The 57,671-nt window shown below is 40.0% G+C and carries 52 protein-coding genes, 1 pseudogene and 1 riboswitch; of the genes and pseudogenes, 31 read left to right on the plus strand and 22 right to left on the minus strand.

Annotation, left to right across the window (positions count from 1 at the left end; genetic code table 11):
- On the plus strand, window positions 1-917 hold a 917-nt coding region (locus A7967_RS17315; protein WP_064435912.1), incomplete at its 5' end, for a hypothetical protein.
- A gap of 170 nt (window positions 918-1,087) precedes the next feature.
- Window positions 1,088-1,852, plus strand: coding sequence for a class II glutamine amidotransferase (locus A7967_RS17320; protein ID WP_054205625.1), 765 nt, complete (start codon window positions 1,088-1,090; stop codon window positions 1,850-1,852).
- 114 nt (window positions 1,853-1,966) lie between these two features.
- Here the strand turns inward: A7967_RS17320 and A7967_RS17325 are convergent, their stop codons facing one another.
- From A7967_RS17325 to cmoA, 5 genes are all read right to left on the minus strand, one after another.
- Window positions 1,967-2,752 carry a DUF3108 domain-containing protein gene (locus tag A7967_RS17325; protein ID WP_405632573.1) on the minus strand — a complete coding sequence of 262 codons (786 nt, stop codon included), beginning with the start codon at window positions 2,750-2,752 and terminating at the stop codon, window positions 1,967-1,969.
- On the minus strand, window positions 2,706-3,353 hold the full coding sequence (gene purN, locus A7967_RS17330) for a phosphoribosylglycinamide formyltransferase (protein WP_054454225.1): 648 nt from the start codon (window positions 3,351-3,353) through the stop codon (window positions 2,706-2,708). Before purN ends, A7967_RS17325 begins: the two co-directional genes overlap by 47 nt.
- Complete coding sequence (gene purM / locus A7967_RS17335) at window positions 3,353-4,405, minus strand: phosphoribosylformylglycinamidine cyclo-ligase (protein WP_054205628.1); 1,053 nt, start codon at window positions 4,403-4,405, stop codon at window positions 3,353-3,355. Before purM ends, purN begins: the two co-directional genes overlap by 1 nt.
- 191 nt (window positions 4,406-4,596) lie before the next feature.
- Window positions 4,597-5,565 (minus strand): tRNA 5-methoxyuridine(34)/uridine 5-oxyacetic acid(34) synthase CmoB, encoded by a 969-nt coding sequence (gene cmoB / locus A7967_RS17340; protein ID WP_054205629.1) that lies wholly within the window; start codon window positions 5,563-5,565, stop codon window positions 4,597-4,599.
- Between the two features lie 15 nt (window positions 5,566-5,580).
- Window positions 5,581-6,306 (minus strand): carboxy-S-adenosyl-L-methionine synthase CmoA, encoded by a 726-nt coding sequence (gene cmoA / locus A7967_RS17345; RefSeq protein WP_054454227.1) that lies wholly within the window; start codon window positions 6,304-6,306, stop codon window positions 5,581-5,583.
- 115 nt (window positions 6,307-6,421) lie between these two features.
- On the opposite strand from cmoA, the gene A7967_RS17350 reads away from it, so the two are divergent.
- Entirely contained in the window at window positions 6,422-7,108 is a 687-nt protein-coding gene (locus tag A7967_RS17350; RefSeq protein WP_054205631.1) for a DUF3334 family protein, read from the plus strand.
- Between the two features lie 147 nt (window positions 7,109-7,255).
- On the opposite strand, the gene A7967_RS17355 is transcribed toward A7967_RS17350, so the two are convergent.
- A complete protein-coding gene (locus tag A7967_RS17355) occupies window positions 7,256-8,512 on the minus strand; it encodes an adenylosuccinate synthase (RefSeq protein ID WP_064435913.1) in 1,257 nt (418 codons plus the stop codon).
- A gap of 122 nt (window positions 8,513-8,634) precedes the next feature.
- On the opposite strand from A7967_RS17355, the gene A7967_RS17360 reads away from it, so the two are divergent.
- Both A7967_RS17360 and A7967_RS17365 read left to right on the plus strand, forming a co-directional pair.
- On the plus strand, window positions 8,635-9,525 hold the full coding sequence (locus A7967_RS17360; protein ID WP_054205633.1) for a LysR family transcriptional regulator: 891 nt from the start codon (window positions 8,635-8,637) through the stop codon (window positions 9,523-9,525).
- Between the two features lie 123 nt (window positions 9,526-9,648).
- Complete coding sequence (locus A7967_RS17365) at window positions 9,649-10,662, plus strand: DUF5924 family protein (protein ID WP_064435914.1); 1,014 nt, start codon at window positions 9,649-9,651, stop codon at window positions 10,660-10,662.
- 56 nt (window positions 10,663-10,718) lie between these two features.
- Here the strand turns inward: A7967_RS17365 and A7967_RS17370 are convergent, their stop codons facing one another.
- Together A7967_RS17370 and A7967_RS17375 are read right to left on the minus strand one after the other, a co-directional pair.
- Window positions 10,719-11,219, minus strand: a complete 501-nt coding sequence (locus tag A7967_RS17370; RefSeq protein ID WP_064435915.1) for a M48 metallopeptidase family protein — start codon at window positions 11,217-11,219, stop codon at window positions 10,719-10,721.
- A gap of 38 nt (window positions 11,220-11,257) precedes the next feature.
- Complete coding sequence (locus tag A7967_RS17375; RefSeq protein WP_054205636.1) at window positions 11,258-12,106, minus strand: DUF72 domain-containing protein; 849 nt, start codon at window positions 12,104-12,106, stop codon at window positions 11,258-11,260.
- 270 nt (window positions 12,107-12,376) lie between these two features.
- On the opposite strand from A7967_RS17375, the gene aspS reads away from it, so the two are divergent.
- The 3 genes from aspS to A7967_RS17390 all read left to right on the plus strand — a co-directional run bounded on the left by aspS (window position 12,377) and on the right by A7967_RS17390 (window position 15,190).
- Window positions 12,377-14,155: an aspartate--tRNA ligase gene (aspS, locus tag A7967_RS17380; protein ID WP_054205637.1), complete on the plus strand. Its 1,779-nt coding sequence runs from the start codon at window positions 12,377-12,379 to the stop codon at window positions 14,153-14,155.
- Between the two features lie 224 nt (window positions 14,156-14,379).
- On the plus strand, window positions 14,380-14,607 hold the full coding sequence (locus tag A7967_RS17385; RefSeq protein WP_054205638.1) for a hypothetical protein: 228 nt from the start codon (window positions 14,380-14,382) through the stop codon (window positions 14,605-14,607).
- On the plus strand, window positions 14,600-15,190 hold the full coding sequence (locus A7967_RS17390; RefSeq protein WP_054205639.1) for a pentapeptide repeat-containing protein: 591 nt from the start codon (window positions 14,600-14,602) through the stop codon (window positions 15,188-15,190). The genes A7967_RS17385 and A7967_RS17390 overlap by 8 nt, the downstream gene beginning before the upstream one ends.
- 30 nt (window positions 15,191-15,220) lie before the next feature.
- On the opposite strand, the gene A7967_RS17395 is transcribed toward A7967_RS17390, so the two are convergent.
- A complete protein-coding gene (locus A7967_RS17395) occupies window positions 15,221-15,544 on the minus strand; it encodes a hypothetical protein (protein WP_054205640.1) in 324 nt (107 codons plus the stop codon).
- A gap of 175 nt (window positions 15,545-15,719) precedes the next feature.
- On the opposite strand from A7967_RS17395, the gene A7967_RS17400 reads away from it, so the two are divergent.
- A complete protein-coding gene (locus tag A7967_RS17400) occupies window positions 15,720-16,472 on the plus strand; it encodes an alpha/beta fold hydrolase (protein ID WP_054205641.1) in 753 nt (250 codons plus the stop codon).
- 91 nt (window positions 16,473-16,563) lie between these two features.
- On the plus strand, window positions 16,564-18,534 hold the full coding sequence (locus A7967_RS17405; RefSeq protein ID WP_167349707.1) for a DUF2207 domain-containing protein: 1,971 nt from the start codon (window positions 16,564-16,566) through the stop codon (window positions 18,532-18,534).
- A 61-nt stretch (window positions 18,535-18,595) separates the two neighbouring features.
- Here A7967_RS17405 and A7967_RS22535 read toward each other — a convergent pair.
- Window positions 18,596-19,798 (minus strand): annotated as a pseudogene (locus A7967_RS22535) (bifunctional alpha/beta hydrolase/OsmC family protein).
- Between the two features lie 267 nt (window positions 19,799-20,065).
- Between A7967_RS22535 and A7967_RS17420 the strand changes: the two are divergent.
- Both A7967_RS17420 and A7967_RS17425 read left to right on the plus strand, forming a co-directional pair.
- Window positions 20,066-20,905 (plus strand): isopenicillin N synthase family dioxygenase, encoded by an 840-nt coding sequence (locus A7967_RS17420; RefSeq protein WP_054205645.1) that lies wholly within the window; start codon window positions 20,066-20,068, stop codon window positions 20,903-20,905.
- A 274-nt stretch (window positions 20,906-21,179) separates the two neighbouring features.
- Window positions 21,180-22,604, plus strand: a complete 1,425-nt coding sequence (locus A7967_RS17425; protein WP_054205646.1) for a DEAD/DEAH box helicase — start codon at window positions 21,180-21,182, stop codon at window positions 22,602-22,604.
- A gap of 46 nt (window positions 22,605-22,650) precedes the next feature.
- Here A7967_RS17425 and A7967_RS17430 read toward each other — a convergent pair whose 3' ends face one another.
- On the minus strand, window positions 22,651-23,394 hold the full coding sequence (locus A7967_RS17430; RefSeq protein WP_054205647.1) for a DUF3307 domain-containing protein: 744 nt from the start codon (window positions 23,392-23,394) through the stop codon (window positions 22,651-22,653).
- A complete protein-coding gene (locus tag A7967_RS17435) occupies window positions 23,391-24,017 on the minus strand; it encodes a hypothetical protein (protein ID WP_054205648.1) in 627 nt (208 codons plus the stop codon). The genes A7967_RS17430 and A7967_RS17435 overlap by 4 nt, the downstream gene beginning before the upstream one ends.
- 189 nt (window positions 24,018-24,206) lie before the next feature.
- Here A7967_RS17435 and A7967_RS17440 point away from each other — a divergent pair, with 189 nt between their 5' ends.
- The 13 genes from A7967_RS17440 (at window position 24,207) to A7967_RS17500 (ending at window position 35,946) form a co-directional block, all read left to right on the plus strand.
- Window positions 24,207-24,746 carry a LabA-like NYN domain-containing protein gene (locus tag A7967_RS17440; RefSeq protein WP_197279080.1) on the plus strand — a complete coding sequence of 180 codons (540 nt, stop codon included), beginning with the start codon at window positions 24,207-24,209 and terminating at the stop codon, window positions 24,744-24,746.
- A gap of 126 nt (window positions 24,747-24,872) precedes the next feature.
- Entirely contained in the window at window positions 24,873-25,301 is a 429-nt protein-coding gene (locus A7967_RS17445; protein WP_054205649.1) for a hypothetical protein, read from the plus strand.
- Window position 25,302: 1 nt separating this feature from the next.
- On the plus strand, window positions 25,303-25,515 hold the full coding sequence (locus tag A7967_RS17450) for a helix-turn-helix transcriptional regulator (RefSeq protein ID WP_054205650.1): 213 nt from the start codon (window positions 25,303-25,305) through the stop codon (window positions 25,513-25,515).
- A 364-nt stretch (window positions 25,516-25,879) separates the two neighbouring features.
- Window positions 25,880-26,794 (plus strand): N-acetylglucosamine kinase, encoded by a 915-nt coding sequence (gene nagK, locus A7967_RS17455; protein WP_054205651.1) that lies wholly within the window; start codon window positions 25,880-25,882, stop codon window positions 26,792-26,794.
- Complete coding sequence (nagA, locus tag A7967_RS17460; RefSeq protein ID WP_064435917.1) at window positions 26,794-27,912, plus strand: N-acetylglucosamine-6-phosphate deacetylase; 1,119 nt, start codon at window positions 26,794-26,796, stop codon at window positions 27,910-27,912. Before nagK ends, nagA begins: the two co-directional genes overlap by 1 nt.
- A gap of 64 nt (window positions 27,913-27,976) precedes the next feature.
- Entirely contained in the window at window positions 27,977-29,122 is a 1,146-nt protein-coding gene (gene nagX / locus A7967_RS17465; RefSeq protein ID WP_054205653.1) for a transmembrane glucosamine N-acetyltransferase NagX, read from the plus strand.
- A 216-nt stretch (window positions 29,123-29,338) separates the two neighbouring features.
- Complete coding sequence (gene nagB, locus A7967_RS17470) at window positions 29,339-30,133, plus strand: glucosamine-6-phosphate deaminase (protein WP_054205654.1); 795 nt, start codon at window positions 29,339-29,341, stop codon at window positions 30,131-30,133.
- A 438-nt stretch (window positions 30,134-30,571) separates the two neighbouring features.
- On the plus strand, window positions 30,572-31,495 hold the full coding sequence (nudC, locus tag A7967_RS17475; RefSeq protein ID WP_064435918.1) for an NAD(+) diphosphatase: 924 nt from the start codon (window positions 30,572-30,574) through the stop codon (window positions 31,493-31,495).
- Between the two features lie 43 nt (window positions 31,496-31,538).
- A complete protein-coding gene (locus A7967_RS17480) occupies window positions 31,539-32,723 on the plus strand; it encodes a cystathionine beta-lyase (protein ID WP_054205656.1) in 1,185 nt (394 codons plus the stop codon).
- A 120-nt stretch (window positions 32,724-32,843) separates the two neighbouring features.
- A complete protein-coding gene (locus A7967_RS17485) occupies window positions 32,844-33,662 on the plus strand; it encodes a DUF2705 family protein (protein ID WP_054205657.1) in 819 nt (272 codons plus the stop codon).
- Window positions 33,659-34,570 carry an ABC transporter ATP-binding protein gene (locus A7967_RS17490; RefSeq protein ID WP_054205658.1) on the plus strand — a complete coding sequence of 304 codons (912 nt, stop codon included), beginning with the start codon at window positions 33,659-33,661 and terminating at the stop codon, window positions 34,568-34,570. The genes A7967_RS17485 and A7967_RS17490 overlap by 4 nt, the downstream gene beginning before the upstream one ends.
- Complete coding sequence (locus A7967_RS17495; protein WP_054205659.1) at window positions 34,570-34,944, plus strand: PH domain-containing protein; 375 nt, start codon at window positions 34,570-34,572, stop codon at window positions 34,942-34,944. Before A7967_RS17490 ends, A7967_RS17495 begins: the two co-directional genes overlap by 1 nt.
- 207 nt (window positions 34,945-35,151) lie before the next feature.
- Complete coding sequence (locus A7967_RS17500; RefSeq protein ID WP_054205660.1) at window positions 35,152-35,946, plus strand: putative porin; 795 nt, start codon at window positions 35,152-35,154, stop codon at window positions 35,944-35,946.
- Between the two features lie 85 nt (window positions 35,947-36,031).
- On the opposite strand, the gene A7967_RS17505 is transcribed toward A7967_RS17500, so the two are convergent.
- Window positions 36,032-37,876, minus strand: coding sequence for a M2 family metallopeptidase (locus A7967_RS17505; protein WP_054205661.1), 1,845 nt, complete (start codon window positions 37,874-37,876; stop codon window positions 36,032-36,034).
- A 182-nt stretch (window positions 37,877-38,058) separates the two neighbouring features.
- On the opposite strand from A7967_RS17505, the gene A7967_RS17510 reads away from it, so the two are divergent.
- Entirely contained in the window at window positions 38,059-40,335 is a 2,277-nt protein-coding gene (locus A7967_RS17510; RefSeq protein ID WP_054205662.1) for an acyl-CoA dehydrogenase, read from the plus strand.
- A gap of 235 nt (window positions 40,336-40,570) precedes the next feature.
- Here the strand turns inward: A7967_RS17510 and A7967_RS17515 are convergent, their stop codons facing one another.
- From A7967_RS17515 to A7967_RS17530, 4 genes are all read right to left on the minus strand, one after another.
- Window positions 40,571-41,116 carry a DUF4136 domain-containing protein gene (locus A7967_RS17515; RefSeq protein WP_054205663.1) on the minus strand — a complete coding sequence of 182 codons (546 nt, stop codon included), beginning with the start codon at window positions 41,114-41,116 and terminating at the stop codon, window positions 40,571-40,573.
- 290 nt (window positions 41,117-41,406) lie between these two features.
- Window positions 41,407-44,193 carry an Mks condensin complex protein MksF gene (locus A7967_RS17520; protein WP_054205664.1) on the minus strand — a complete coding sequence of 929 codons (2,787 nt, stop codon included), beginning with the start codon at window positions 44,191-44,193 and terminating at the stop codon, window positions 41,407-41,409.
- The gene (locus A7967_RS17525) at window positions 44,193-44,738 is read right to left on the minus strand and encodes a condensin complex protein MksE (RefSeq protein ID WP_054205665.1); all 546 of its coding nucleotides are present in this window, start codon (window positions 44,736-44,738) and stop codon (window positions 44,193-44,195) included. Before A7967_RS17525 ends, A7967_RS17520 begins: the two co-directional genes overlap by 1 nt.
- Before the next feature lie 5 nt (window positions 44,739-44,743).
- Window positions 44,744-46,039: an MksB family condensin complex protein gene (locus A7967_RS17530; RefSeq protein ID WP_054205666.1), complete on the minus strand. Its 1,296-nt coding sequence runs from the start codon at window positions 46,037-46,039 to the stop codon at window positions 44,744-44,746.
- Window positions 46,040-46,217: 178 nt separating this feature from the next.
- Between A7967_RS17530 and nhaD the strand changes: the two genes are divergently transcribed.
- Together nhaD and lysC are read left to right on the plus strand one after the other, a co-directional pair.
- Window positions 46,218-47,465 (plus strand): sodium:proton antiporter NhaD, encoded by a 1,248-nt coding sequence (gene nhaD / locus A7967_RS17535; protein WP_054205667.1) that lies wholly within the window; start codon window positions 46,218-46,220, stop codon window positions 47,463-47,465.
- Window positions 47,466-47,580: 115 nt separating this feature from the next.
- Window positions 47,581-47,753, plus strand: a riboswitch (Lysine riboswitch).
- Window positions 47,754-47,830: 77 nt separating this feature from the next.
- Window positions 47,831-49,234 (plus strand): lysine-sensitive aspartokinase 3, encoded by a 1,404-nt coding sequence (lysC, locus tag A7967_RS17540; RefSeq protein ID WP_054205668.1) that lies wholly within the window; start codon window positions 47,831-47,833, stop codon window positions 49,232-49,234.
- On the opposite strand, the gene A7967_RS17545 is transcribed toward lysC, so the two are convergent.
- Window positions 49,211-49,957 carry a 4'-phosphopantetheinyl transferase family protein gene (locus A7967_RS17545; protein WP_054205669.1) on the minus strand — a complete coding sequence of 249 codons (747 nt, stop codon included), beginning with the start codon at window positions 49,955-49,957 and terminating at the stop codon, window positions 49,211-49,213. The two genes, lysC and A7967_RS17545, sit on opposite strands and share 24 nt — an antisense overlap.
- A 153-nt stretch (window positions 49,958-50,110) precedes the next feature.
- Here A7967_RS17545 and A7967_RS17550 point away from each other — a divergent pair, with 153 nt between their 5' ends.
- Together A7967_RS17550 and A7967_RS22540 are read left to right on the plus strand one after the other, a co-directional pair.
- Complete coding sequence (locus tag A7967_RS17550) at window positions 50,111-51,433, plus strand: sodium-dependent transporter (RefSeq protein ID WP_054205670.1); 1,323 nt, start codon at window positions 50,111-50,113, stop codon at window positions 51,431-51,433.
- Window positions 51,434-51,658: 225 nt separating this feature from the next.
- Window positions 51,659-51,913: a zinc-ribbon domain containing protein gene (locus A7967_RS22540; protein ID WP_231659057.1), complete on the plus strand. Its 255-nt coding sequence runs from the start codon at window positions 51,659-51,661 to the stop codon at window positions 51,911-51,913.
- Window positions 51,914-52,067: 154 nt separating this feature from the next.
- Here the strand turns inward: A7967_RS22540 and A7967_RS17555 are convergent, their stop codons facing one another.
- From A7967_RS17555 to A7967_RS17575, 4 genes are all read right to left on the minus strand, one after another.
- A complete protein-coding gene (locus A7967_RS17555; RefSeq protein WP_054205671.1) occupies window positions 52,068-52,505 on the minus strand; it encodes a hypothetical protein in 438 nt (145 codons plus the stop codon).
- Window positions 52,506-52,740: 235 nt separating this feature from the next.
- Entirely contained in the window at window positions 52,741-53,949 is a 1,209-nt protein-coding gene (locus tag A7967_RS17560; protein ID WP_054205672.1) for a beta-propeller fold lactonase family protein, read from the minus strand.
- 1,219 nt (window positions 53,950-55,168) lie between these two features.
- Entirely contained in the window at window positions 55,169-56,158 is a 990-nt protein-coding gene (locus A7967_RS17570) for a 2-hydroxyacid dehydrogenase (RefSeq protein ID WP_054205674.1), read from the minus strand.
- Window positions 56,115-56,636: a glutathione peroxidase gene (locus tag A7967_RS17575; protein ID WP_054205675.1), complete on the minus strand. Its 522-nt coding sequence runs from the start codon at window positions 56,634-56,636 to the stop codon at window positions 56,115-56,117. The genes A7967_RS17570 and A7967_RS17575 overlap by 44 nt, the downstream gene beginning before the upstream one ends.
- 122 nt (window positions 56,637-56,758) lie before the next feature.
- Between A7967_RS17575 and A7967_RS17580 the strand changes: the two genes are divergently transcribed.
- Window positions 56,759-57,640: an NAD(P)-dependent oxidoreductase gene (locus A7967_RS17580; protein WP_054205676.1), complete on the plus strand. Its 882-nt coding sequence runs from the start codon at window positions 56,759-56,761 to the stop codon at window positions 57,638-57,640.
- Window positions 57,641-57,671: the final 31 nt, after the last annotated feature.

The raw sequence follows: 57,671 nt of genomic DNA on the forward strand, positions 1-57,671 counted from the left end.
TAGAAAAAATATACGACCTACCAAGTGACGGGGCTGCAATCAGCACTGCATTTAGGCCGTTAAAAGCAGCCGATGTACAGCTTTTAAACCCGCTAACAGGTGAGCCATTAGCCGTGCCCGTATTTCATCAAGTAACACTCGGCACAGGGCAAGCATCCGATCATGGTTTATTAAACGAACCCATGCCAGGCATGCACTGCTTAATACAGTACATCGATGGGCTAAACAGCCATCCTGTGATCACCAACTTATTACCATGGCAAAGCTTAGTGCCTGAACACAAGCGCACTGATGTAACCCTGCAGCAAAACAGCCGCAGCAAACTACAAGGGCGCGACGGCAATTGGCACCTAACCACAGATGGCGACATAACCCAAACGAGTGACACGAGTAAAATAACAGCACGCAAAAGCGAACAAAACTACCACGAACGCAGCACCAATATAGCTAGCCATGACATAATAAAAATAGACGGGAACCAAATCACCGAGGTAATGGGCGCCTTAAAAACCGTGGTTGGCGAAAAAGCATTGATCATAGCCCTTGAAGGTTTATTACTCGGCAGCAAAAAACAGGTCGATATTGAAGCCACCGAAAATATGAACTTAAAAACACTAAAAGAGTTCAGCGCCCACGCCACCGAAAATATGAATTTAGAAACCTTAAAAACCCTGCATGCAAAAGCGACAGAACTAGCAAAGGTCGAAGGTAAAACAGTGTGGCTAGGAAATAATTCAGTAAACGTGGCTCAAGTACTCCTTGATTTAATAAGTCTGGTAAAAGACATAAACCAAAGCTTAGAAACTCACGGTCATGGGAGTATGGGAGCAGGGCCACCAATAACAAAAGCAGAATTTACAGGGCATAAGTCAACAGCGAGCAGCTTGAAAAGTAAACTGGAGCCGATAGTAGAGTAATGTAAATGCTTGCCAACACGCTAACTGTGTTTAACAATGTGACTATTAAGGTTAAAAATAATTGAAATTTAGCGTTATAGAAACCAAACAACGACCAAATCTGTGACCAATTAAAGTTTTACGTTTCAATTTGTTTTTCAACACTCTGATTTTAAAGGTTAATTTATTTTATGTGTGAGTTGCTTGGGATGTCGGCAAATGTGCCTACGGACATTTGTTTTAGTTTTTCAGGCTTGTTAGAGCGTGGTGGAAATACAGGTCCTCATCGGGATGGGTGGGGAATTACATTTTACGAAGGGAAGGGATGTCGTACGTTTAAAGATCCTGAGCCAAGCTATCGATCTGAAATTGCAAAACTCGTTAAAGCGTATCCGATCAAAAGTGTGTCGGTGATAAGTCATATTCGCCAAGGTAACCGGGGCGAAGTGTGCCTTGAAAATACGCATCCATTTACACGTGAACTGTGGGGTAGAGAGATCACCTATGCACACAACGGCCAGCTTTCTAACTATCATGATTTGAAACCTGACTTTTATCGTCCTGTGGGTGATACCGACAGTGAGCTGGCATTTTGCTGGTTATTGGATAAAATTCGTGAAAAATACCCTCAGTGTCCAGAAAATATGGCCGTTGTGTTTCGCTATGCGGCAGAGCTAGCACATACGCTGCGTGAAAAAGGGGTATTTAATATGCTCCTTACAGATGGTGTATATGTACTGGCGTATTGTACTAATAATTTACATTGGATCACTCGCCGTGCACCCTTTGGAAAGGCTACGTTAATTGATGCCGATATGGTGGTGGATTTTCAAAAAGAAACTACGCCAAATGATGTTGTGACAGTTATTGCGACTCGCCCTTTAACAAACGATGAGCGGTGGCAAAAGATGGAGCCTGGTGAGTCTGCATTATTCAAAATGGGTGAGTTAATTTAGCCGTCAGTTCAAACGTTTGAATTTAACTCATGTGGGTATAAGATGAAATGCTCAAGTTATAATTATCATACTTGAGCGTTTCATCTTGGATAGAGAAACAAATTTACTCTGGTGCTATTTCGCTTTTACTTCTTCAGGTAAAGCAACAGGGCTGGTTACAGTAAACGATTTAAGCTGCACTTCGAATTGTTCTACACCTTTTTCGCCTTTCCACATTCTTACCAGCATGTAATCCATTTCAGGGGCAAACCAAGCAAGAGCTTGGCGTTTATCGTTATCGTATAAACGTTTCACTTTAATTGCTTCAATATTGCCGATAGGTAATGAAATAGTTTCTTTACCTACAACTTCAAAGTTGTAGTCTCTACGGTTGCCTTTTTTATCAATTAGCGGGTATGAAAAGCTGGTTTTACCCATTTTTAGTTCTTCACGCACTTGTACTTGATATGACAACGAATCTTGAAATTCATCGGTCCATTCGCAATCGAGAGGGTATTTGCTTTGACTGCTGTTAACTATCTTTTTTTCATTATCAAATTCGATAGCGTAATCTTTATCAGGCCCTGTGCCTTTGCGTTCCATCGTGTAGTTGAGCGGTGTGATTTTCGTATTACCGTAAATGAAACGAGAGGTTTCTTTACGTGAATCGGAAAAAATCATCCATTCAATATCACTGTGATACGTGACTTCATAGGTGTCATCATCGAGTTTTTTGAGAGTACGAATTGCTTTGCCATGATTTTCGCCTTTTCTGAGGACATCATAACTTGCTTCATATTGAGTAAGGTCACCAGCAATTAAACTAGTAGGAAGTAATAAAGTGCCCGCACATAATAGCAAGGCACTTAGTTTTTTATTCTGGGTAGTGCGCGCCGTGTGCAGGAAGTTGTTTTTCGTCAAGAACTGCATAATCTGCTTCCATAGTAAGTCGTTGTTCACTGAACCACTTGACCACCAAAGGATAGATTATATGCTCTTGTGCATGCACGCGTTTTGCTAATGTGTCAGCAGTATCATCTGCCAGCACTGGAACTTTGGCTTGAAGAATGACTGGACCGCCGTCTAATTCTTCAGTAACAAAGTGCACACTTACGCCATGAACGTCATCTTTTGCATCAATAGCTCTTTGGTGGGTATTCAGCCCCTGGTACTTAGGCAACAAAGAAGGATGAATGTTCAACATTTTTCCTTTAAATTTTTGCACTAAGCTAGGAGTAAGAATACGCATAAAACCAGCTAATACAACTAGATTTGGTGCGAAAGTATCTATAACGTTCATTAATTGCGCATCGTAGGCTTCGCGCGAGTCAAAATCTTTATGGCTAAGCACAGCTGTTGCTATGCCCGCTTGTTTCGCTCGCTCAAGGCCATAAGCGTCTGCTTTATTGCTAATAACAGCCGCTATGTTTGCGTTTATCTCGCCACTATTACAGGCGTCAATGATGGCTTGTAAATTAGAGCCACTGCCTGAAATTAAGACTACTAGACGAGAAGGGACCATTAATCACGGCCGCCTAGGATTTCTACTTGCTCTTCGCCTTCTTTAGCATCGTGGATTTCACCAAGGTGCCATGCGTTTTCGCCAAGATCTTTTAAAATCGTTAAGCTTTGCTCAAGCTTGTCAGCCGGAACAACTAATACCATGCCTACGCCACAGTTAAATGTACGGTACATTTCATGGGTAGTGATGTTACCGTTTTCTTGTAACCAGTTGAAAATACCAGGCCACTGCCAGCTATCACCTTTGACAACTGCTTTTGCAGATTCTGGTAATACGCGTGGGATATTTTCCCAAAAACCGCCACCAGTAATATGCGAAAGGGCATGTACGTCTACTTGTTTGAATAACTCAAGCAATGGTTTAACGTATATGCGTGTAGGTTCAAGTAGTGTTTCACCTAATGTTTTGCCTTCAAATTCTGCACTTGTATCTGCGTTAGATACTTCAAGTACTTTACGAATTAAAGAAAAGCCATTTGAATGAGGGCCACTAGATGCAAGAGCGATAAGCTGATCGCCTGCAGCTACTTTAGTACCGTCGATAATATTTGCTTTTTCAACTACGCCAGTACAAAAACCAGCCATGTCGTAATCTTCGCCTTCGTACATACCCGGCATTTCAGCAGTCTCACCACCAATTAATGCACAGCCTGAGATCTCACAGCCTTTACCGATGCCTGTTACTACATCTGCTGCAGTATCTACATCAAGTTTGCCTGTTGCGTAGTAATCTAAGAAGAATAACGGCTCAGCACCTTGAACGATAAGGTCATTTACACACATAGCAACTAAATCGATACCAACAGTATCGTGCTTTTTAAGGTCGATCGCTAAACGTAATTTAGTACCAACACCATCTGTGCCTGCAACAAGTACTGGCTGTTTATAGCCAGCTGGGATTTCGCAAAGTGCGCCAAAACCACCGATTCCGCCCATAACTTCTGGACGACGCGTTTTTTTAACTACGCCTTTAATACGCTCAACAAGTGCATTACCGGCATCGATATCTACGCCCGCGTCTTTATAACTTAGAGACTGTTTTTGTTCGCTCACAGGTTTTCCTCAAAAAAGTTGCATGTGGTTGCTTAGAAACGCGCGTATTTTACAACAATTGCAAGGGCGCGGCTAGTTCAAATAGTAAGTTTACTATTATTGACAAGGACAGTTGTCCGTATAATGACACAATAGATTTAGCTAACAGGTGCTAGGTAGTTCCTAGCACCTAAAACTTAGTCCCTTTTGTATTAAGCCTTTGCAGTCAGAATTGCACGTAAGGGGGCTGGGTAGCCTTCAATGGTTTTAGTGGTATCATTTGGATCGAGAAAATCGATAAGCGATTCGTTTTCCATCCAATCTGATTTACGTTGTTCTTCAAGTGTTGTAATTGCACAGTCTTTAATTTTCACATCTTTGAAGCCAACACGCTCCATCCATAGCTTAAGAGCCGCCGTGCTTGGAATAAACCACACGTTACGCATTTTTGCATAACGGTCAGTCGGTACTAATACTGTATTTTCATCGCCTTCAATAACTAAGGTCTCAAGTACTAATTCACCACCTGGGCGAAGTTGTGCCTTTAGTTGGGCTAAAAAATCAATGGGTGAACGACGGTGATAAAGTACACCCATTGAAAATACAGTATCAAAGGCTTTTAATTCAGGGAGAGCTTCAACGCCAAGTGGCAATAAATGGACGTTTTCATCAGGGTTAAAATGTTTGATAGCTTGAAACTGACATAAAAATAAATCAGAAGGGTCAATGCCGACCACAAACTCAGCGCCTTCACCACGCATACGCCATAAGTGATAGCCCGAGCCACAGCCAATATCTAATACTGTACGCCCTTTAAGAGGCTCAATATGTGGCAGTAAACGATCCCATTTCCAGTCACTGCGCCATTCAGTATCAATCTCAATGCCGTGTAGGCTAAAAGGACCTTTACGCCACGGCATCATGCGTTTTAATAAATGGATTGTTTGCTTTTGTTCGCCGTCGGTCATTTCGCCGGGTGCGCCAATCTGCACTTTATCAGTGATATTTACATGTTTGGTCGTTACTTCTGGCAGGTTTTTTAACACTTTTTGCCATTTAGGCAAGTCACCGTGACTGGCCTCGTTTTGCCAATGTTTTAATTGACTAGGCAATGTCTCGAGCCAATGGCTAAGAGGGCTTTGCGCAATGGCAGCATAAAATTGATTAAACCATGAAGACATTAAATATTTCCTAAATTACTTAATTGCTACTAATGAGCAAAAATTAAAACATTGATACCATACTTGAGTTTGGCTAAAACCAATATCACTGAGCCGTGTAAGGTGTGCGTTTAGCGTATCTGGACGCATTACATTTTCAATTGCCGTGCGCTTTTGGCTTATTTCTAATTCAGAATAGCCATTGTGGCGTTTAAAGTCATGATGTAAATCAATCAACAAATTATCGCATTGCTCATTTTCACCTTTAACTTTTTCGCTTAACAATAATACGCCACCGGGTTTTAAATTTGCGTATATTTTTTCAAGTACCGCTTGGCGTTGTGCTGGTGGTATAAATTGCAGCGTAAAATTCATTGCGACGACTGATGCATTTTCGATATTTAACTCGTTAATATCGCCAAGCGTTACTGTAACAGGGACTTCTGAGCGAAAGCCGTGTAAATGCAGTTTACACCGTTCAACCATGGCCTCTGAATTGTCGACCGCAATAATCTGGCAGTTATCGGTACGAATATTACGGCGTATACTCAATGTAACCGCACCAAGCGAGCAGCCTAAATCATATAAGTTTGAATTACTCTGTGCGTATTGACCCGCTAATTTGCCCATGGTGCTTACAATAGTGGCGTAACCCGGCACAGAGCGCTGGATCATATCTGGGAAAACTTCTACTACATGTTGGTCAAAGCTAAAATCTTTAACGGCTTGCTCAGAGGCATAAATACTGTCTTTTATGTTCACACAAACAGTCTCTTGAAAAATAATAGGGCTATTTTAGCATTTTATACTGGATAGTCAGTGATAATTTCAGTAGCTTGGCTAGAATAATGAATAACAAGTATAAAAAGAGAAGTTTATGAGTAAAAGTAAAGTAATAAGCACAGATGATATATTGGCCACTCTTTGTCACTCCGTAACGGGAGTACTTTCTTCAGCCAGCGGCAACAGCATTAGTTACTCAGCAATGGTACAAAAAATAACGCGTACCTGTATGCGTCCAGACATTGGCTGTTTTGTATTGTTCGATGGTGGGTTTACTGGTTTAGTTATTACAAACTTCACTTCGCAAGCTGCGATGGAAATTTATCACGATTATATGCGTAATATGGGTATGCCTGAAAATGAGATTGCCCACAGTCATTTATCTGATGATGTATCAAATGTACTTGGTGAATTAATGAACCAAATTGTGGGTGACTTTACGTCAAAAGTGCGTGAGCAACTACATACTTCTATCACCCAAAATCAACCTAAAATGATGGCCATCAACAAGCAAGTGCAAATATCTGTTGATACCACTATGGATAGACCACAAGCACGGCGAGTGACATTTACCACCGCTAAGCAAAATATCTTTTATTTAGAATTAGCGATGGATAAAACTGAATTTATCAAATTGCATGATTTTGATATCGTAGAGGCTATAGATCCTGACGATATTATTGAAAATGAGGCAAAGCAAAAAGCTGAAAAAGCGAAAGCTGCGGATGATGCAAAAGCAATCGACGCTGATGACGATTTTATGGCAGAGCTTGGGCTGTAAAGTCACGGAGTTTTAAAGCTGTAAGTATAAAAACAAGAGCGCGAGTGTACCTTGCGCTTTTAGATTTAAGTATGAATCCACTTTTTAATTAATCTGGATCCAAGACTTTAGTAATATGGGTTTCTAAATGAAACCCATTTATACATATTAGCGAATAATCATTTGCTCACGCTCTGGGCCCACAGACACCATACTTACAGGTACCCCCATCAGTGTTTCGATGCGTTCTACATAGTGCTGCGCTGCAGTAGGCAGACTGTCGAAGGTACGACAACCAGTAATATCTTCATCCCACGCTGGCATGCTTTCATAGATTGGCGTTAAGGCTGCTGTTTGTGGCCAAATAGGGTTTTCGCTGTGATCGCCGGCATAACCAACACATATTCTTAAATCTTTCATGCCAGATAGGCAATCAATTTTAGTTAATGCAATTTCAGTGGCAGCTTGTAATTCAACTCCGTTACGGGTGGCAACTGCGTCAAAATAACCCATATCACGTGGGCGGCCAGTCACTGCGCCATATTCGTTCGCGCTTTCACGAAAATTGTCTTGCTCTGCCATGGCGGTAACTAATGTGCCTGTACCGACAGATGAGCTAAATGATTTAGCCACAGCGATAACACGCTCAGGGTGCAAAGCTGGCAGCCCGCTGCCAATTCCTGCATAGGCGGCAGTAACGTTTGATGATGTAGTATACGGGTATTCGCCGTAAACTAAATCGCGGCCTGCACCTAATTGTGCTTCAAACAATAAATTGGCATTTTGCTTTTGCAGGGCTTTTAAAGGCTCTGTTACATTACAAATAAACTCACGCCACGGGGCAGTGACGTCTAACAGCCACTGAGTTATTTGTTCTGCTGTTTGTGAATAATCACAACTTGGGTATAGGGCTTTTAGCTGCGGCATTTTCCAATCCAGCATAAACCGAATGCGCTCTAATAAAACCTCAGGTTGATTTAGCCAACCAACTAAAATGCCTTTTTTCATTACGCGATCGCCGTATGCGGGTGCAATTCCTTGACGAGTAGAGCCGTAAGCGGCGTCACCTAGACGTACTTCTTCGAGGGTGTCTTCAAGGGCGTGTAACGGCAAGCAAAGGGTTGCACGATCAGAAATACTCAGCTTTACCTCAACGCCAGCGGTTTTAACTTCAGCGATTTCTTCGCTTAATGCAGCAGGGCTTATCACCATACCTGGGCCTAATACGGTAATACAATCTGGATTAAAAATGCCGCTTGGTAATTGGTGTAGTTTAAACGTGCCAAACTCATTTACAACGGTATGACCGGCGTTGTTACCACCTTGAAAGCGAATGCTTGCAGATGCGTTCTTTGCTAAAAAATCGACGATACGGCCTTTGCCTTCATCACCCCAGTTTGCACCTACAACAACAATTGACGGCATAATTTAATCTCCAAATTGATTGAATGAATATGGTATGCTCACTATCTAAATAAGAGAAATTAATTATAATTATTATCCTGATAAGAATTTCATATCGATTTTAGATAATTAAGGTCATCAAGATGTTAGATATTCATTGGTTAAAAACCTTTGTCACATTAGCGGAACTAAAACATTTTGGTAAAACCGCCAACGCACTGCATATGACACAGCCCAATGTTAGTTTGCATATTAAGCAACTAGAAAAAATGACACGGGTAAAATTGATAGAACGTAATCCCTTTAGTTTGACCCAAGCAGGTTTACGGCTATTAGAGTCTGGACAAAAAACCTTATGGGAATTACAAGTTTGCCAATCTGACTTAAATGCGATTAATGAACTACGCCAAGGCACACTGACAATTGCCGCCAGTGATATAATTTCTCGTTTATTGTTGATTGAGCCTTTTCAGTTGTTTAAATGCCAGTTTCCGGGCATTGACTTTACTTTGCTCAATACAACGTCTTCGCAAGCGTCAGCATTGGTTAAAAGTGCTGAGGCAGATTTAGGATTTGTTATTGCCCAAAAAGAAAGTGAGCCGCTGCATTTTACGAAATTACAGCAGATAAAATGGTGTGCATTAGGTAATCATCTAAAGTTATGGCAACAAACCAAAAACGATAACAATATTACACTGACTGAGCCGCCAACATTAATCTTACTAGGCCATGATACGCGAACCCGAGACTTGCTCGATAGTGCTTTGCCATCTTTAAATTTACCAAATTATCGGGTGATGGAAGTGGGCAGTGTGGATGCACAAATTGATTGGGCTGAAGCGGGTTTTGGTGTTGCTATCGTGCCGGAGTTTTCACTGCGCAGTAAAGCAAATTTAACCACCACCGTCACCGCCTTACCACAGTTTCCAACTACGAGTTTAGGTTACATTGTGCGGCAAAACCAGGTGCTTTCAAAAGCAATAAAACAATTGCTGCATTGGGTGAGTGAAGAGATCTCACGTAGTTATCGTTAACAAGCTTGATAGCAATAGTTATTTCTTCGTTAATTTTAACAATAAAAAATGTAATATTTTCAAGTATATATTAAGATGTGGTGCTAGCTGAAATTATACAGACTTATGCGGATCCTCTATAAAATGAGTTATTTTAAAAATTTAATCACAAAATTTATTATGATGATGCAAAAGCGGCCGGGTTTATTGGCGGTATTTGCGTTTTGTAGTGGTGTAGCAAGTTATGTGTTGGTTGAGCGTAAAGAGTCATTCTCGCAAATTATAGCCATACTACTGCTAGTTAGTTGGATATGGTTGATTGTAGATAACTGGCTGCGGGATAAAGTGGAGCAGCGCTTTGGCGTAGCAGTTTCTCCTAATTTTATGCGTTTTGCTTTGCAAATGGTGCAACAAGAAAGTTTGTTTTTTGCTTTACCCTTTTTTCTTGCTGTTACTTCTTGGAATCATCCGCAAGCTATTTTTACATCACTAATCATACTCTGTGCGTTTATATCAGTTGTTGATCCGCTTTATTATAAAAAATTAGCTAAACACAGCATTTTCTTTACGGTATTTCATAACTTTGCATTGTTTGTGGTTATTTTAGTCACTTTGCCAATATTACTTAATCTCACTACAAGCCAAAGCTTAGGAGTCGCATTAATAACCGCAATTATTTTTACTCTACCTAGTTTAGGTAACTTGATGCCTAATGCTCGATGGTGGCGTTTTCCTTTGTTAGTTTTACTGCTTTGCATTTTAAGTGCGGGTTTATGGCAGTTACGCAGTTGGGTGCCGCCAGCGGCTTTGCGATTAACCGATATCACTTTATCTCACCAAGTTGATGTGGAACACCGCAAACCTGTGGGGAGTATCAAGCAACTAGATACTCACTCATTGCATGAGCTTGGTTTGTATAGCTGGACCGCGGTTAAAGCGCCGAGAGGGCTAAATGAAAAAGTATTTCATGTTTGGCTACTTAACAATAATGTTGTTGACCGTATTGCATTAAATATTACAGGCGGACGAGAGCAAGGTTATAGAGCATGGACACATAAAGTAAACTTTCCAGCAAACTCAGTTGGTAAGTGGCAAGTACAGGTTGTTACCGAATCTGGGCAATTGATTGGTTTAACTAAATTTACGGTTACTCAGTAGATTTGTTTGTTAGCAAAATCAATGGAGTTGCCACTTTTTGTCGTGGGCAATAATGTTTACTTTAAATATGGATTCTTTCCTTGCGTTACTAACACACAAAATATTCGTAAATCGAGTTCTAGCTGGTGGTATAGGGGTTCCATGTGACAGCAAAGAGCATAAAAGCTTTTGTTATGGTCTTTTTCCTTAAAGTGGGCTAGTTCGTGTACAACTAGGGCTTTTAGTAATTCCTCGGGCGCGCGCAGTAAGTCACTGTTTATGGCCAAATCATGTTTACGGGTTTTACCTTGCATACGATACGTATGAGTACCGAGCGCATTAGTGACCATGTCACCTTGCTTTTTATATGCGGCGCGGCCAAACGGCGGCGCGTTTTTTAAATAGCGCTTTTTAAGCTCGGTGGCATAAGCATATAACGATTTATCGCTAGTGATGGTGTGAGGGCGAGGGTATTTCTTGGTTAAATATGCGCCGTGTTTATCATTATCAATAAGCTCTATGACTTGGTTGACAATTTGCTCTGGGTAGCCGGTAAAATAGCGTTTAAAATCACTCATTCAATACTTCTTTATTGTTAATTATATTTTAGCGGAATTTAAAATAAACTTGCTTGACTGGCTTCTTTTTCACCAATGAAGGGGTTAAGTACTGGGTGTTCATAAGCCAAATCTTTGCAAAACTCGCGGGCTAATAACGGCGCTTGGCGGTTATCTGCAGTATGAAAAAATACATACGGGTGTTTGCCTTCTTCAAGCCATTGTTGCACTTTTTTCAGCCACGGTTGGTAATAGCTTTTATAGTCGTGTTCTAAATCGGCAATCACAAAACGAGCCATAGGTTGACTGCCAGTCGCAATGGCATGCACAGGTAAATGTGGCTTTTTTTGCTGGGCATCAATGAGCGCATCGGTATTTGGTTTGACTGCAAATAATGCGCGGGTATCCATAGCGATACGATTGATGTTATTTGCTATTAATAGCTGATTAAGGGCAATTTCGGCTGCGCCTTTTTTAAAAAATTCAGGATGACGAACTTCAACGCCGTAGCTTAAGCCTTTAGGGAGTTTGGTAATAAATTGCGCTAATAGGGGGAGCTGTTGAGGGCTAAAGCTACTTGGCAATTGCAGCATTATTTGCCCAATGTGGGGCAATATTGGTTCAAATAAGGTAAACCATGCGCTGAGCGCGTCATCTATATGAGTAAGCTGTAACTCATGACTAAAACGTCGGTGAAATTTAAAGGTAAATTTAAAATCACTGTCCACTGATTCAATCCAACGTGTCAGTGACTCGGCACTTGGATCGGCATAAAAGCTGGTATTACCCTCAACTGAATTAAATGTACGCGCGTATTCTCGCAGCATATCAGCATTTTTACAGTGACTAGATAACAAATTGCCTTTCCACGCGGTACTTGACCACTGCGGACACCCTAAATACAACATAAAATGGCTATAAAATTGTGTGTTTTAGCAAGTATATCAAGTTTGTAAACTCAAAGCATAGACGTGGTTTTTTAGGTCGCATTGATACAGGTTAGATCAAATGACAAAATGCAGCGTTTCATGTAAGTTTAATTCCAACGACACTCGCATCTTGAGGTAACTTGGGTATAATACCCAGCCTAAAATGATTTATAAATAGTGGCTTATCTCCCTCCAAAACAGCAATTTTTAGGGGAAGCGGCTATTGGTCTTTACACTGACAGGAATACTATGCGCTCTATATACTGCGGACAACTAAATAAAACACACGTAGATCAAGAAGTTGAATTATGTGGTTGGATCAATAAACGACGTGACCTTGGTGGACTTATCTTTGTCGATTTACGCGATAGAGAAGGTTTAGTACAAGTTGTATTCGATCCTGAAGTTGAAGGCTTAATGGATACAGCGAATACGTTACGTCAAGAATTTTGCGTACAGTTAAAAGGGGTTGTTCGTGCACGCCCAGAGAGCCAAATCAATAAAGATATGGCAACGGGTGAAGTTGAAATTTTAGGCACAGGCTTAACTATCATCAACCGCTCAGAGCCATTACCGCTTGATTTTAATCAGGTAAACTCTGAAGAGCGTCGTTTAAAATACCGTTACCTAGACCTTCGTCGTTTAGAAATGAGTGACCGTATTAAGCTACGTGCTAAAGCAAGTAGCTTTGTGCGTCGCTTCCTTGATGAAAATAACTTTTTAGACATCGAAACCCCAGTACTGACTAAAGCAACACCAGAAGGTGCGCGTGATTACTTAGTACCAAGTCGCGTTCATAAAGGCAGCTTTTACGCATTACCGCAGTCTCCACAATTGTTTAAACAATTGTTGATGATGTCTGGTTTTGACCGTTATTACCAAATCGTTAAATGTTTCCGTGATGAAGATTTACGTGCTGATCGCCAACCTGAATTTACCCAAATAGATATAGAGACCTCGTTCATGAGCTCTGATCAAGTCCGTGGTATGACAGAGAAAATGATCCGCGAAATGTGGCAACAGTTGCTAGATGTCGATTTGGGTGAGTTCCCAATCATGCCATACTCTGAGGCAATGAGCTTATATGGCTCTGATAAGCCAGATTTACGTAACCCAATGAAACTGATTGACGTTGCTGATTTAGTAAAAGACGTTGAGTTTAAAGTATTCTCTGGCCCTGCAAATGATGAAAAAGGCCGTGTTGCAGTATTAACTGTACCGGGCGGTGCATCACTTTCGCGTAAGCAACTTGATGACTATACTAAGTTCATCGGTATTTACGGCGCGAAAGGTCTTGCTTGGATGAAAGTAAACGACCGCGCTGCAGGCATTGAAGGCGTACAATCACCAATCGCTAAGTTTTTAAATGAAGGCGTGATCAACGAACTACTTGCGCGTACTAACGCACAAACTGGCGACATCATTTTATTTGGTGCTGATAAACGCAACACAGTAAATGAAGCAATGGGCGCACTACGCATTAAGATTGGCCTTGATTTAGAAATCACAAATCTTAATAGCTGGGCACCACTTTGGGTTGTTGACTTCCCAATGTTTGAAGAAGATGACGAAGGCACATTACATGCCGTTCATCACCCATTTACTGCGCCGAAAGATGTGAACGCAAGCGAACTTGAAGCAAACCCTGCAGCGGCTATTTCAGATGCATACGATATGGTATTAAATGGCTACGAAGTAGGTGGTGGTTCGGTACGTATTCACAACGCCGATATGCAAGAAGCGGCATTTAGAATCTTAGGCATTGATGCACAAGAGCAACAAGATAAGTTTGGTTTCTTACTTGAAGCACTAAAATACGGTACGCCACCGCATGCCGGTCTTGCGTTTGGTTTAGACCGTTTAGCAATGCTACTGTGCGGCACTGATAACATTCGTGACGTGATTGCTTTCCCTAAAACCACACAAGCGTCGTGTTTATTAACCAACGCGCCAAGCAAAGCCAATGTAGACTCATTGTCAGAGTTGGCAATTAGTGTTGTTGAAAAAGCTGAAAAGTCAGCAGAATAAGTTATTAATTAGCACTTAACCGCGCAATTGATTAAAAACCCTTAAGTGTTGGCTTAAGGGTTTTTTTATGGTGTAATAAAATTTGTTTAATCTCTTTGGGTTCAATTTCCCGGCGTAACAGTTTTTGACTTTCGGCTAATTTAGATACTCTACTCTACTCTGCTTCTCGAAGCGAAAAGCCTTAGCGCGGGGTAATTCATTAAGAAATATATTAAGGACAGTAAATGAATATTAATGCGACGTTGCTTGGTGAATTTTTGGTTTTTGTATTTATAGTATGCATCCCATTATTTGCATGGATAAGTTATCGCCTTGGTAAAAGAAAAACAACAACACCGGTTATCGTTGCTGTAATTGGCGGGCTATTATCAATTATTCCTCTTTTTGGGTTGATTTATATTGCGGTTCTTGCTTTAAAAAACGATTTAGAGGTTAAGCCTTCTAGTGTTTAAAGAGTTAGACTATTACGATCAGCAATTTTCAAAATGTGCTGTCAACGCACAACGTTTTAGTAACATAGAATTTGAGCAATGCCAGTTTATTGAATGTGATTTCAGTGACAGCCAGTTTAGTAATTGCCGTTTTATTGAGTGCGAATTTATTAACTGTAACTTGAGCGATTTGAATTGGGGTTATAGCGCGCTTGAAGACGTAAGCTTTGTTGATTGTAAACTCAATAGTATTCAATGGGCGCAGGTAAATTGGCCGCAATTAGCACTTACATCATCGGTGAGTTTTAAAAATTGCCAGCTCAGTCATAGCTCGTTTTATGAGTTAGTGTTAAAAGAGCTGACTATGACAGGCTGTTTTGCGAAAGATGTTGATTTTAGACACGCTAATTTAGCGGCTAGTAATTTTAGTGACACTGATTTTAGAGATAGTCTGTTTCATCAAACACATTTGAATAAAGCAAACTTTGTCGGCGCGACGAATTTTAATATTGATATAAAAAATAATAATGTTAGTAATGCGAAGTTTGAGCGTTTTGAAGCGTTAAATTTACTCAGTGGACTGGATATCGAGCTGGTAGATTAGCCGTTATTACACGGCTAATTTAGAGCTGAATTAGCAGGCAGGGCCATTTTTATTTCGTGCGCTGGCAAGTGCTCTGGCGATATCAAGTAGTGCAGGGGTAATATCACTTGCACCATCTTTAATTAGTTTTGATACATCACCTGACGAATACAAGCTATCACGCGGCGATTTAATACCTAACTCACGTACAAAATCTTTAGTTTTACCTGTACTACCTGTTTCAATAAATTTAAAAATAATACGCTCGTTATTATTTTTTGGCTCTGTTTCTAGCGTTTCGATTTCAGCTTTATACGCTTCAATTCTGCTTTGTAAAATATCGATACGTTCTTCGATGCTATTGTATGATTTCATGGATAGGTTCTTTTCTAAATAAACGTTAGGACAATGGCACTATTATCGCATAAATTTAAAATAATTATTTCTTTCTTTAAGACTGTTAATTGTTCTTAGCACTTCGTTTTATTGCAATTAATATTCAAAGCCTTAAAGTACTTTGTAATTTAAATAAAATAAGCTAGGCAAATTAATGCCACTACCTTTTAAGTACTTTGTGAGCTTCTGTTTTCTCATAGTCAGTGTAACCGCGAGTTCCGCAACAAACAGCGAAGTGATTGTTGATAAAGCGCGTGCTCGCGTCATCCCGATCAGTATTTCATTACCAGCATATAACGAGCACTGCAGCCAACAAACAAAATGCCCAGTGGCATTTATTAGTGCTGGCTATGGGATTGCGCATACTGACTATCAGTTTGCGGTAGATGTTTTTACAGCTAAGGGTTATTTAAGCATTGCTGTAGCTCATGAACTAAAAAATGATCCTGCGCTTAACTCTAATCCTCCCTACATGGCAACGCGAATAGAAAATTGGCATCGTGGTGTAGTCACTCTGAAATTCTTAGTTGAGAAATTATCCGCTAAATATCCGGCGTATGATTTTAGCCACCTGACTTTATTTGGTCACTCAAATGGTGGTGATATATCTGCACTCTACGCAGCTATCTACCCAAATGAGGTGAGTAATGTGATCACCTTAGATCATCGCCGTATGTTATTACCTCGCAATAAAAACATTCGGGTTTTAACGCTGCGCGGCAGTGATTATCCTGCTGATACGGGGGTATTATACACCGCAGACGAACTTACAAGTTTCCCTGTGGATCAGTTTTTTTTACCTAATGCACGCCATAATGATATGTTCGATGCAGGGCCTATTAAATTGCTCAATAAGATGAAAAGGCATTTAAACGAATTTTTGGTACATCAAATATCTAATGAATAGATAAACGTTATTTATAAGGAATTAATTTACAATGAAGTGTTTTTTGCAAGGAAGCATAATTTTATTGCTTTTTTTTACGTCGCTATTTTGCATGCAAGTCAAAGCATTAGACTCAACACAAGGGCTTTATGTAACGATAGATGTTAAACCTAATGGCGATCTTGTAATTACAGAGCAGTTTGATTTAATCGCAGGCGGTTATATTTTTGAACACGGTATTTATAGAGCAGTCCCATTAGTATTAGAAGGTCAATATGGTGGACAGTATCTAGCTGGTTTTAAAATGTTAAGCGCTCACTTAAATGATAAACCCACCCCTTATTTAGTGACGTTTTCAGAAGGTCAGGCCATTATTAAAGTGGGAGATCCAACTAAAAAATTAGCTTTAGGGCAAGCTAAGTTTGTTATTTCTTATCAGCTATCAGATAAAATTAGGTTTTTTCAAAATCATGATGAGCTTTTATTTCATGCGATACCTTATCAATGGGCAACCTCAATAGAGCAGTCAAAGGTTGTAGTTAATCTACCTGAAAAGTCACGTGCATTGCAGTGGCTTGCGTATACAGGTTCTTATCGGGAAAAAGGCAGCGATTACTTTGCCCAGAATCCAAAACAAAACGAGTTTAGGTTTACTGCTAAGACTGTTCTAGGTCAGAGTCAGGGAATGACTATTGTGATTGCGTTACCTAAAGGTGTAATAGAACAACCATCGCTGTTTTATCTTATATTTTTATTGGAGTTTATCGAGTGGGTTATAGCCATAATATTTTTAGGTGCAGTCGGTAGCTTTATTTATTGGTCTTGGCGTAAATTCGGCCAATATCCTGATGAAAATGTTGAACTTTTAGAAGTAGTAAAAATACCAAATGAACTTTCCCCGGCGCTGATCCGAGGTATCACCAAGCATGGATTTTCTATGAAATGCTCAATCGAAGAGTTTACATCAACCTGTGTAAGCTTGGGAGTTAAAGGTTATTTAGACTTAAAATACACTCAAGAGTTGAGTACTGAGACGGTAGTTGTTGGCCGATATTACTCACATTCATTGTTACTAACGGTTAAACCCAACTTTCCTAATAAGGCCCTGCCAAAAAATGAGCAATGTGTACTTGATTGGGTTATCAATGAAGGTGGTTGTTACGTTATTAGTAGCGATAATAGAGAACCAAACCGTCAGCTTTTTAAGTTGTTTAGTACAGCGTTGAGAGCTGAGGCAAAAGACGCAAAAATTTTTACCTGGAATTTCAAGTACACACTCATTACTGTTGGTTTATCGAGTATGTTTGTCGGCGTTCAATCGGTTTTAGGCGTATCAGATTGGATTGATATACTGTGGGGGCCGCTGGTGATAGTGATGACTTTTCCCATATTTATTTTATGGTTTGCCATTTACGAAAGCATTTTTGATAAAGATAAAGATAAAGATAAAGATAAAGATAAAGATAAAGATAAAGATAAAGATAAGCCTGCGTCACAAATAAAAAATAAAGCGCTGATGATTGGTGCTGTATGGATCCCATGGGTTGGTTTACTGTGCTACTTTTTACCATTATTGTCGTTATCGAGCGCTTTTTTAATACTTTTTTGTCTGTCAGCAGCGCACTTAAATTACGCTCCCACCCATTATGGCCGACAATTATTAATCAGTGCGTTACAGATAAAAAAATATATAGAGGCCGAAAAAGAACCTGAGGATGATTTTTTACTCGATGCATCGGAATATGAAACGTTGTTACCATATGCTATTTCATTAGAGCTTCAAAAAGTGTGGTGTAGTCGATTTGATAATGTTCAGAAAATGAAAAGAAAACAATTTAGAAAACTGAAAGCACGTAAGAAACGATCATCTTCTGATAACCTTAATCCATTCAGGTACAAGCCTATTTGGTTTTTGGGTAGCTTTTCAGCTCAGTCAGAATTTGTTAATTCGTTAGAGAGCATTAGTTATTCGGCCACTGGTAATTTAGGCGCTTCATCTTCTACGACTAGTTCGGGGTTCTCCAGTGGTAGTGGTTTTTCTGGAGGCGGCGGTGGAGGTGGAGGCGGCGGCGGAGGTTGGTAGGTAAATGATAAAAACAAATTTTTATACCTGTAAATCAAGTGCCTGAAAAGTAACTTTGTTATTAATATACTAGCTCACTTACGATCAGTGGATTATTATGCAAGGTTTTATGTACCGGGCATTTATCGGCTATTTCCAACAGGCGCTGACGTTGTTCGTCTGTTAAATCGCCCACTAGGGTGATTTTTCGTGTGATTGCTTCAAGATTACCGGTTTGTTCGCAATCGTGACAATCAGCGTGATAGTCACGAGTGTGCTCAAGTTCAACTTTGACGTGTTCTAGCGGTAGGTTTTTTCGGTTTGCATACATACGCAGCGTCATCGATGTGCATGCACCAAGGCCAGCTAATAAGTGGTGATAAGGATCTGGCCCTAAATTACTGCCGCCAACTTTAAGAGGCTCATCAGCGAGCCATGTGTGATCTTTAGTACTGACGTGCTGAGTAAATACATGGTCTTTTTCTTCAACGAGTACATTGCCATTATTAAGTTTGGCTGTGTATTAACTTTTATCATATTTTACATAGCGTGTTGCCCATGAGGCAATTATGTGTGCCACGTAGTCTGCGTCTTCTTTATTGGTGAGTAAATGGTCTGCATCATCTAAGCTTATAAAACTCTTAGGGTGTTTTGCCGCAGCGTATATTTTTTCAGCTTCTGAGATTTTAACCGTGGCATCAATGGGGGAGTGCATCACCAATAACGCGCGTTTAAGCTTACTAATATGACTGCTATCGTATTTAGCAATATCGTCTATAAACTGTTTTTTAATGGTAAATTCTCGACCAGCTAAGCTGACTTTTGCTTCACCAGCGCTGTTGATCTCGTCTAAATGAGCAGCAAAATTATGGGCAACATGCTGTGCATCTGATGGCGCGCCAATTGTTGTGATTGCTTGAACTTCATTCATATGTTCTGCTGCCGCAAGTACAGCGGCACCACCTAAACTATGACCAATTAATAACTGGGGAGCCTTAAAATGATCACGTAAGTGATCTGCTGCGGCCACTAAATCTTGAATATTTGATGAAAAATTACTGTTAGCAAAATCACCGTCACTGTTACCAAGGCCTGTAAAATCAAAGCGTAATACCGCAATGCCTTGCTGAGTGAGTGCTCGGCTAATTCTACTGGCGGCAGCGATATCTTTACCACAGGTAAAGCAATGTGCGAATAGGGCGTAAAATTTTATCTCACGGGTGGGCGTTTCAAGTTGTCCGGCGAGTGTTAAGTCGCCACTTTTAAAAGAAATTTTTTGGCGCATAGGTGACCTTTTAGGATTGAAAGATATTGGCGAAATAGGATATGAAAGAGTAGACCATAAAATTGTGCTTATGATTTCAATTAGTTTCGTGCTTTACCTACAATAGCAACATTTTGATTTACATCAAGTAATAAGCGCTTACCAAATGAAGGCGGACATAAGTCCTTATGTTTTTAAGGCTAGTTTATTATTCTCGCGAAGCGCTACAATGGAGCAACTGCTATGATTAGCAAAGGCTTTTGACAACTTAATTCATTGGATACGAACATGCAATTACCTACCGTTGATTATAAAGCGAGCGATGCGGCCGCTCAATTTGTTGAGTCTCTTAGAAATACGGGCTTTGGTGTATTAAAAAATCACCCAATACCACAGTCATTGGTTGAGTCAATTTATAAAAATTGGCAGGCTTTTTTTAATTCAGAACAAAAAAATGACTTCTTATTTTCAAAAGAAACGCAAGATGGTTATTTCCCACCGTCAGTGTCAGAAGTGGCAAAAGGGTTTACGGTAAAAGATATTAAAGAGTACTTTCATGTTTATCCAAATGGTCGTGTTCCTGCTGAACTTGAAGCTGATGTGCGTGAGTACTACCGTTTAGCAAACGAATTTGCAGCAGAGCTATTAAGCTGGGTACAAGCTGAAGCACCTGCTGATGTGCGCGCTAAATTCTCGATTGATTTAAAAGATATGATTGCGAATTCTGAACAAACATTACTGCGTATTCTTCATTATCCGCCAATGACTGGCGATGAAGAGCCCGGTGCGATTCGTGCTGCTGCACATGGCGATATAAACTTATTAACAGTATTACCAGCGTCAAATGAGCCCGGCTTGCAAGTGCAAAAAACAGATGGTGGTTGGTTAGACGTGCCGTGTGATTTTGGCAGTTTAATTATTAATATTGGCGATATGCTTCAAGAGGCATCGGGTGGTTATTTTCCATCGACTATTCATCGTGTAATTAATCCTGCGGGCAAAGCGTCTACAAAGTCGCGTATTTCTCTTCCTTTGTTTTTACACCCACGCCCGGACGTTGTTTTGTCTGAGCGATACACGGCTGATAGCTACTTACAAGAGCGCTTGCGTGAGTTAGGGGTTAAATAATGCTCACGTAATAAGCGTTTTCCTAAAGCGGCCATTGTGCCGCTTTTGTGTTTTATAAGGCCTTATACCAACCAGCATAAATATTTGAACAATTTAACGAATTAAATAGACCCCACATCTATCCAGATTGGTATTACTCTTAGGCTTTGCTCTGCATGACACTATTGTTGTATTAGCTGTCTTGCTGTAAACGTGAATATTCAATGCATTATTGGTCACGATCGGTATAATGCGCGCAACTGGCCGCTTTGGCCTTATTTAAAAGAGAGTTTATATGAGTTTTGATGGGTTAGGTTTATCACAGTCTTTAGTTAATGCAGTTTTAGAAAAGGGCTATGAAACGCCAACACCAATTCAGGCTCAAGCCATTCCAGCGATCATTGAAGGTCGTGATGTGATGGCTGCAGCACAAACGGGTACAGGTAAAACAGCGGGCTTTACATTGCCGCTTATAGAGTCATTGGCTAAAGGTCAAAGAGCTAAAAACAATCAAGTACGTGCGCTTATTTTAACGCCAACGCGAGAACTTGCATTGCAAGTAAGCGAAAATGTTGAAGAGTATGCAAAGCACTCTGATATTAGCTCATTTGTTGTGTATGGTGGTGTTAAAATAAACCCACAAATGCAACGTTTACGCAGAGGTGTTGACATTTTAGTTGCAACGCCTGGTCGGTTAATGGATTTACATAATCAAAATGCACTGAAGTTCGATACCCTTGAAGTGCTTGTGCTTGATGAAGCTGACCGTATGCTTGATATGGGTTTCATTCATGATATTAAACGTATCATCAGTAAGTTACCGGCTAAACGTCAAAACTTAATGTTCTCAGCGACTTTTTCGGATGATATTCGTGCGCTTGCAAAAGGGTTAATTAATGATCCTGTTGAAATTTCTGTTGCAGCCAAAAACACCACCGCTAAGAGTGTTACTCAATCAGTGTATGCTGTAGATAAAGCACGTAAAACTGCGCTGTTAAGTCATTTGATCCGCACGAATGAGTGGCAACAGGTATTAGTATTTAGTCGAACTAAACACGGTGCTAACCGTTTAGTTAAACAACTAGAGCGCGACGATATTGTAGGCGCAGCTATTCATGGTAATAAATCTCAAGGCGCACGAGTAAAAGCACTTGATGGATTTAAAAACGGTGAAGTACGTGTACTTGTAGCGACTGATATTGTTGCTCGTGGCCTAGATATAGTTGAATTACCACATGTTGTTAACTATGACTTACCTAACATTTATGAAGATTACGTTCACCGTATTGGTCGTACTGGCCGTGCAGGTGCAACGGGTCATGCAATTTCATTTGTAACAAGTGATGATGCTGCTGACTTATATGGTATTGAGCGCTTTATTGGTGAGCTAATTCCACGCGCCAAAGAGCCGGGTTTTGAGCCAACGCAAGGTGTGCCTGAACGAGATCTTGATGCGAGACCAATCGCACCTAAAAAGCCTAAAAAAGCTAAACAGCCATTTAATAAGCCTAAGTCTGATAACAGTAAACCAAACAGTAAAAAACCGAATAACGGTGGAAATGGCACAGGCCCACGCCGTGGTGGCTCAGGTAAAAAACCGGATGCGAATAAAGCTGGTGGTGAGCAAGCGCAAAACCCTTGGGCTAAGCGCCAGTCAGTAAGTGGCAGTGGTCAGCGCCGTCGTCGCCCAGATAATAGCGGATCACAAGGTAACTCGTAAGTTATACTGAGTCGTTTTAATTAGCGCCATTTCATATGGCGCTTTTTTATGCCCTGAGATAATTAATTGCTAGGCCAATAAATAGAGTAACGGTGACACTTAATAAAGTACCGAGCATGACATATTCAGTTAGCTTTTTATCTTTACTGGCGCTTAAGTCACCAAATCTAAACACCGATTTTGCAGCCAGTAAAAAGCCAACCCCCGCAAATTGATCTAATAAAATAAAGGTAAGCATTAGTACGCGCTCTAACATGCCAATACTTTGCCCAGCAGCGGGCAAACTGCCTGTAGCACTAAAACCAGCGGTTATTCGCTCCAACATCATACGGATAAATACAGCACTGGGACTGAGTATTAATAAATAACCGCACAAGACCCATAATGTGGAAGGTGCAATTAACCATTGCCATACGGCTATAAAAAAATCACTGTTATCACTTAGCCAAATAGCCAATAGTAAAATTACGGCTAAATGAGCAAGCTGGTCAAATATAAAAGGCACGACTCCTTTGCTTGAATACGATTTAGCGAGGTCAATGAGATAATGGGTCACCATAACGATAGCTGTTGCGCCACAAATACGTAATACGTCTTGCCAGCCATAAATAAGCTCCCACCATGTAACAATTAAAGCGGTCGATACGCCATGAACGAGTACATGTAAATACAATTTTTTAGCACGAAAATGACGCGTGTTACGATTATTTACCCAACTCATCGGTTGCCAGTAAAAGTCAGCTAATATGTGGCCAATTACTAATGCAGCCATCAATACACTAAAACTCATGATTTGACTCCTTTGAGAGTCGAAATTGTATCTTCAGCATAATGTAAAAATCGTTCAATTAATTGGTAGTGCGCAAGATTGAGTAATTTGGTTACATTTTCCCGGCTTGTTTTTAATTGCTTTGCCAGTTCGCTATGCTGCTTGTTTTTTGCGGTTAAATACACATACAGAGCATTTGCCTGTTTTACCGTCATTTTAGTCAACAAGGTATCAACAAAAGCTATATTTAGCGCAAGACCAGGGTCTATATTTTGATTGGCTATATTTAAAATTAACCGTTGGTTGTTTATTTCGTCTAAACTGCGCCCTGACATTGTAAATGCAGAGCCGGTCGCTGTTTTGATATCTGCACGTGCGTTGTCAATTTCGCCAATGGCTAGACTTTGGCGGATTTCATACCCAGCTGCTTTTATATTTAAATATAGCAGTAAGGCAACCATGCAAACGTATTGCGGTTGCTGGAGCTGAATTTGAAATGCATCACCGCGATAAAGCGTACTTTGCCCTTGCCATCTTTGAGTTATAGCTCTTAGGCTTTGATCGAGCTGGTACAGCATTGCATCGTACTCATGCTGGGGAATATTCTGTGATTTAATTACATCACCACTTATCACTGCAATCATAAAATACCTGTTAGTATAGCCAATATAGATAAGTAACCATTTTAGGTTACATTGAGGTATGTAACCTAAAATGGTTACATTGAAATATGTAACTAATTTAGGTTACTAACGATTAAAAAGCAAGGATGATAGAGTAACGACAAGATTTGGCACGCCCTAATAAGTAACGATGTTTATGAGGAAAATAACATGACAGAGCAAACGCAGATACCAGCGAGTACACAATCAGAGCTTGTGACAGGTAAGAACTCAAGTAAACCGCGAGTAGGTATTTTTGTTGATGTGCAAAATATTTATTATACCTGTAGAGAGAGCTATCGGAAAAACTTCGATTACAATTCTTTTTGGGCAAAAATAAGTGATGAATATGAAATTGATTGCGCGATTGCGTATGCAATTTATCGAGGTGATGAAAAACAATCTCAGTTTCAAAATATTCTTCGTGCGATTGGTTTTGAAGTAAAGTTAAAGCCATTTATCCAACGTCGAGATGGCAGTGCAAAAGGTGATTGGGATGTAGGGATCACAATAGACATGCTTGAATACGGTAAAAAGCTTGATAAAGTTATCTTGCTCTCTGGTGACGGTGATTTTGCTTTATTACTGGGTCATTTAAAGCTGCAGTATAATGTGCCTTGTGATGTATATGGAGCAGATAGGTTAACAGCCGAAGCATTAAAGCAAAGTGCTGCGCAATTTTATTGTATTGATGATTCACTCCTTTTATAGAACACATGTATTAAATAACTAACCTTATGTTAAAAATATTTGACATGGCTATAAAGTAGACTTATAGTTTTAATGTTAAACATATTTAACATTAAGTTTGTTTTACTTAACTTTAAAAGGTGGGTTATGAGTTATACACAAAAATCACGATTACTTGAGATGGTTATCACTTTAATTGTATTGTTTAATTATATGCAGTCAGTACTGTCGATGACACCACAGGCACAAATGGACGTAACATTAGCCAGTGGTCTATTGATCTCGTTAGCAATACAAACGGTTGCTATGCTTATTGTAATGCACATTATATTAGCTGCATTTAATGCAAAATATGCCAATCAAGCAAAAGATGAACGAGAGCAAAGCATAGCGTTAAAGGCCAAAAGTGTGTCGCTGTATATTTTGCAAATTGGGGTTGTACACACGGTGTTTTCAATGTTGATTGGGCCACAATATGGGTTGCCAATAAGTCCATTGCATCAATTGGTGATTGTTGCACTATTAAGTGACGTGATAGGCAAAGGTGTTGAAGCATGGTTATTGTATAGAGGCTAGCATGGCAAAATTACCAATTACTAATACGATTAGGGCGTTACGTTTTGAACACGGAGAAATGACCCAGCAACAGTTAGCCGAGATTGTGGGGGTAACGCGACAAACAATAGCAGCGATTGAAGCCGCAAGGTATTCACCTTCTTTAGAGGTCGCTTTTAAAATAGCCATTGTATTCGGTCAACCGCTAGAAAAAATATTCCAATATAATCGGTGATACTTTACTAAATTATTATTTTAGGTAAGCTGATACATTACTGTATTGTTTTTATGCTGATTTGGTACTAAAAGTAATACAGTTAGCTCTTTTATTGTTCAAAAATGACGTAGTAAAACTAAATAATTAGCTAATATGTTATCAACACAAACAAGTTTTTATTTTATTTTCGTTAATTATTCATTCTAATTCAGTGTTTTAGCAATAAATATAAAAGATATATGAATTTTTATAAAAAATATAATGACAACGCTGTCATTTGTTGTGTAACATTAATTCAACATGGGTTGAGGGTGAATCGCATTAAGACAATAAAAAAAGTGCGGTTATTACAAATATAAAAACGAAGGTTAGAGGTCGTTAAATGATGGCTAAGAGTGCGAATAAGGACCAATTGTTTATTGGTATCGATGGTGGCGGAACAAAGTGCCGTGCAACTATATACTCTGCACAACATGGAGTATTGGGCACCGGCCTAGGTGGCCCCGCGAATCCATTACATGGGTTAGAGCGCACATTAGAGTCAATAATGGTGTCTACACAATTAGCAATGCGTGATGCGGGTTTGCAGTTAGAAACTGTGCATCAAGTGTATGCCGGCTTGGGCCTTGCGGGTGTTAATTTACCTAGCTTGTATGAAAAAATTAGTGAATGGGAACATCCATTCAAACAAATGTTTTTGACCACAGATTTACACACAGCATGCATAGGTGCCCATGAAGGTGGTGATGGCGCGGTGATTATTACTGGAACAGGCTCATGTGGTTTTTCACATGTTAAAGGCCAATCTGTTAATTATGGCGGTCATGGTTTTGCTTTAGGAGATAAAGGCAGTGGCGCATGGATGGGGCTTGAAGCAATTAAAGCCGCACTCGTAGATATCGACGGGCTAGGTCCTCACACTGCAATTAGTAACGTTATAAAAAACCACTTTAATACAGACACTGCAATGGGGATCGCTGAGCAAATGGCAGGGCAGCCTTCAAGTAGTTATGCAAAGCTGGCGCGTTATGTATTTGATGCAGCTCACGAGGGCGATGTAATTGCGTTAGCAATTGTAAAAGAGGGTGCCGATTACGTAAGTAAATTAGCCCACCGGCTACTTGAAAATAACCCCCCGCGTTTATCTATGATCGGCGGCCTTGCAGAACCATTAAATAAATGGCTTGATCCTGCAATCGCTAAGCTAGTTGAAGTACCAAAGCAACCACCAGAAATGGGGGCAATCTATTTTGCACAGCAATCTGTACTTGAACAAAATCAAAAGGTAGCGCTGTAATGAAAACTTTCTATCGTGCGGCTCGCTTATTTACCGCTGAAAATTTTATCGATAATGCATTATTTAGTGTTGAAAAAGGCGTATTTAATTTAGAAACTGAGACGACAGATCCCGTTATAGAGCTTGATGGCTTAGTTGCTCCAGGATTTATTGATGTGCAAGTTAACGGTGGTGGCGGTGCATTTTTTAATGCTGATCAAAGTACTGAATGTTTAGATCGCATTGCTAAAGCACACGGTCAATTTGGTAGTACCGCATTAATGCCAACCTTGATCACTGATAAAGTTGAGGTAATGCAAGCGGCAGCCGATGCAACTGCAAAAGCGATACGTGAAGGCGTACCTAGTGTATTAGGTATTCACTTTGAAGGCCCGCATTTGTCTTTTCCAAAAAAAGGCACGCACAGTGAACAATTTATTCGCCCAATCAGCGAACAAGAATTTGCCATTTATGCTCGCCAAGATTTAGGCATAAAAATGGTCACGTTAGCACCTGAAAATGTCAGCATTGCTGATGTTGAACGCTTAGTGGCGTGTGGCGTAAAAGTATCGATTGGTCATACAAATGCAGACTATGCAACCACAATTGCAGCACTGAATGCAGGCGCAGATGGGTTTACACATTTATATAATGCAATGTCACCGTTTACCTCGCGTGAACCGGGTGTCGTTGGTGCTGCGCTGTGGCATGATAATAGCTGGTGTGGGCTTATTGTTGATGGGCATCATGTTCATCCACTGTCGGCGCAATTAGCGATTCGCACAAAGCAACGTGGCAAAATCATGCTGGTAACAGATGCTATGCCGCCAGTAGGCACTGATGACATGGAATTTGATTTTTTCGACGGACGAAAGGTAATTCGTACCGGCGATAGACTCAATTCAAGTACTGGTGAATTAGCGGGCAGTGTATTAGATATGGCAAGTGCTGTGCGCAACACGGTAAATACATTAGATGTTAGTTTAAGCGAAAGCTTACGCATGGCAGCATTGTATCCAGCACAATATTTAGACCTCAAGAAAAAGGGACGTTTACTTGATGGCTTTGACGCAGACTTTGTGGTGCTTGATGAGCATCAATATGTCAAAGGCACTTATATTGCAGGCATTGCAATTTAACGTTTCCCTGGAAAAAACCCCGCAGCTTCATCGCGGGGCTTTTTTGTTTCTATGAGTAAAAAATATGACAACAACACAACACAATACCGATAAACCAGTTAGAAAGCGCCTTGCATCACTTGATGCTTTACGTGGCATGGATATGTTCTGGATTTTAGGCGGGCAGTCTATTTTTGCCGCCTTATTTATTTTAACTGGCTGGACCGGTTGGAAAGTATTTGAAGCGCACACATTACACAGCGCATGGCACGGTTTTACATTTTATGATTTAATTTTTCCGCTGTTCATCTTTTTATCCGGTGTGGCGATGGGCTTAGCGCCAAAACGAATTGATCACTTTCCTTGGCTTGAACGCAAAGTCTACTACCGTAAAGCGATAAAACGCTTGTTTTTGCTGTGCGTATTGGGAGTAATGTATAACCACGGGTGGGGGACAGGCATACCCTTGGCGTTTGATGAAATACGTTATAGCAGTGTGCTTGGACGAATTGCAATCGCGTGGTTTTTTTGCGCCATGTTAGTGTGGCATACCAGTCTTCGTACTCAAATTATCACCGCGATAAGCCTGCTGATTGGTTATTGGATTCTAATGTGCTTTATTCCTGTACCAGGAGGTACTGCGGGTGATTTAAGTGCTGCTGGAAGTTGGAACGCATGGTTTGATACGCATTTTCTTCCAGGGATCAGTTATCAAAATCGCCCCGTAGATCCGGAAGGTGTACTATCAAGTTTACCTGCGATTGTTAATGCTTTGATAGGCGTATTTGCGGGTCAACTCATTGCTAGAGCAAACCAGATAGGCGAGTGGAAAACCGCAGGTGTTTTGTTTGCCGCAGGTGTAGTCAGCGTGTGCTTAGGGTGGTTGTGGGATTTACATTTTCCTGTAAATAAAGAGCTATGGACTAGTTCGTTCGTACTTGTAACGGTTGGCTGGAGCGCAATACTATTAGCGATTTTTTATGCATTGGTGGATCTTTTGAATGGCCAAAAGCTGGCATATCCATTTGTTATTATCGGCGCGAACTCAATTATTATTTATTTAGCATCTAGTTTAGTTAATTGGACCTTTATTAGTAAGAGCGTATTTGGTGGGTTTATTAATGCAGTACCGCCTTCGTGGCAACCAGTTATGGCTGTAATAGCATTGTTATTAGTACAAATATTACTTTTACATTGGATGTATAAGCGCAAGATTTTTGTCAGCGTTTAGCCGCGAATTGTATTCAAACGGTAAAATGTAATTTTTTTATTCACTTTTACTTTACAAACTAAATCGAAGTGGTAATAATGACAGCGTTGTCATAATGGTATTAACCAAACAGTGTATCCCTGTTTGGTTTGATCTAAGGCCCAATTCGATTGCACGTGGGGTTGGGACTTAGATCCCATTTTTTCATCAACTAATTTAATAACTGAGCAAACTAATATGCAAATAGTAATTTTAAATGATGCAGCTGCTGTAGCGGCATATGGCGCAAATATCTTCGCAGCACAATTACAAAAAAAACCAACATCAGTGCTCGGTTTAGCAACAGGCTCTACGCCGGTTGCTTTATATCAAGAATTAATTGCTAAAAATAAAGCAGGTGAGATTTCATTTTCACATGCAACCTCATTCAATTTAGATGAATACCTTGGTTTGACCGGTGAACACCCGCAAAGCTATCGTTACTTTATGAATGAGCAACTATTTAGTCATGTTGACATAAATAAAGAAAATACCTTTGTTCCAGCGGGTGATGCAGAAAACCCAATCACGGCTTGCAAAGAATACGAAGCGAAAATTGTTGCCGCCGGTGGTGTAGACGTACAATTGCTAGGTATTGGGCGTAATGGCCATATTGGATTTAACGAACCCTCTTCAGGTCTTCGTTCACGCACACGTGTTAAAACACTGACCAAAGCAACAATTGATGATAATGCCCGCTTTTTTGGTGCAGATGAATATCAGCCTCATCTATCAATCACCATGGGTATTGGCACTATTTTAGAAGCCAAAAAAGTTGTGTTACTTGCAACCGGTGAAAATAAAGCGGATGCAGTACATGCCATGATTGAAGGCCCATTGATGGCTGCATGCCCAGCATCTGCCCTACAACTTCATCAAGATGCTGTCATTGTGATTGATAAAGCTGCGGCAAGTAAATTAGCTGATTTAGAGTTTTATCAGCATATTGAAGCCGAAAATCAAAAGTTACAGGCGCATTTAGCAACCTTGTAATGATGAAATAAATTTATTGTGTGTTCAAAAGCCCGAAAGGGCTTTTTTTTCGTCTGTAATAAGATAAATGTATACCCAAACCACCTCAAAATGCGAGCGTCGCTGGAATTAAAAGTGATTTAGGCAAGGCATTGATTGCAAGTAATAGTGGTTCTATTGTTAAAATCAATCCCTTATAAAAGTAACGCAGTATAAATCGCTTTTAAACCAACCCGTTGGGCGTTTCACAGGCACTTACAATCAGCGTTGTTACTTCTTAAAAGTGATGGTTCTTGCAAAGTAACGCCTTGATATTAAGCCCCTGTGAAACGCTGAATTCTGCATCTTGAGGTGGCTTGGGTATATACCTTTGTTCGCTATGGCGATTAGCGACTTGTTTAATGCAATTAATATATGCTTATGGTAGTTTTAGCCATCTAAAAAATAAAAAGGATGAGCATGCTTAATTATAGTCAAATGCCATTAGATCGCGCGTCTAATTTTCGAAAAGACTCACAATGGTTAGCAACTCAACTCAACTTTCAAAGCCGTTGGATCCTAGTTCATAATAACCAGACTTTATTTGATGCTCAGAGCTTTACTGTCACATTTTTAAGTTTTAGTGATATTAACCACTTAGATTTAAGCGAAGCGATATTTTTAGGCTTGGACGAACAGCAAACCAGTTTCTTTGCACTCGATGTAAGTACAGTCGATGTGACGACTTTAGCGCCATTAACCGCTAATGCAGAATTTATTGATATTCGCCGTTATGGTGTGAACGTTGAGATTAAGCAAGGCTCCATTGCTGCTTTGGCGCGTGGACTTTGTTATTGGCATGCAACGCACCGCTTTTGTGGGCGCTGTGGTAGTAATAATATACTAGTTGAAGCAGGGCACTCTCGTTTATGCACGAATGAAGAGTGCAAACATCCAACCTTTCCACGTACCGATCCTGCCGTAATTATGGTCGTCACGCGCACATTTGCTGATGGTATAGAACGCTGTTTACTTGGTAGGCAAGCAGCATGGGCGCCAGGTATGTATTCGTCTTTGGCTGGATTTGTAGACCCCGGAGAAACACTTGAACAAGCTGTTGCGCGTGAAGTGATGGAGGAGGCGGGAATTGTAGTAGATAATGTACGTTATATCGCATCACAGCCTTGGCCGTTTCCATCTTCAATTATGTTAGGGTTTATTGCCGAAGCCGTTACTGAACAAATACAAGTAGATAAAGACGAGCTTGATGATGCGCTGTGGTTTAGTCGTGACGAACTTAATAACTTTGGTAGTTGGGATATCGAAGGCGAACACTTAAAGTTGCCCAGAGCTGATTCTATCTCTCGCTATATAATTGACTATTGGCGTAATTTAAAAATTTAAGCAATGTGTAGTGTGTTCTAACGAAATATTTTAAGGATTAATGATGACGAGTAAAAGTAATAAAAACACTCTATTAGTAAGTACCGGGCGAAAAAAAGCGTACACGCACGGCGTAGTTAATCCCGTAGTACAACGGGCATCAACGATTGTATTTGATTCTGTTGCTGAACTAAAACAAGCCGCAAAAACCCGAGGTGATAAAACGCTATTTTATGGTCGCCGTGGTACGACGACACATTTTGCGTTACAAGAAGCAATCACAGAGCTTGAAGGGGGCGAAGGCTGTGCGCTCTATCCATGTGGTGCAGCAGCGATAAGCAGTGCACTCTTGGCGTTTGTAAAAGCAGGCGATCACATTTTAATGGTTGATAATGCGTATGAACCAACGCGCGATTTTTGCGATAAAATTTTAGCCGGATTCGGCGTTGAAACCACGTATTATCCGCCTACAATTGGTGCGGGTATAAAAACATTCATCAAAGAAAATACCAAAGTCTTGTTTTTAGAATCTCCAGGTTCTATTACGATGGAAGTTCAAGATGTACCAGCGATGGTTGCTGTGGCTAATGAACAAGGCGTGATGACAATGCTCGACAATACTTACGGCAACGGTTTGCATTATCGACCACTTGAGCATGGTGTCGATATCAGCATTCAAGCGGCAACAAAATATATAGTTGGTCACTCAGATGTGATGATGGGCGTAGCCGTTGCGAATAAAAAATACTGGCCTACATTACGTGAACAGTCTTACTTACTTGGTCAGTGCACATCAGCTGATGATGCATACTTAGCACTACGTGGCTTACGTACTATGGCTGTGAGACTCAATCAGCATGAAAAAGCAGCAATCGAAGTTGCTAAGTGGTTAGAGAGTCATCCATTAGTTGATCATATCCGCCATCCTGCATTTGACAGCTGCCCAGGGCATGAGTTTTTTAAGCGTGACTTTGATGGCAGTAATGGCTTGTTTTCCTTTGTAATGAAAGAAGGTAACCAGCAGGCGATAGATGCATTTTTGGATGGCTTAGATCATTTTAAAATGGGCTTTTCGTGGGGCGGCTTTGAAAGTTTAGTAACAGCTAACTTAACAATGAAAGGATTACGTTCACAAACAGGGTGGGAGTTAGGTCCTGTGATCCGGCTGCATATCGGCCTTGAGGATGTTGATGATTTAATCACTGATCTTAATCAAGCACTTGAGCTGTATAAGCAACATTTAAATTAAGTAAAAACATAATTTACATTCTTTGTTACAAAGCCAACGCCTACGTTGGCTTTTTTTTGCTAGTAATTCAATACGTTTGCACTTAATGTAAGGAAAACACTTTCACGATTAGGACTTTGTGTGACGCAATTAAACCCCAAGCGACTTTTAAATATTACTTTGTTTGAACTAACCCGACTGTTTTTAACTAAACGTGGCTTACTTGCCGTTGCTGCATTTACTATTTGTTGGTTGCTTATTTTACGCTACCCAGTAGGACAAGCGGTAAGCACTATGAGTTCACCTGAGCTTGCTGCAGTTGCTCAACATATATTTGGCGTCATTGGTTTAAGTAAACTATTAATGTGGCCTGAAGCTGAGTTGGCGATGTATTGGCTAATTGCTTTGTATAGCTTTCCTATTTTTTGCTTATTTTTGTGTAGTGACCAAATTGTGGGTGATAGACAACGCGGTACACTACGCTTTTTGTCATTACGGGCAACGCGCACCGAAATATTATTTGGCCGGTTTTTAGGTCAGGTACTTATTTTAGCAATATTAATTACCATCACTTTAGTCGCAACAGTGGCAACACTTGCATTTAGAGAGTCATCGCTATTGTTAAGCGGGCTAAATCGCAGCCTAGTTTTGTTTTTCTATTTAGTGGTCACGGTACTACCATTTATTGCGTTAATGACGTTTTTAAATACTATTGCTCGATCTTCACGATTAACGGTGATCATGGCCATATTATTTTTTGCAGTGGGTAATATTGTCGTTAGCCTTATGAGCTGGCAACTACCTATATTTGCTATTCTTAATTATATATTTCCCGGCGTTCAGCTTGAGCAAGTTGCAGGGCAGAATGCAGATTTATTTAGCAGTATAGGTATTCCTTTATTACAAACAGTGGTGTTGTTAGTGGCAGCACAGCGTATCTTCTCAAGGAGTTCACTATGAGTACATTAATACAGGCTAACGGACTCTCTAAACAGTACGGGGCTAAATTAGCGTTAGATCAAGTGAGCTTTGAAGTTAAAAAAGGTGCACCCGTAGCATTAGTTGGCCCAAATGGGGCCGGTAAAACAACCTTATTTAGTTTGTTATGCGGTTATATCATGCCTACATCGGGCAGTTTATCCATAGTGGGGCACCGCCCTGGCGCAAGTGCATTGTTTGGAAAGCTATCAGCGTTGCCACAAGATGCCCAGTTAGATCCTCGTTTTAGTATTGCGCATCAGTTAACATTTTATGGGCAACTGCAAGGGCTAACGACTAAGCAAAGTCAATCAGAAGCTCTCAGAGTACTTGAATTAGTTGGTTTAGCTGAGGTTGCAAAACAACGCAGTGATGATTTATCGCACGGCATGCGTAAGCGCGTAACAATAGGGCAGGCTTTAATAGGCAAACCCGAAATTGTAATGCTTGATGAAGCTACAGCTGGGCTCGATCCTATTCACGCACGTGAAGTGAGAGAGCTTGTTTCAAACTTAAGTGAGGAAGCGACGTTTATTTTAAGTTCACATGACCTCACAGAATTAGAGCGATTATGTGGGCAAGTGTTACACCTTGATAAAGGTAAAATCACTGAACACCAAGCAAACAGCAATATAGAACAAACACAGCATCACATGACAATACTGTTTGCTGAAAACTATCCTAATATTGAGCAAAGCATTCAAAGCTTAGCAGCAGTTAATAGAGTTTATATGAGTCAAGCAAAGGAATATGTTGTTGAATATCAAAAAACAGCGTCTTTGTTTGATATTGAATTACTGAAATATTGCCATCAACAAGGCTGGCGCTATCGACAGTTAGTGAATGGTCATACATTAGAAAACCAAATATTTACACAGGAGAAAATATAATGGGTTTATTTAGCGGATTAATGGGTAACGCAAGTGAAGTTGATGATGCCGATTTAGAAAAGGTATTAGCAAATACACTTGTCGAAGGTGAACAAGTTGAAAAAGCGTATAAAGTAGTACGTGATATGTTTATTTTTACTAATAAACGACTCATTTTAATTGATAAGCAGGGCGTAACGGGTTCTAAAATAGAGATGATCAGCATTGGTTACTCAAAAATAACCAAATTTAGTAAAGAAAGTGCCGGTCATTTTGATTTAGATGCCGAGTTAAAAATTTGGGTTGGCTCAGACCCTACGCCGATCAGTAAAGACTTCAAATCAGGTGACAACATCAACGATGTGTACCGTATTATCAGTCAATATGCGCTTTAAAGGAATAAACTAGTTTTTTCATGTATAGCAAAAATGTCCGCGTTTTTGCTATATAGATATCCCAGCCTTAACATCCCTTAACATTTAAGCAACTAAAAACAAGCACTTAGTTAAGTGTTTGTTCAGTTTGGGAGCGTTAGCATGCCCACGTCTTAGCCAGTCGGCTAAAGACATAGCAATGTAACAATTTAATAGGGAAATCTTATAATGAAAAAACTAGCAGTGATAATTTCGAGTATTCTTCTTTCAAGTGCCGCGGCTGCTGCAGACACTTATGAATCAGTTAGCCATCTACAATATATGGATACAGATGGTAATGACACAATTAGCCTTGATTCAACATACTATTTCTCACCAAAAATGACACTAGGTCCTTATGACCAGTTCGAATACATCAATAAACAAAGTAATGTATATGGTAAGTATTCAGATGATGATTTTAGCGACCGAGCTACTGTGGGCGGTGAGTATTTTCTAGATAGTTTTGTACTTGGTGCTGAATACCAAAACCTAGATTTAGATCTTGGTTCAAGCGCAGATATGATTCAATTATCAGCAGGTTACTTTTTCAACCCTGACTTACTGTTAAAAGTAAGATTTGTTGATGTTGAAAATGCAGACAATCGTTTCTTTTTTGATGTAGCTTACAATCACAAGTTGAACAGCACTGATTATATCGGTTTTACTGTTACAGCAGATGATGAGTTTGATTATCGTGCGTTGAATGTTAAATATTTCATGGATCTTCAACAAGGTAACTACCTAACAGTTGAAGCAACAGTGTCAGATAATGACAATGCATCAAGTGATTGGGTTTTAGGCTCTAATTACTACTTCTCAAAAGCGACATCAGCGTTTGTTACATTTAATAAAAACGATGATTACACCTTGGGTGCTCAACATTTCTTCAATAAAAATGTTGGTTTAAAAGCGGGTTACGGTAATAACTGGGATGATTCTGGCTCAGATGCTTACTTTGCAAATGTAAGCTTACAGTTCTAATTTAATTTTTAACTGTAAAGTACTAAAAAGCCAGCTCACTTGAGCTGGCTTTTGTATTTTAGAATTGAATTATATTAAAACCTGCTTACCAACCGCATTGGCGACCTTTGTTTTGTTTATCAAGGTACTTTTGCAGTGGCGCAAAATAATCAAGTAGTGCTGTTGCATCCATTTCAGGCTTACCCGTTACAGTTGCTAAGGCTTCTTGCCAAGGGCGGCTTGAGCCCATTTCTAGCATAGTATTAAGCTTTTCACCGGCCGCTTTTGAGTTATAAACCGAACAGCGATGAATGGCTTCTTTATTGCCTGCTATTTCACATAAACTACGGTGGAAATCAAATTGTAAAATATGTGCTAAGAAATAACGCGTGTACGGCGTATTGCCCGGTACGTGGTATTTAGCGCCTGGATCAAAATCAGTTTCGCTACGCGCGATGGGTGCTTTAACACCTTGGTATTTTTCACGTAATTCCCACCATGCTTTATTGTAGTTTTGCGGTGTTACTTCACCAGAGAATACTTGCCAGCGCCATTGATCTACTAATAATCCAAATGGAATGAAAGCAACTTTATCTAATGCCATTTTCATTAATAGGCCAATGTCTTTTGATTCATCAGGCACTTGCTCTAATAAACCAATTTCTTTTAAGTATCCAGGCGTAACTGACAGGGCAATCGTGTCACCAATTGCTTCATGGAAACCATCATTAGCACTTTCTTGATAGTAAAGTGGCTGTGTATTGTAAGCGCGTTGATAGAAGTTGTGGCCTAACTCATGGTGAATAACAGAGAACTCTTCACCAGTGCGTTGAATACACATTTTAATACGTAAATCGTCTTTACTGTCAATATTCCACGCTGAGGCGTGACACTGAACGTCGCGATCGGCAGGCTTAGTGAACAATGAACGTTCGTAAAAAGTGTCTGGCAGTGCGTCAAAACCCATTGAAGTGAAGAATTTTTCTGCGCCGCGAACCATTTTAAGCTCATCGTACTTATGCTGCGCTAATAATGCTGTTACGTCATAACCAGGATCAGCATTTTCAGGTGCAACTACATCGTAAATATTGCCCCATGATTGCGCCCACATGTTCCCTAATAAATGCGCAGGAATAGCTTGATCTTGCGGTACTTTATCTTCGCCGTATTTTTCGCCTAGCTTAGCGCGAACATGGCAATGAAGTGAATCATATAGTGGCTTTACTTGGCCCCAAATACGGTCAAGTTCTTTAGCGAAATCATCGGCTGGCATATCGTATTTACTACGCCACATTGCGCCAGTGTCTGCATAACCAAGTTCTTTTGCACCTTCATTCGTAAGGGCAACTTGTTGCTCATAAAGCGGGCGCATTGGTTTTGAAACCTGACGCCAGCCTTGCCACAAATCAAGTAGCTCGTTGTAATCGCGGCTAGTGGCCATTTTAGACGTCATATCACCTAAGCTTAGGCAGTTGCCGTCTTCTTTACAGTATTTTCCTTTGCCGTAAATACCGCCTAGTTCAGCGACAAGCTGAGAAAGCTGCGCTGTTTTTTCCGCATTTTGTGGGGCTGGTAAAGTTAAAGCGAGTTTTAATTTATCAAGCTTACGACGTGCGTCATAACCCAGTTCAAGAGAATCAAATTGCGCAGCTTCATTTGCAAGGCGAACAACCGCTTCTGTCATCTTGCGATTTACTTCGGCCGAAAGTGCAGAGGTGTCGTGTGTAATAAAGTTAGCGTAAATCCATTCTGCGCGGCTTGATTCTAAATACAGTGCATTGAGTTCAAGCTCTGTTGCATCTAAAAAGGTTTGTGCGTCTTGTGCCGTCACTGGCGCAGGGCTGACAGCTTGAGCTGATGTGTTTGTTGTATCTTGGTTGCAGCCACTTAATGCTAATGTGCTGGCGACCATTAAAGCGCTCAAACTGAGCTTAAAATGTGGAGTAGTCATGTTGACCCTTATATTTGTTATTTATCACGTGGGATAATAGCAGCGTCTTGAAGTTAGGCAAAATTTATCAAGCCTAGCATTGAACATTATGGGTAACACATGTTTACAGCGACATTGTATTTATACAAGGATCAGCCATAATTGAAGGAGTGTATTTTTATTAATTTATAAGGATCGTTCCCATGTCAGTGTTTGTATTATTACTGGTGGTGGTAATAGTCATTTTTGCGGTAAAAGATATCCGCTTAAGTCTAGTAAGCCGACCAACGTTTAAAATGTTTAAAAAAGTGTTACCGCCGTTATCGCAAACTGAACGTGAAGCAATGGAAGCAGGCGATGTATGGTGGGATGGGCAACTTTTTAGCGGCAATCCCGATTGGCAGGTTTTACATAGTTACCCAAAGCCTGAGTTGAGTAAAAAAGAGCGTGCGTTTTTAGACTCTGAGGTCGAAACATTACTGGCGATGCTTGATGACTATCAAATTGTGCAAAAAGATAAAGACTTACCTAAAGAAGTATGGGATTACCTAAAAGCCCAAGGTTTTTTTGCGTTGATAATTCCTGAAAAATTCGGTGGACGCCAATTCTCTGCTATCGCTAATTCAACCATAGTCGCAAAAATTGCGACTAAGAGTTTAACGGCCGCAGTGACTGTTATGGTGCCAAATAGTTTAGGCCCAGGCGAATTACTATTACATTATGGAACCACAGAACAACAAGCGCGCTGGCTACCAAACTTAGCAAGTGGTAAAGATGTACCGTGTTTTGCACTTACTGGTCCAGAAGCCGGCTCTGATGCGGGCAGTATCCCCGATTCAGGTATTGTATGTAAAGGCGAGTTTGAAGGTCAGGAAGTCATTGGTCTACGTTTAAATTGGTCAAAACGTTACATAACACTAGCCCCTGTTGCGACAGTACTTGGTTTAGCATTTAAAATGTATGATCCGGATAGTTTATTAGGTAAAGACAAAGAATTAGGGATCACGTGTGCGCTGATCCCAACAGATCACCCTGGGGTAGAGACTGGGGAGCGTCACTTTCCGCTTAACATGGCGTTTATGAATGGCACAACGTACGGTAAAGATGTCTTTATTCCCCTTGATTGGATCATCGGTGGTCAACAAGGTGCTGGTCGAGGCTGGCGAATGTTGGTTGAGTGCCTAAGCGCAGGGCGTGGTATTTCATTGCCAGCACTAAGTAGCGCGACAGGGCATTTGTGTGCGCGAATGACATCTGCTTATGCAACGGTTCGCCAGCAATTTGGTGTATCAATTGGTCAATTTGAAGGTGTACAAGAAGCACTTGCACGTATTGGTGGGTTAACGTATAGCCTTGAAGCGTGTCGTTTAATGACCGCAGGGGCAATAGATTTAAAATTGAGCCCATCAGTGGTGACCGCAATTGCTAAATACCATATGACTGAAATGGGCCGTACAGTTATGAATGATGCAATGGATATTCATTCAGGTAAGGGAATACAAGTGGGTCCTAATAACTATTTAGCACATGGCTATATGGGTATACCGGTATCAATTACGGTGGAAGGGGCAAATATTTTAACTCGTAATTTAATGATCTTTGGCCAAGGAGCAACTCGTTGCCATCCATTTGTATTAAAAGAAATGGAAGCTGCGGCAATGGAAGATGATGAACTCGCGTTAAAAGAATTTGATTCTTTACTACAGCAGCATATTTTATTTGCTGCAACTAATGCGAGTATGGCGTTAATCCATGGTTTAACGCGTAGTTACTTTGCTAAATCCCCAGTATGTGGCGCAACCGCAGATTATTATAAGCAGCTTGGGCGAATGAGTCGTGGTTTAGCTTTTTGTACGGATGTGGCGATGCTCATTTTAGGGGGAGAGCTTAAGCGTAAAGAAATGATCTCTGCACGTTTAGGTGATGTATTAAGCCACCTTTACTTAGCTTCATGCGTGTTAAAACGTTTTGAAGATGAAGGACGTCAACAAGCCGATCTGCCTTTTGTTAAATATGCCGTTGAATTATCGTTATTTGAAATAGGTCAAGCGTTTAACGGCTTTTTCAAGAACTTCTCAAACCCAGTTGTTAACTTTGCTCTAAAGCGTATCGTATTTCCGTTTGGTAATCATTATCATCGTCCGAGTGATGATCTTGCTCAGGCAATGTGTGAGCATATGACCCAACCTGGAGTATTCAGAAACCGTTTAACGCATTTATGTTATGTGGATGATAAAGCAGGGACTGGCGTAATGGAAAATGCCTTTATTGCTATGCATAATACCAGTGATGCATTCAAGCAGTTGAAAAAGTGGCAACGCGACGGCACCCTTAGCCGCAATGATGATATTGAAACGGCGATTACCAATGCGATTGAAAAGCAGCTCATAACAGCCGAGCAAGGCGTAAAGTTGCACGAAGCTAATAATTTACGCAAACAGGCTATTGCGGTAGATAACTTTCAACCTGGTGAACTTTAACCTTTAAGTATATAACCTCGTATTTTATGCGGGGTTTATTTTTATACGTTAAATGCTCATACACATTAATACCTAGCGATAAAGCTTTACAGCACAGCGTATTTGTATGTGTATGTTTAAGGGGGGGGAGCTAATGTCATTGGGTGTATTTAAGTAAAGAAAACACGTGGTTTTTAGCTCTTTTCAATAATAGAAAGCGCATAATATGCACTTTCTATTATGAAGAGTTATTTTATTACTGCTTATCTGGTGGGAAGTTACTTAGAATATCAGCCACTGTTTTAGTAATTGCGTCAGTGCGCGCTTCAGGTGATTGATTTTTTCTTAATCGACCTTCTTTTGCTCCGCGCCATACTAATTGATTTGATGCACGGTCAACAACATCAACAATTAACGTGCCTACTTCATATTCACGCGTCGTTGTTTGTGTATTGTAACCCATACCCCAGTAGTTCCAACGTGCGCTGTAACCGGTGTTAAATGTGTCTACATCAATTTTTGTGTCTACCGATGCATGATAGTTAATAAGTACATCAGCTTGCGTTATTTCGCTCAACTGCATGCCCATATTTGTCAGCTCTGTATTAACTGCATCACGTACGCGCTTTTCCATTAATGGACTGATCTGATAATTGGTCGTATTTTTAGTTAAACTTGCATCTTGAACCCAAGCAAAGGTTTTATAATTACTAAAATCAGCCGATTTATCGTAATCCCAATCAGGGGTTTTTGCGCATGCTGCTAAAAATAGCACTGCTGTTGCAATTAGTAGGTTTTTCATCACGTTTGCTCCTTGGCAAATTTAAACTCTATTCATTTGATAACATAACATAAAAAAAATCCCACAAATGACATTTTTCAATATGTTTGTGTTATTAAAGTTTACCTAACTCGAACTCTGGTTAAGATATTTACTAACTTACGCGTCAGACGCTTTCCAATTGCAAGTAAATTCAACGTAGTTAGCGTTGAAACTTGCCATTTAAACTAGCGACTGAAAATAGACTTATTATCCAGAGTTCAAGTTACTTGGTTGTAAGTTTAGTTGTTATTAGCTGAATTATAGATTAATTAGTCATCAGTAGTGTGCTCTACTTCTATCCAATCTTTTTCATCGACCCAGTTTTGTGCGCCATCTTTAACTGAGCGAATAGGCACAATGTAATCGCAGCTAATTTGTGGTTTTACCGAGGCAAATATTGGCACAAAACCAAAGCTTAATGCGGTCTCTATAATTGCTTTTTGGTTTTGCGGGTCGATATCGGCCGCCTCATCAATGTAAATAGGAATACGGTATAAGTTTTGTTCTTGGTCGCTCAATAGGTAGCGAATAAACAGCATGCCGCATAATAATTTAATGGTGATACGCGTTCCGTTTGAACCTGCTGAATCGATTTTTTCAAAGTGCTCCGTTTCGCCAGCGCGGTTTACCACTTCAAAACGAATATCAAATAAATCGGTTAATGTTAAACCCGCTTTATCAGAGGCAAGCTTAATTAAATGATCTTTTGCTTCATTAACCGCGCTTTCGCTGTAAGGTTCTTGGCTGAGTAAATCTAATGTATCACCTTGTTCAAACTGGTTTGACGTACTGATAATTGTATCAATACTATCAACCAGCATTTTACGTGGTATTACATTGATTTTAAACGCTTGTAAGTTAGAAATACGGTGCTGACTAATGCCTTTATTAAAGCTGTTCATTTCACGGCGCAGACGGTCTAAATCTTCCCGCAGGCCTTTAATCGTGGCTGCAACTTCGGTCAGTGCAACACGCGCTTGGCGCTCAACAGCGTCACGTTCATTATCAATATTATGAAATGCACCGATGAGTTTTTGGTATTTACTAAACTCGTCGTTTTCGTTATCAAACTTAGTAATACCCGCATTATAAATATGCAAATAAGTGTTACGCACGTTAATATCAAAGTTACGTAGCTCTTGGCAGTTTTTATTAAAGTGGTGTACTAAATCACTGAGATTATCAAAGTCGATTTGAATATCAATCATGTACGGGGTGATTTTACCAGTATACAAATCAAGAGTATGGTCAATTCGTTCAGATTTCACTTGGCGTAGGCGATCTGCTTGGCGAGAAATAAGATCTTTTTTCGATTTAATAATCGAGCGTCTATCAGCAATTGAGCCGCTATTTTTTTGAATATCTTGTAAGTAATCGTCTACTTGATCACGCTCTGCAAGTAATTGTTCTTTGAGCATCGATTGTGCATCGACAGATTGCAGCATTACCTCAAACTGTTCAAAGCGTTTTAACGCGCTTTCGGCTGACATGAGTTCATCGTATAACGCGTCTTTTTCTTTTTGTTTGTCAGCTACATTGGCAGCTACATCGCGCTGTTGCTTAAATTCCTTTAATGAATGTTCAAGCGCTGTTAGCTGGGCGGTTAATTGCTCTTTGTTCTCGCCGCTTTGCATTTGCACTGATGAGAGCTTTTTCAGTTTAATCGTTGCGCCGGGCAGGGTAAGTACACCGCCTTTAACGTTATCTGATAATTGCTCTAAAAATGCGCCAAACACATCTTCATCGGTTATATCAATATCGCCATTGCTGGTGGTGGCGAACGAGAGAATATCTGGGTTTAAAATACGTGAAATTTCTTCAACATCTTTTAACGATAAGTCCTCGCGCATACGCGTGAATAAATTGAACTCAAGGTTTTTAAGTTGCAGTTTTAAGCTTTTTATTTGCTTTTGTGTTTCGCTAATGCGGTAGTCAAGGGTGTGTAAGCTTTGCCCTTGCGCACTATTTATTGAGTGCGAAAGTGACTCGTAATCTTGCTTTAACTGGCTAAGGCTCACTTTTAAGGTCGCCATATTCACCAATTCAAATTCAGATTTTAGCGCACCAAAGTCTAAAAACCATTGCTCGATTTGTGTTTGTCTGCGCTCAATATCACGCGATTGCTGCACATAAAGCTGTTGTTTTTGCTCAAACTCGTGCTTTTCGTGTTCTATGTTCTCAAGGGCGATATTAAGTTCATCTAATTGCGCTTCTTGATACGTGTCAAAATCAATTAAGGCTTGATCAATTTTTGGTGCGTATGCGGCCAGTTTACCTTTAAGCACGGTTTGGTTTTCAAGCATAGACTCAAGCGCGCTAATTGGCTCTTGCATAGATTCTAGCGCTTTTAACTCACGTTTTGCGCGGTTTACTTTATCGAACGAGCGACGCCAGACTTCATAAAAATCGACTTTTGAATTTGACATATGGCGTTCAAACACGCGCAACATAAAGCGTTTTACATCTGCAGCACCCAATTTATGCAAGTTTAAAATTCGGCGGAAAATCTCTTTATAAATAGCCGAGTCTTGCACATTATTAAGCGGGATCATTTTTAAGTTAATGTCGCCATCAAATGGCGTAGCACCGCCTGTTAATAACGCGTTTAACTCTTGCGCTTTAAGCTCAATAGGATTAAAGCCTTGCTCTTTTAAGTGATTAAATAGCTTAGTGAATTTTATAATGGTTTTACCTTGAGTGTACTGCTCAAGGTTAAGCTTTCCTTGGTAACAAAAAAACTGATGCGCGTAACCTGCTATTTTACCAAGCCCTGCTACACCAATAACAACAGGGCCATGGGGGAGGTCGGCTTCAAGTAAAATATAAGATTGATCTGACGAGAAATAAAACTTACGGGTTTCGTCTAAATCATGGCCATCCCATTCGGTAAGGCGTAAATCATTGATCAGCGGAAATTGCAGGGCGTTAATGACCGAGCTTTTACCGGTATTATTAGGGGCACAAATAGAGCTGCTTTTATCAAGTGGGATCACACATTTTGCATAACCTGCGGTGTTTAAAAGTGCGAGTTTGCTGAGTCCGTAAAGGTTTTTCATTATTCGTCCTCACCAATATAGGTTTCTTCGTTCACTTCCATTAATGCATCGATATAGCGATAAGCAGGTGCTTGTAACATAAAGCCATTTTCCACTTCACGGGCAAGGCCTAAGCGTATCATGCGTAAGTACACGTCTTTACGTAAGTCAGAGCCTGAAAAAATTTCGAGTTGATCAAACAAGTGTTTGTTCATCTGTACTAATGTTTGCATTAGTTCAAGGTCATTCACTTCATCAAACAGGGCGCGCATTGGATCTTTACCTGAGTTGGCATAGTGTTCAATCAAAATGTAAATGGTTAGGGCAATCGCGCGGGAGATCTTTCCCATATTTGGGGTGCTTTCGTCACTGGCAAAGTAATAAAAACCACGGCTATCGTGTTGTAAATCATGGCCAAGGGCGCTAAATAATGCGCGATATGCATCAATTTGTTGATCAAGTTCTTGCCACATTACCGTGTCTTGTTCGCTAATATGATAGCCCGTGACTAATTTTTTATTAATCGTTTGTAGGTGGCTTAGTTCATCTAAATTTATGTGTGTCATAACGGTTACTCATTTCCTGTTGATGATTGTGAAGATGCAACAGGGTTAGAATTAAAGGGTGTTGTATTAAAAGGAAAGAGTGAAAAATGTTGTCCTGCGATTTTAACGCGCATTTTTTTATCGCTTTGATTTATTTCAATATCAGTGTCGCTTACTAGCTTTTGATATAAAAATAGCATTTCGTCTGCTTCAAGGTCAGGGTAGCTTTCCCCTAAAAAGCTTAATAATGGTTGTGGTTTTTTACGCTTCGCATTAAAGCGCTTTTTAAAGTTCGCTTTTACATTGTTGTAATCAGGAATATTAGGGGTAATAAAAGCAGGCACATCGTTTTGGTCGGGTAGTTCATATTCGCTGTGCTCAAACTCCGTTAAAGTGGCCATATAAGCGATGATATGGCGTTGTTGCCCGAGTGAAAAACGTTGCGTGTCAGATACAAAGTGAGGTTGAACTGCACTTAGCATATTATCAACACCATTTTTACGCACCAATCCCAGCACTTTTGCCGCTTGGCGAGTGATCATATTATTGCGGCGCAACTCTTCACGCAGTGGCATCAGCATATCGGCACTTTTACGTAAGCTTTCGCGACCTACTAGGTGCATCTCTAAAATGCGGGTGCGCAGTTGCTCTAGCATACGTTTGTCTTGGTAGGCTTTGCCTGAGCGCTCTATGTACTCAATTTGCGTACTTATTTGTGTTTCAATGGTACTAAAACACGCATGAAAATCGCCACGAATATCAACCATCTCAAGCATTGGTTCTATGTACTCGTCAAATGCTTCAATGACGGCTTTATAGCGCTTTTGCAGTGATTGCACTGCGTTATTGGCTTTAGCTTGTTCGACTATGTTTAAAATGGCGTTTTCATTGTGGGCAAATAATTTCATTATTTTACGCACTCGATCATCCATAATGCGGCTAAAGCGGCGCATCTCATCGTAGTCTTCAATGCTACCGGCATTATCTAAACGGTTACCTAGGCGTGCTAAATCTTCAACCAATACGCTAATTTCTTGTGCTAGGCCTAAATGCTCTTCCTGTAATAAAAAGGTGGCGAAATCTGCAATGGCACGGTTAATTTCAAGCTGAGATGATTTTGCCAAGGGAATAATAATATCTTGGTTTAAAAGCCGATTGGTTTCTTTATAGATCCGTTCGTTTGACCACGTTGGTTGTTTTTGTTTGATCGCACTTTGTACGTCTTTTAGGCTAAAATCGGCCATTTTAAAACGTTTAAATAGCAGCTCTAACATTCCCCAGTGCTCGGTTAGGGTATTTAGCAACTTTTTAGCTGGGATCATAAAGCTCCAAAAAATCTAATGAGTGCTGTGTACCTGTGTTATTTGGACACAGCAATTACTTATATAATATTAAATTGGCAATAGTTTTACACAGCCTTTGGTGCTAGACTGCGCGCCGTGTCGATTACTGACACCTAGTATACAATTTTTACATTTTTATAAAGGTTGTTCAAACACCATGGTAACTGCAATTATCCTAACCCTGATAGCGCTTGCATTCGTGCTCATCGTTATAGAGGATATTATCCATGTAAACAAGGCCAAAACCACGCTTTTCTTTGGTACTTTATGCTGGATTATCTTATTTATCTCGCCTTTAAACGGGCAAACCCCCGAAAGTGTACAACACCAACTTGACCACAATATTTTAGAGATTGCCACATTATGGTTGTTTTTAATGGCTGCAATGACCTTTGTTGCCTATTTAAACTCTAAAGGTTTTATCCAAAATATTGTGCACAAGATCATGCCAAGCTCGATTAGCGAGCGAAAGTTAATGTTCTTGATTGGTGGCTTTTCATTTTTATTCTCGTCGATTTCAGACAACATTACCGCGACGCTAATTTCATTGGCCGTTGTTATGTCGTTAAAACTGGACCCGAAAAAACTGATTAAGTACGCAACGTTAATCATCTTCAGTGTTAACTCTGGTGGTGTGTCGTTAATTACTGGTGACGTAACAACCTTGATGATTTTCCTTGATGGTAAAGTCAGTATTGGAAATTTACTACTGTTAATTGCCCCTGCATTATTTAGTGTTGCTTTATTGGCCGTTATGCTGTCATTTGGGTTAAACGGTGCGGTGCAGTTTACTAAGCAAGAAGATCGCCGAATTGAAAAAACGGATATAACCATTGCCGTTATTTTCTTATCGACGATTATTGCAACGCTGACACTCAGTGTGATGTATCACGTACCTCCATTGTTAACGTTCTTGTTTGGTTTATCGTTAATGTTTTTGACGGCGCAATTTTTAATGCGCAAAAAAGACGTCAACAAAAAAATCATCGACTACATTCGTGAAATTGAATACGACACGCTGCTGTTTTTTGTGGGTGTACTACTGCTTGTTGGTGCGCTAAAAGAAGTGGGTATGCTAAGCAAGTTTACGAATTTGTATGAGTTAATGGCACCAGAGTATGCAAACTACTTAATGGGTATACTCTCTGCTGCGGTAGATAACGTCCCGCTGACTGCTGCGCTGCTTAAAGCTGAAATAGTCATGAGTCCGCAACAATGGTTGTCGTTCACGTATGCAACTGGTGTGGGCGGCTCAATGCTTATTATTGGTTCTGCGGCAGGTATTATTGCGATGAGTAAAGTAAAAGCACTCACATTTTTAAGTTATTTACGTATGTCGTTGTATTTATTAATAGCGTATACAATCGGTTATATGGGCTCATATTTAGCAGGTAGTTTTATTTAATGACCTTTATTAATTAAAACAACTTGACAGCTAGACGTCTAAACGATAACTTTCAAAGCCCACTTTATGTGGGCTTTGTTATTTTAATTGGCAATTATAAAATGCAATTAATCTAACATTCAGAAGAGGTGCGGTATTTAGGTACTTAATGTGAGGCGACGACTGCCAACGACCATTAAGGAGGGAAATATTCGCCGAGGAAAACAACTGCACGTCACAGTGGTTTTTCGGTTTATGGGGCTGAATCCTCAAAACTGTCACCAAATTAGGTGGAGAGCTTCTGGCAGTGGACTTTTCTTATCGAGCACCCCCTTGCCAAGTTCTTCTTGTATTACCGTGGTTTGAATGCCACAAAAGGAGACGACATGAATACCCAATTAGCTGCTAATAACGCGCAACAGTCAGCACAAAACCAAAAAACAGATCACGTAGTAGCAAAATTTGGCGGCACCAGTGTGGCCAACTTTGACGCTATGAGTCGTTGCAGTGAAATTATTGTAGCCGATAACAATGTACGCGTAGTGGCTGTAAGTGCCAGTGCAGGTGTCACTAATCACCTTGTTGCATTGTGTAAAAAAGATATCTCAATGGGTGAGCGCGCAGAAAACATCACCGGCGTGTTAGCCATTCAAGAAGCTATTTTAAATGAACTATCGCTTGATGCGGACTTAGCCCATGGCTTTGACGAAACTATTAAAGCGTTTCAAGCTTTAGCCAGTGAAGGCGTTAAATCAAAACAACAACAAGATGAACTCCTGAGTTTTGGTGAGCGCTTATCGTCGTATTTATTTACTCAGGTGCTGCGTTTGAATGGTTTAAACGCAATTCGTTTTGATGTGCGCCAAGTATTAAAAACAGACAGCCAGTTTTCAAAGGCTACACCAGATGTAGCGGCCACCGCTGCGGCTGCGAAAGAGCATTTGTTCCCACTATTAGCTGAGCATGTTATTGTCACACAAGGTTTTATAGGCAGTGATGCGCATGGTCAAACGACCACTCTTGGCCGTGGCGGTTCAGATTACAGCGCAGCATTATTGGCCGAGGCAATTAACGCCAAAAGCGTGCATATTTGGACGGACGTGGTAGGTATATTTAGCACTGATCCACGTTTATGTGCCAAAGCAACACCGATTGCGCGCTTAAGTTTTGATGAAGCGGCAGAAATGGCAACTTTTGGCGCTAAAGTGCTACATCCTGCGACTATTTTACCAGCAAGCCGTAGTCACATTAACGTCTTTGTAGGTTCGAGCCGTGAACCAGAGCGTGGTGGTACGTGGATTGAGCGTGAAAAATCACAATTGCCAGGTATTCGTGCAGTTACACAGCGTAAAAACCAGTTATTGCTTACGCTTAAGAGCCCTGAAATGCTATTAGCCAGCGGCTTTTTAGCGCGCGTGTTTACGATTCTAAGCGAGTTTAACATCTCGGTTGATTTAGTTACCACGTCAGAAATAAGCGTGGCTATTACATTGGATAACGCGCCAAATGCATCGCGTCCTGAGCTTGATCAAGACTGTTTAGATAAATTAGCAGAGTTTTGCCATGTCTCGGTAGAGAACAATTTAACGCTAGTGGCGCTGATTGGCTCACAAATTCAATTACGTCAGCACGAAATGAATTTAATGAACGTATTAAGTGATTTTAATATTCGCTTAATCTGCCATGGTGCTAGTAAGCACAACTTATGCTTTTTGGTAGAACAAGCTGAATCGGATCGCGTTGTACAAGCCATTCATAGCCGCTTATTAGAAGTTCAAAACGCCGCGTAATTGGTCGATAGTATTTACCACAGAGCACTGCCAGTCAGTGCTCTGATTACTGACTACACTCACATCAAACTCATTATATTGGCAGCTTACAGCGCGCAAATGAGCCTGCGTTAATTGATCAAACACATTGGGACTAAGCAATTTTGCAATCGGCTGGCTGGTGGCTTTAGCGAGTGCTTCTTTTAAGGTCCATATTCTAAAAAATCGCTCAGCGCCTTGTTGTTGATTTTGCGTTATTAAATTTACTTCATCAGGGTGGTAAAAATGCTTTGCGAGCTTTTCAAATGGGCGCTTTGTGCTTATTTTTTCAATATCAAAACCAAACTCAATTCGCTCAATATTCAGCGCGGCACCGACAAAACCGTTTGAGTGCGACAGGCAACTGCTAAACACGGTGTTACTGCCCGTTATATGTATGAGTAATTTACTGCTAGGCTCGTCAAATTCAGAGCTAATATGATGAGCTGGTAACTTGGCAAACTCTGGGGAGCTTTGTTTTACTAAATACTTAAGCAGCAGTCGAGTAGCTAAATATTCTTGCTTGGCTTTGTTACTTTTACGACGAGTGATCACCGCGAGTTCAAAAGGGCTCAATAGCGTATTTAAATCGAACTTATCAATATTTAAATGCTGGGCATCACATAATAAAATAGTGTGTGTATTGAGTGGCTGCATCGTGTGCTTTGTAATGACTAGTTGCTGCTGAAAAAATAACGCCGGCATAAAATCCACAATTAAAGAGATAAAAGAATAAACATGTTTATATTTTGTGCGAATGTGCACTGGTTATTTAAGCCAAGGCAAATTTATTACTCAGTGACTGTGAAATATGGTTTAATTCACAATAATGAAAAATAATAACAGATTTGTAGATGTATGGCACAATCGCGTGATGGTTTTCAAAGCCGCCTTGGCTTTGTTTTAGCAGCGTCTGGCGCTGCGGTAGGATTAGGTAATATTTGGGGGTTCCCCACGCAAGCTGCAAATCATGGCGGCGGCGCATTTTTACTAGTCTACTTTATTGTAATATTTTTATTGGCATTACCCGCTTTATATACTGAGTTATATTTAGGTCATAAAGCGCAAGCTAATCCTGTAAAAGCACTCAGAAATGCATGGCAAGAGCAAGCGCCACAAGTAGGTGCTGCTGCGGGTTACCTAGGCTTAGCAGGCGCTATTGTGATGCTTAGCTTTTACTCCATTGTAGCTGGATGGATGCTTGCCTACGCGCTTGAGCCTATAGCCCTATTTTTAGGGTTTACTGAAATCAGCACGTTTTTAAAAACCGACTCGATGGCACGTAATTTTATATTTACGCCACTGATGCTGTTACTCACCGCGAGCATTATTCTCAAAGGAGTTAAATCTGGGATTGAAACTTGGTCTCGCAGGTTAATGCCTATGTTGTTGGTTTTACTGGTGGGATTAATTGCTTATATAGCAACGCTTGATGGCGCTAGTAATGGCTTTGCTGCGTATTTAGTCCCTGACTTTAGCCAAATACTCGACCCAGGATTAATTATTGCGGCAATGGGGCAGGCGTTCTTTTCGTTGTCACTGGGTGTGGGTTGTATGATGATTTATGGCTCGTACTTACAGCCTGATGCTAACTTACCGCGTTTAACCGCATCGGTAGCATTGCTAGATACAGGGGTGGCGTTTTTAGCCGGTTTATTAATTATTCCTGCCATTTATGTGGCGCAGCACAATGGCGTTCAAGTATTTAGTGATGGTAAATTGGTGGGCGAAGGGCAGTTAATTTTTGCAATTTTACCGCAGTTATTTAATACCATGGGTGAAGTCGGGTTGTTAGTTGGTTTACTATTTTTTGTATTGATGTCGATTGCATCGCTTACTTCAACAATTTCATCAACCGAAATTCCGGTGGCTTTTCTCGTCGAAAACCATCAAGTAGAGCGTAAACAAGCGACGTTTTTAGTAAGCCTTACAGTACTTACAGCATCATCGTTGATTATTTTTAACTTTGATTGGTTATTCGGTTTAGTGATTATGGTATTAACACAGTATCAATTACCGCTGATGGGCTTGTTTTACTTTATCACTGTGGGTTGGTTATGGCGCCGTGGTAATCAATTGCATAAAGCTGCAAGTGGTGTACGTTATTGGTTTGCACAGTATATTCGTTTTGTATGCCCAATATTGATGACCGCTGTGTTTGCCAATGTCGCGTTTGGTTGATAGTTTAGCCGTCAGCCGTCAGCCGTCAGCCGTCAGCCGTCAGTTTTTTAGTTTTTAGTTTTACAAACCAAGAAATTGATAATACCCATTGGTGATATTAGGGGATGCGCTATCTATCAGAGACGCGCGATCCCCGTAGCTATCGAACAGCAACGTTATTGTATATACCCACGAAATCTCTACATTGATATATAAAAGCAATGTGTCGATTGTCACAGATCATTTATATTTTTTGCTAAAGAGCAGCAATACTGGTTTGAACAATTAAGGTTTTGGATTGATGCACATGCAATCAAATGCTTTGAATGCAGGAAGAAAAGCCGCGTAATAAATCGGTTGCAAATTAGCTATGCAAACTTAATCATTAAAGAACATAGAACGCCAGAGGAAACCCAATTACTCAAGTCTACAGCGGAACAACTGTTTGATTTAGGTGTGATCAACAAGATAAATAAACTAAACGCTATTCGTAAAATGTAAGTAGACGTATTTAAGGGACCTATGTGATGAAGTTTTAACTTAACCTGTCAGATCCGATTAACTGAGCTTTACCAAAGCTGACAGTCAGAAGTCTGTCAATTGCAGGGATTAAGGGTTTTAATGTCTGAAGTCAAGATTTGACCCCTTCTGCCTTTTATATTGCGTTTTTAGCCAATCCTTGGTTGATTTTATGTTGCATATAAATAACATGGAAAATTGATGTAATAAAAGGATTTAACCAAAGATTGTCACCTTTATTAGAGCCCGCAATTAAATTAATACGATTACGTACCATGATAACCCAAGTTACATCGAAAGCACTAGATATAGCATGAATACCAATTGAGCTTTTTAGAATAGTAAGGTCATGATAATTAGCTAAACTATAAATTAAACTACCTAATGAAATAATAAATAAAACAACGGCTGTTGCAATAAATAAGTTAGGTATTTTAAGTTCGGTATGTTGATTAATTTGGCTTGTGAAACGATAGAGCTTATAAATTAAATACGAGCCTATAGTTAGCACACATAAAATTAGAATCTTAAATACTGAGTCCGTTTCAAATATATCCGAAAATCCTTTTTTCATTTATTCTCCAGAGCTGAAAGTAGACTGAGCCTATGTAGCAATATAACGAGGCTGTAAAATAACTCCAACAGCCAAATTCAATAAAAAACGAGCTCCTGTATTAACTCTAAGCTTTTTTAAAGCATTAGGTAATGCATTTGGAACCCATAAAACAGGCTGTTTTTCTTAAAAAAGAGTAATTCTACAGCTACAACGCTATATTAAGCGGACTAAGGTTTGTTTTTACTTCAGATATCTAAAGTGTCTTTATTTTAAATACAAATAACGAATTACCTTTACCAGTCGCAACCAATAAGTGACGATTATCATCGGTAACAGTTATAGATGAAATTCTATTTAATTTATTATCATGAACACTTAATAATTTATTCTTATAGCTAAGTCGCCCATCAGCACTCGCGCTAAATAAATATAGGCCGCTACCCGACTCCCCAGCTACATATATTTTTAAGCCGTCAGACGATATCGCTAAGCTACTTGCTCCCTCTAGGCCAGATCCGCCAATATCCGAATTATTTATTGCCTGTAAAAATGCATATTGTCCAGTATCCAGTTTGTGAAAAACAACAAGAGAATTACTTCCTGAACAAGCAACATACAAAAATCTTCCATTTGGTGAGACAACCATTTTTTGTGGGTTAATAAATTGCTTCACACCCGCAACGCCATTTTTTAATACTTGTTTCACCAATAAGTCGCCCCTGACACTTCTATCATAAATGGTTAATTGATGACCATCAAAACCTAGAACATATAATTCATTATTTAATGGAGATAAAGCTACTGCAATAGGTTTTCCCAAGTCATTGCTAAGTGGCTTGGCGTCTTTTACTACTCTATTCAAACTAATCTTTTTATCCGACATTATATCTAAAATAGAAATAGCGTTACTCATATAACTTGCAACGTAGAGTTGCTTTTCGTTGGTAGTCTTGACTATATCCCAAGCGCCTAAAAGGCCAAAGTTATCCAGTTCACCCACAGGCACATCACTATCAAATACTCTGTCATAGCTTAGACCGTCACTGATAAATTGACTAAAACGGTAACTCCTATTACTTTTAGAAAATTTTGTTAAGGCACCGTCATAGAATCCAGTAACGACTACCTGATTACCGTGATCAAAATAGGTAACACCAGAGGCGCCTTCTAAACCATTTATGTTGGTAGAGGCATTTTTAAACACTTGGCTGAAGGTTAGATTAAAATTCTCGTCTAAATTAAAAACAGCTAAAGCATTATCGTCTCCACTAGAAACAAAAACCTTAGAATTATCTGAAAGAACTTTAACGCTTCTAGGATTACCTAAACCATCAACATCGTTAACATCATCTTTTAGTATTTGGATGAGCTGAAGACTTTCTATATCACTAGCATAAGTTGCATTGAAGTTAACTAGCATTATAAAAAAGAAAAATGTAATCAGTTTTTTATTGTTAAACATTAACTATAAACTCTCTTAAAAACATAACAGCTTTATCAGAGGACACTTCCTTATTTTAGCCCGAAGACATCCTTATTTTATGAGCTATATTAATAGCAAATAGTGTAAGTTATTGCCAGCTATAAATTTTATACTTACTGTAGGTTATTTGAACATATGACAAAGGTGAAAACAAAAAAATGAAAACAAAAAAGACAGCCATTTTAAAGTTTGTTAAGTTTTCTTGAACAGAAAACGGCGTAGCAACGTCAGTAACAGCGAGAAACTACTGGCCTAGTTTTTTCACACTCAATTAAAACGTCAACTATTGCCTTAAGGCACTATTTTTTATGTCTGTAATTTAGGTGACTGCGTTTATGGATTGAGCTAAGGAGAATGAAACCGTGATTATGTTTAAAATGTTCACTTGCTGCTGATTTCAATCGATGCGTTTGTTGTTTTACTTCCGATGAAATTAAGATGGGTGTCATTTCAAGTTTCTTACTGTGAGAAATACCCTGATTCTCCCTCTAACCATTTTGATTTAATGGTTCTATCAGAAACTGAATTAATATATGACTGCTCAAAAACGGTTTGTACAAGTTTGCTATTCGAAATTACAATATTATTTTTAATTTTTAATGCTTCAATTTCATATAAATGGTCACACCCAAATTTGCACAAGGGCATTACAATATTTGGGTCTATTCTTTCATTAAAAGAACACTTGGACCTTTTCTTTTTATGCGCAGTGACCAAAGAGCTAACGCTGAATTCATTTTTACATATTGCACATGACTCAACATCTTTGCCGTCAAACAGCCACTTACGTAAAATGTGTTGTTCCTTACGTCTATGGCTTTCTATGTCCGAGTCTGTTCCATTCGAACAAATTTTAAAAGAGCCTTTTAAGCCTTGAGGGTCAAATCTTGACTTCAGACATCAAGCAACCTCGTAGTTCTTCGAATTGAAAGCCTTGAGGTCAAATCTTGACTTCAGACATCAAGCAGCCTCGTAGTTCTTCGAATTGTAATTCAACCTTCTTATTTTCAATCATTAATACATTTAATCTACCCGTGTAAAACAGGACAGTCACAATTTATGCGCAATACCAACGGGGTTGAAATATATGCCTGTCCTTTTTTGAAGCCGATGTAACTTAACAGGCTTAGCAAAGTTCACGTGGTTGATTTTTTGTGCTTTGGTTTTTAACCTTTTATCTTTGACCTAGCACCTAACCTTATTTAACTTCATTACTCAGCGGCTGGTTATTAGCAAACTCAATCGCGTTATTAATAGTGGTTTGGGCTATTTCAGTCAGTGCTTCTTTGGTAAAAAAACCTTGGTGCCCGGTGACTAATACGTTAGGAAAGCTTACCAATCGTGAAAATATATCGTCTTGCATGATTTCGTCACGACGGTCTTTAAAAAATAGCTCTGATTCTTGCTCGTAAACATCAAGGCCTAAGTAGCCTAGTTTCTTACTTTTAAGTGCGCTAATGCATGCTTTACTATCGACTAATGCGCCGCGTGAGGTGTTAATAAGCATAACGCCAGTTTTCATTTTGCTAAATGCTGTTTCATCAATTAAGTGGTGGGTGCTTTCGTTTAATGGGCAATGCAGTGAAATAACATCACTTTGGGTGAGTAAAGTGTCTATATCGCATAGGGTGTAATTACCCTCTGTTGCATAAGGGTCGCAAACCAATACATTTGCACCAAAGCCATTGAGTATATTAACCAATGCTAGGCCAATTTTCCCGCAGCCAATTACGCCAATGGTTTTTTTAAATAAGTTAAAGCCAAGCAAGCCGTTTAAGTCAAAGTTATCTTCGCGAATGCGGTTATATGCTTTATGGGTTTTACGATTTAAAGTGAGCATTAATGCGATGCAATGTTCAGCAACTGCTTCTGGGCTGTAGGCTGGCACACGGCATACTTTGATGTTATGTGCATTTGCGGCAGCTAAATCAACGTTATTAAACCCCGCGCAGCGCAGTAGAATACATTTAATACCGTTGTGTGCGAGTTGTTTAATGACGGTTTTATCAACCACATCATTAACAAATACACATACCGCATCAAAGCCTTGGCAAAGTATGGCTGTTTGCGCATCGAGCGATTGCTCAAAATGGGTTAATTTGATGTCTGTTTGATCTTTTAAGCAGGCATCAAAAGATGTTTGTTCATACTTTTGCGAACTGAAAAGCGCCATTGTTAGTTGCGTCATTAATTGTGCTCTCTATTACCTGTTTTAAGGTGTCGGGTTTAGTGCGCGGTGCGTAGCGCACGGCTAATTGCCCCTCAGAGTTTATTAGAAACTTAGTAAAATTCCATTTTATGGCACGGTTTTGTGCTATTCCTCGGGTATGTGCTTTTAAATAGTTAAATAATGGGTGAGCTTCAGGGCCATTCACCATTACTTTACTAAACACAGGAAAGCTAACATTAAACTGTTGTTGGTAAAAGTCTTTAATATCAGGGTTATTTATTGGTTCGTTGTAATCAAACTGATTACACGGAAAGGCCAACACAGTAAAACCAAAATGCTTATATTGTTGGTACAGCTTTTCAAGCGCTGTTAATTGCACTGAAAAGTTACATTTACTGGCCGTATTAACAATTAAAATAGTGCTGCCTGTTAATTGGCTCAGATCAAAGTTTTCGCCATTATAAAGTGGGGCGCTGAATTGATATATGCTATCCATAGGTTTCCTGTTTTGTCTCGTCCATGAAGAAATGTAATGAAGACTTTTTCATTCGCTTTTTGTCTATTCGGTTGAGATAATCAAATTATCTTTTTAAGTTACCACTGAAATAGGTCAATTTTATGTCAATGAAAGTCGCATTTATCGGTTTAGGCGTTATGGGGTATCCAATGGCAGGTCATTTAGCTGCTGCAGGCCACCATGTAACGGTATATAACCGCACCACAGAGAAAGCACAACAATGGGCAAAAAAGTACACCGGTGAGGTGGCATTAACGCCTGCAAAAGCCGCTGAAAATGCAGATGTTGTATTTATGTGTGTAGGTAACGATGATGATTTACGCTCAGTTGTATATGGCGCAGACGGCGTGATTGCAGGTATGCAAACGGGCACTATTTTAGTGGATCATACAACAACGTCGGCAGAAGTGGCGCGCGAAGTGTCGGCTAATGCAGCACTTAAAAATATTGCCTTTATTGATGCGCCAGTATCGGGTGGCCAAGCCGGCGCTGAAAATGGCGTATTAACGGTAATGGCTGGTGGCGATGCGGTAGTGTTTGCAAAAGTACAGCCTATCATGGCAGCGTTTAGTCGCTTTAGCCAATTACTTGGTGAAGTGGGCTCTGGTCAATTATGTAAAATGGTTAATCAAATTTGTATTGCAGGTGTTGTGCAAGGTTTGGCAGAGGGCTTACATTTTGCAAAACAAGCGGGCCTTGATGGTGAAAAGGTAATTGAAACTATTTCAAAAGGCGCGGCGGGTTCTTGGCAAATGGAAAATCGCCACAAAACCATGTGGGCAGGTGAATACGAATTTGGTTTTGCAGTAGATTGGATGCGAAAAGACTTAGGCATAGCCCTAGATGAAGCGAAAAGTAATGGCGCAACGCTACCGATGACAGCAACGGTTGATCAGTACTACGCTGACGTACAAGCACTCGGTGGTGGGCGTTTTGATACTTCAAGCTTATTAGCACGTATTGAAACACTGCATAAAAAGTAATAGCTTTAATTGTAGCTTAGCGCCTTAAATC

It is taken from the genome of Pseudoalteromonas neustonica, from assembly GCF_001653135.1.
GTDB lineage: Bacteria > Pseudomonadota > Gammaproteobacteria > Enterobacterales > Alteromonadaceae > Pseudoalteromonas > Pseudoalteromonas neustonica.

What these genes read in the sequence shown, in the direction of transcription:
- A7967_RS17320 (WP_054205625.1), top strand. Translation starts at nt 1,088, where the DNA reads ATGTGTGAGTTGCTTGGGATGTCGGCAAATGTGCCTACGGACATTTGT.
- purN (WP_054454225.1), bottom strand. Translation starts at nt 3,353, where the DNA reads ATGGTCCCTTCTCGTCTAGTAGTCTTAATTTCAGGCAGTGGCTCTAAT.
- cmoB (WP_054205629.1), bottom strand. Translation starts at nt 5,565, where the DNA reads ATGTCTTCATGGTTTAATCAATTTTATGCTGCCATTGCGCAAAGCCCT.
- A7967_RS17350 (WP_054205631.1), top strand. Translation starts at nt 6,422, where the DNA reads ATGAGTAAAAGTAAAGTAATAAGCACAGATGATATATTGGCCACTCTT.
- A7967_RS17355 (WP_064435913.1), bottom strand. Translation starts at nt 8,512, where the DNA reads ATGCCGTCAATTGTTGTTGTAGGTGCAAACTGGGGTGATGAAGGCAAA.
- A7967_RS17360 (WP_054205633.1), top strand. Translation starts at nt 8,635, where the DNA reads ATGTTAGATATTCATTGGTTAAAAACCTTTGTCACATTAGCGGAACTA.
- A7967_RS17365 (WP_064435914.1), top strand. Translation starts at nt 9,649, where the DNA reads ATGAGTTATTTTAAAAATTTAATCACAAAATTTATTATGATGATGCAA.
- A7967_RS17370 (WP_064435915.1), bottom strand. Translation starts at nt 11,219, where the DNA reads ATGAGTGATTTTAAACGCTATTTTACCGGCTACCCAGAGCAAATTGTC.
- A7967_RS17375 (WP_054205636.1), bottom strand. Translation starts at nt 12,106, where the DNA reads ATGTTGTATTTAGGGTGTCCGCAGTGGTCAAGTACCGCGTGGAAAGGC.
- aspS (WP_054205637.1), top strand. Translation starts at nt 12,377, where the DNA reads ATGCGCTCTATATACTGCGGACAACTAAATAAAACACACGTAGATCAA.
- A7967_RS17385 (WP_054205638.1), top strand. Translation starts at nt 14,380, where the DNA reads ATGAATATTAATGCGACGTTGCTTGGTGAATTTTTGGTTTTTGTATTT.
- A7967_RS17395 (WP_054205640.1), bottom strand. Translation starts at nt 15,544, where the DNA reads ATGAAATCATACAATAGCATCGAAGAACGTATCGATATTTTACAAAGC.
- A7967_RS17400 (WP_054205641.1), top strand. Translation starts at nt 15,720, where the DNA reads ATGCCACTACCTTTTAAGTACTTTGTGAGCTTCTGTTTTCTCATAGTC.
- A7967_RS17405 (WP_167349707.1), top strand. Translation starts at nt 16,564, where the DNA reads ATGCAAGTCAAAGCATTAGACTCAACACAAGGGCTTTATGTAACGATA.
- A7967_RS17420 (WP_054205645.1), top strand. Translation starts at nt 20,066, where the DNA reads ATGCAATTACCTACCGTTGATTATAAAGCGAGCGATGCGGCCGCTCAA.
- A7967_RS17425 (WP_054205646.1), top strand. Translation starts at nt 21,180, where the DNA reads ATGAGTTTTGATGGGTTAGGTTTATCACAGTCTTTAGTTAATGCAGTT.
- A7967_RS17430 (WP_054205647.1), bottom strand. Translation starts at nt 23,394, where the DNA reads ATGAGTTTTAGTGTATTGATGGCTGCATTAGTAATTGGCCACATATTA.
- A7967_RS17435 (WP_054205648.1), bottom strand. Translation starts at nt 24,017, where the DNA reads ATGATTGCAGTGATAAGTGGTGATGTAATTAAATCACAGAATATTCCC.
- A7967_RS17440 (WP_197279080.1), top strand. Translation starts at nt 24,207, where the DNA reads ATGACAGAGCAAACGCAGATACCAGCGAGTACACAATCAGAGCTTGTG.
- A7967_RS17445 (WP_054205649.1), top strand. Translation starts at nt 24,873, where the DNA reads ATGAGTTATACACAAAAATCACGATTACTTGAGATGGTTATCACTTTA.
- A7967_RS17450 (WP_054205650.1), top strand. Translation starts at nt 25,303, where the DNA reads ATGGCAAAATTACCAATTACTAATACGATTAGGGCGTTACGTTTTGAA.
- nagK (WP_054205651.1), top strand. Translation starts at nt 25,880, where the DNA reads ATGATGGCTAAGAGTGCGAATAAGGACCAATTGTTTATTGGTATCGAT.
- nagA (WP_064435917.1), top strand. Translation starts at nt 26,794, where the DNA reads ATGAAAACTTTCTATCGTGCGGCTCGCTTATTTACCGCTGAAAATTTT.
- nagX (WP_054205653.1), top strand. Translation starts at nt 27,977, where the DNA reads ATGACAACAACACAACACAATACCGATAAACCAGTTAGAAAGCGCCTT.
- nagB (WP_054205654.1), top strand. Translation starts at nt 29,339, where the DNA reads ATGCAAATAGTAATTTTAAATGATGCAGCTGCTGTAGCGGCATATGGC.
- nudC (WP_064435918.1), top strand. Translation starts at nt 30,572, where the DNA reads ATGCTTAATTATAGTCAAATGCCATTAGATCGCGCGTCTAATTTTCGA.
- A7967_RS17480 (WP_054205656.1), top strand. Translation starts at nt 31,539, where the DNA reads ATGACGAGTAAAAGTAATAAAAACACTCTATTAGTAAGTACCGGGCGA.
- A7967_RS17490 (WP_054205658.1), top strand. Translation starts at nt 33,659, where the DNA reads ATGAGTACATTAATACAGGCTAACGGACTCTCTAAACAGTACGGGGCT.
- A7967_RS17495 (WP_054205659.1), top strand. Translation starts at nt 34,570, where the DNA reads ATGGGTTTATTTAGCGGATTAATGGGTAACGCAAGTGAAGTTGATGAT.
- A7967_RS17500 (WP_054205660.1), top strand. Translation starts at nt 35,152, where the DNA reads ATGAAAAAACTAGCAGTGATAATTTCGAGTATTCTTCTTTCAAGTGCC.
- A7967_RS17505 (WP_054205661.1), bottom strand. Translation starts at nt 37,876, where the DNA reads ATGACTACTCCACATTTTAAGCTCAGTTTGAGCGCTTTAATGGTCGCC.
- A7967_RS17510 (WP_054205662.1), top strand. Translation starts at nt 38,059, where the DNA reads ATGTCAGTGTTTGTATTATTACTGGTGGTGGTAATAGTCATTTTTGCG.
- A7967_RS17515 (WP_054205663.1), bottom strand. Translation starts at nt 41,116, where the DNA reads ATGAAAAACCTACTAATTGCAACAGCAGTGCTATTTTTAGCAGCATGC.
- A7967_RS17520 (WP_054205664.1), bottom strand. Translation starts at nt 44,193, where the DNA reads ATGAAAAACCTTTACGGACTCAGCAAACTCGCACTTTTAAACACCGCA.
- A7967_RS17525 (WP_054205665.1), bottom strand. Translation starts at nt 44,738, where the DNA reads ATGACACACATAAATTTAGATGAACTAAGCCACCTACAAACGATTAAT.
- A7967_RS17530 (WP_054205666.1), bottom strand. Translation starts at nt 46,039, where the DNA reads ATGATCCCAGCTAAAAAGTTGCTAAATACCCTAACCGAGCACTGGGGA.
- nhaD (WP_054205667.1), top strand. Translation starts at nt 46,218, where the DNA reads ATGGTAACTGCAATTATCCTAACCCTGATAGCGCTTGCATTCGTGCTC.
- lysC (WP_054205668.1), top strand. Translation starts at nt 47,831, where the DNA reads ATGAATACCCAATTAGCTGCTAATAACGCGCAACAGTCAGCACAAAAC.
- A7967_RS17545 (WP_054205669.1), bottom strand. Translation starts at nt 49,957, where the DNA reads ATGCCGGCGTTATTTTTTCAGCAGCAACTAGTCATTACAAAGCACACG.
- A7967_RS17550 (WP_054205670.1), top strand. Translation starts at nt 50,111, where the DNA reads ATGGCACAATCGCGTGATGGTTTTCAAAGCCGCCTTGGCTTTGTTTTA.
- A7967_RS17555 (WP_054205671.1), bottom strand. Translation starts at nt 52,505, where the DNA reads ATGAAAAAAGGATTTTCGGATATATTTGAAACGGACTCAGTATTTAAG.
- A7967_RS17560 (WP_054205672.1), bottom strand. Translation starts at nt 53,949, where the DNA reads ATGTTTAACAATAAAAAACTGATTACATTTTTCTTTTTTATAATGCTA.
- A7967_RS17570 (WP_054205674.1), bottom strand. Translation starts at nt 56,158, where the DNA reads ATGACGCAACTAACAATGGCGCTTTTCAGTTCGCAAAAGTATGAACAA.
- A7967_RS17575 (WP_054205675.1), bottom strand. Translation starts at nt 56,636, where the DNA reads ATGGATAGCATATATCAATTCAGCGCCCCACTTTATAATGGCGAAAAC.
- A7967_RS17580 (WP_054205676.1), top strand. Translation starts at nt 56,759, where the DNA reads ATGTCAATGAAAGTCGCATTTATCGGTTTAGGCGTTATGGGGTATCCA.